Annotated in this window: 42 protein-coding genes, 3 pseudogenes and 1 riboswitch (2 of these 46 running past the window's edge); of the genes and pseudogenes, 17 read left to right on the forward strand and 28 right to left on the reverse strand. The window is 68.2% G+C overall.

The annotated features are described in order from the left end of the window. The 7 genes from AB6A69_RS06950 to AB6A69_RS06980 all read right to left on the reverse strand — a co-directional run. Positions 1-98: the beginning of a holin family protein gene (locus AB6A69_RS06950; RefSeq protein ID WP_371038351.1), read on the reverse strand. Its footprint begins 490 nt before the window's first position; only the first 98 of its 588 coding nucleotides appear in the window; its start codon is at positions 96-98; its stop codon lies beyond the left edge, outside the window. Beyond that, entirely contained in the window at positions 89-700 is a 612-nt protein-coding gene (locus AB6A69_RS06955) for a holin-associated N-acetylmuramidase (RefSeq protein ID WP_371060223.1), read from the reverse strand. The genes AB6A69_RS06950 and AB6A69_RS06955 overlap by 10 nt, the downstream gene beginning before the upstream one ends. Positions 701-797: 97 nt before the next feature. Then, positions 798-1,247 (reverse strand): cytochrome c maturation protein CcmE, encoded by a 450-nt coding sequence (gene ccmE, locus AB6A69_RS06960; RefSeq protein ID WP_371060224.1) that lies wholly within the window; start codon positions 1,245-1,247, stop codon positions 798-800. 19 nt (positions 1,248-1,266) lie between these two features. Beyond that, positions 1,267-2,295 (reverse strand): N-acetyl-gamma-glutamyl-phosphate reductase, encoded by a 1,029-nt coding sequence (gene argC / locus AB6A69_RS06965; RefSeq protein ID WP_371060225.1) that lies wholly within the window; start codon positions 2,293-2,295, stop codon positions 1,267-1,269. A gap of 28 nt (positions 2,296-2,323) precedes the next feature. Further along, the gene (locus AB6A69_RS06970) at positions 2,324-3,136 is read right to left on the reverse strand and encodes a glutamate racemase (protein WP_371038347.1); all 813 of its coding nucleotides are present in this window, start codon (positions 3,134-3,136) and stop codon (positions 2,324-2,326) included. Positions 3,137-3,149: 13 nt separating this feature from the next. Beyond that, positions 3,150-4,028, reverse strand: coding sequence for a lysophospholipid acyltransferase family protein (locus AB6A69_RS06975; RefSeq protein ID WP_371038346.1), 879 nt, complete (start codon positions 4,026-4,028; stop codon positions 3,150-3,152). An 88-nt stretch (positions 4,029-4,116) separates the two neighbouring features. Then, the gene (locus AB6A69_RS06980) at positions 4,117-7,536 is read right to left on the reverse strand and encodes an indolepyruvate ferredoxin oxidoreductase family protein (RefSeq protein ID WP_371060226.1); all 3,420 of its coding nucleotides are present in this window, start codon (positions 7,534-7,536) and stop codon (positions 4,117-4,119) included. Positions 7,537-7,719: 183 nt separating this feature from the next. Between AB6A69_RS06980 and AB6A69_RS06985 the strand changes: the two genes are divergently transcribed. Further along, complete coding sequence (locus AB6A69_RS06985) at positions 7,720-8,625, forward strand: LysR family transcriptional regulator (RefSeq protein WP_371060227.1); 906 nt, start codon at positions 7,720-7,722, stop codon at positions 8,623-8,625. A 253-nt stretch (positions 8,626-8,878) separates the two neighbouring features. Here the strand turns inward: AB6A69_RS06985 and AB6A69_RS06990 are convergent, their stop codons facing one another. Beyond that, positions 8,879-9,055, reverse strand: coding sequence for a hypothetical protein (locus tag AB6A69_RS06990; protein WP_371056677.1), 177 nt, complete (start codon positions 9,053-9,055; stop codon positions 8,879-8,881). Positions 9,056-9,221: 166 nt separating this feature from the next. Next, on the reverse strand, positions 9,222-9,482 hold the full coding sequence (locus AB6A69_RS06995; RefSeq protein ID WP_371038342.1) for a hypothetical protein: 261 nt from the start codon (positions 9,480-9,482) through the stop codon (positions 9,222-9,224). 120 nt (positions 9,483-9,602) lie between these two features. Between AB6A69_RS06995 and purL the strand changes: the two genes are divergently transcribed. Then, on the forward strand, positions 9,603-11,762 hold the full coding sequence (gene purL / locus AB6A69_RS07000) for a phosphoribosylformylglycinamidine synthase subunit PurL (RefSeq protein WP_371060228.1): 2,160 nt from the start codon (positions 9,603-9,605) through the stop codon (positions 11,760-11,762). 90 nt (positions 11,763-11,852) lie between these two features. On the opposite strand, the gene AB6A69_RS07005 is transcribed toward purL, so the two are convergent. After that, on the reverse strand, positions 11,853-12,731 hold the full coding sequence (locus tag AB6A69_RS07005) for an NAD(P)-dependent oxidoreductase (RefSeq protein WP_371060229.1): 879 nt from the start codon (positions 12,729-12,731) through the stop codon (positions 11,853-11,855). A gap of 91 nt (positions 12,732-12,822) precedes the next feature. Here AB6A69_RS07005 and AB6A69_RS07010 point away from each other — a divergent pair, with 91 nt between their 5' ends. After that, on the forward strand, positions 12,823-15,297 hold the full coding sequence (locus AB6A69_RS07010; RefSeq protein WP_371060230.1) for a penicillin acylase family protein: 2,475 nt from the start codon (positions 12,823-12,825) through the stop codon (positions 15,295-15,297). Here AB6A69_RS07010 and AB6A69_RS07015 read toward each other — a convergent pair. Further along, positions 15,292-16,221: a DMT family transporter gene (locus tag AB6A69_RS07015; protein ID WP_371060231.1), complete on the reverse strand. Its 930-nt coding sequence runs from the start codon at positions 16,219-16,221 to the stop codon at positions 15,292-15,294. The two genes, AB6A69_RS07010 and AB6A69_RS07015, sit on opposite strands and share 6 nt — an antisense overlap. A 79-nt stretch (positions 16,222-16,300) precedes the next feature. Here AB6A69_RS07015 and AB6A69_RS07020 point away from each other — a divergent pair, with 79 nt between their 5' ends. Beyond that, the gene (locus AB6A69_RS07020; protein WP_371038337.1) at positions 16,301-17,245 is read left to right on the forward strand and encodes a LysR family transcriptional regulator; all 945 of its coding nucleotides are present in this window, start codon (positions 16,301-16,303) and stop codon (positions 17,243-17,245) included. A gap of 21 nt (positions 17,246-17,266) precedes the next feature. Here AB6A69_RS07020 and hflX read toward each other — a convergent pair whose 3' ends face one another. The 5 genes from hflX to AB6A69_RS07045 form a co-directional block, all read right to left on the reverse strand. Beyond that, a complete protein-coding gene (gene hflX / locus AB6A69_RS07025; RefSeq protein ID WP_371060232.1) occupies positions 17,267-18,541 on the reverse strand; it encodes a GTPase HflX in 1,275 nt (424 codons plus the stop codon). Positions 18,542-18,557: 16 nt separating this feature from the next. Next, positions 18,558-18,797 (reverse strand): RNA chaperone Hfq, encoded by a 240-nt coding sequence (gene hfq, locus AB6A69_RS07030; protein WP_371038335.1) that lies wholly within the window; start codon positions 18,795-18,797, stop codon positions 18,558-18,560. A 168-nt stretch (positions 18,798-18,965) separates the two neighbouring features. Then, entirely contained in the window at positions 18,966-20,480 is a 1,515-nt protein-coding gene (locus tag AB6A69_RS07035; protein ID WP_371038334.1) for a TrkH family potassium uptake protein, read from the reverse strand. A gap of 7 nt (positions 20,481-20,487) precedes the next feature. Next, complete coding sequence (trkA, locus tag AB6A69_RS07040; protein ID WP_371038333.1) at positions 20,488-21,864, reverse strand: Trk system potassium transporter TrkA; 1,377 nt, start codon at positions 21,862-21,864, stop codon at positions 20,488-20,490. Between the two features lie 93 nt (positions 21,865-21,957). Continuing rightward, the gene (locus AB6A69_RS07045) at positions 21,958-24,378 is read right to left on the reverse strand and encodes an FAD-dependent oxidoreductase (protein WP_371060233.1); all 2,421 of its coding nucleotides are present in this window, start codon (positions 24,376-24,378) and stop codon (positions 21,958-21,960) included. 211 nt (positions 24,379-24,589) lie between these two features. Here AB6A69_RS07045 and AB6A69_RS07050 point away from each other — a divergent pair, with 211 nt between their 5' ends. Continuing rightward, on the forward strand, positions 24,590-26,998 hold the full coding sequence (locus AB6A69_RS07050; protein WP_371060234.1) for an FAD-dependent oxidoreductase: 2,409 nt from the start codon (positions 24,590-24,592) through the stop codon (positions 26,996-26,998). A 56-nt stretch (positions 26,999-27,054) separates the two neighbouring features. After that, complete coding sequence (locus AB6A69_RS07055; RefSeq protein ID WP_371060235.1) at positions 27,055-27,669, forward strand: NTP transferase domain-containing protein; 615 nt, start codon at positions 27,055-27,057, stop codon at positions 27,667-27,669. On the opposite strand, the gene AB6A69_RS07060 is transcribed toward AB6A69_RS07055, so the two are convergent. Together AB6A69_RS07060 and AB6A69_RS07065 are read right to left on the reverse strand one after the other, a co-directional pair. Then, positions 27,642-28,265, reverse strand: a complete 624-nt coding sequence (locus AB6A69_RS07060) for a Hint domain-containing protein (RefSeq protein WP_371060236.1) — start codon at positions 28,263-28,265, stop codon at positions 27,642-27,644. The two genes, AB6A69_RS07055 and AB6A69_RS07060, sit on opposite strands and share 28 nt — an antisense overlap. 198 nt (positions 28,266-28,463) lie before the next feature. Beyond that, positions 28,464-30,194 (reverse strand): Hint domain-containing protein, encoded by a 1,731-nt coding sequence (locus AB6A69_RS07065; RefSeq protein ID WP_371060237.1) that lies wholly within the window; start codon positions 30,192-30,194, stop codon positions 28,464-28,466. 961 nt (positions 30,195-31,155) lie between these two features. Here AB6A69_RS07065 and AB6A69_RS07070 point away from each other — a divergent pair. Both AB6A69_RS07070 and AB6A69_RS07075 read left to right on the forward strand, forming a co-directional pair. Then, positions 31,156-31,557 carry a glycosyltransferase gene (locus AB6A69_RS07070; RefSeq protein WP_371060238.1) on the forward strand — a complete coding sequence of 134 codons (402 nt, stop codon included), beginning with the start codon at positions 31,156-31,158 and terminating at the stop codon, positions 31,555-31,557. A gap of 248 nt (positions 31,558-31,805) precedes the next feature. Continuing rightward, a complete protein-coding gene (locus tag AB6A69_RS07075; protein ID WP_371060239.1) occupies positions 31,806-33,395 on the forward strand; it encodes a hypothetical protein in 1,590 nt (529 codons plus the stop codon). 364 nt (positions 33,396-33,759) lie between these two features. On the opposite strand, the gene AB6A69_RS07080 is transcribed toward AB6A69_RS07075, so the two are convergent. The 5 genes from AB6A69_RS07080 to AB6A69_RS07100 all read right to left on the reverse strand — a co-directional run bounded on the left by AB6A69_RS07080 (position 33,760) and on the right by AB6A69_RS07100 (position 39,960). Then, complete coding sequence (locus AB6A69_RS07080) at positions 33,760-34,272, reverse strand: hypothetical protein (protein WP_371060240.1); 513 nt, start codon at positions 34,270-34,272, stop codon at positions 33,760-33,762. After that, positions 34,269-34,835, reverse strand: a complete 567-nt coding sequence (locus AB6A69_RS07085; protein WP_371060241.1) for a hypothetical protein — start codon at positions 34,833-34,835, stop codon at positions 34,269-34,271. Before AB6A69_RS07085 ends, AB6A69_RS07080 begins: the two co-directional genes overlap by 4 nt. 239 nt (positions 34,836-35,074) lie before the next feature. After that, a riboswitch (SAM-I-IV-variant riboswitch) is annotated at positions 35,075-35,178 on the reverse strand. Positions 35,179-35,248: 70 nt separating this feature from the next. Then, positions 35,249-37,954 (reverse strand): cation-transporting P-type ATPase, encoded by a 2,706-nt coding sequence (locus AB6A69_RS07090; RefSeq protein WP_371060242.1) that lies wholly within the window; start codon positions 37,952-37,954, stop codon positions 35,249-35,251. A gap of 39 nt (positions 37,955-37,993) precedes the next feature. Beyond that, complete coding sequence (locus AB6A69_RS07095; RefSeq protein ID WP_371060243.1) at positions 37,994-39,724, reverse strand: cation:proton antiporter; 1,731 nt, start codon at positions 39,722-39,724, stop codon at positions 37,994-37,996. Then, positions 39,721-39,960, reverse strand: coding sequence for a helix-turn-helix domain-containing protein (locus tag AB6A69_RS07100; RefSeq protein WP_371060244.1), 240 nt, complete (start codon positions 39,958-39,960; stop codon positions 39,721-39,723). The genes AB6A69_RS07095 and AB6A69_RS07100 overlap by 4 nt, the downstream gene beginning before the upstream one ends. Positions 39,961-40,098: 138 nt before the next feature. Here AB6A69_RS07100 and AB6A69_RS07105 point away from each other — a divergent pair, with 138 nt between their 5' ends. The 4 genes and pseudogenes from AB6A69_RS07105 to AB6A69_RS07120 all read left to right on the forward strand — a co-directional run bounded on the left by AB6A69_RS07105 (position 40,099) and on the right by AB6A69_RS07120 (position 43,407). Next, the gene (locus AB6A69_RS07105) at positions 40,099-40,959 is read left to right on the forward strand and encodes a universal stress protein (protein WP_371060245.1); all 861 of its coding nucleotides are present in this window, start codon (positions 40,099-40,101) and stop codon (positions 40,957-40,959) included. A 376-nt stretch (positions 40,960-41,335) separates the two neighbouring features. After that, positions 41,336-41,869, forward strand: a pseudogene (locus AB6A69_RS07110) (IS630 family transposase); the annotation flags it as partial. 125 nt (positions 41,870-41,994) lie between these two features. Beyond that, positions 41,995-42,651: pseudogene (locus AB6A69_RS07115) on the forward strand (recombinase family protein); the annotation flags it as partial. 36 nt (positions 42,652-42,687) lie between these two features. Next, entirely contained in the window at positions 42,688-43,407 is a 720-nt protein-coding gene (locus AB6A69_RS07120) for a zinc ribbon domain-containing protein (RefSeq protein ID WP_371060360.1), read from the forward strand. Positions 43,408-43,597: 190 nt separating this feature from the next. On the opposite strand, the gene AB6A69_RS07125 is transcribed toward AB6A69_RS07120, so the two are convergent. From AB6A69_RS07125 to AB6A69_RS07135, 3 genes are all read right to left on the reverse strand, one after another. Further along, on the reverse strand, positions 43,598-43,909 hold the full coding sequence (locus AB6A69_RS07125; RefSeq protein WP_371060246.1) for a type II toxin-antitoxin system RelE/ParE family toxin: 312 nt from the start codon (positions 43,907-43,909) through the stop codon (positions 43,598-43,600). 4 nt (positions 43,910-43,913) lie between these two features. Next, on the reverse strand, positions 43,914-44,168 hold the full coding sequence (locus AB6A69_RS07130) for an addiction module antitoxin (protein ID WP_114511840.1): 255 nt from the start codon (positions 44,166-44,168) through the stop codon (positions 43,914-43,916). Between the two features lie 84 nt (positions 44,169-44,252). Next, on the reverse strand, positions 44,253-44,564 hold the full coding sequence (locus tag AB6A69_RS07135; protein ID WP_371060247.1) for an XRE family transcriptional regulator: 312 nt from the start codon (positions 44,562-44,564) through the stop codon (positions 44,253-44,255). 247 nt (positions 44,565-44,811) lie between these two features. On the opposite strand from AB6A69_RS07135, the gene AB6A69_RS07140 reads away from it, so the two are divergent. From AB6A69_RS07140 to AB6A69_RS07160, 5 genes and pseudogenes are all read left to right on the forward strand, one after another. Further along, a complete protein-coding gene (locus AB6A69_RS07140) occupies positions 44,812-46,383 on the forward strand; it encodes a recombinase family protein (protein ID WP_371060361.1) in 1,572 nt (523 codons plus the stop codon). After that, a complete protein-coding gene (locus AB6A69_RS07145) occupies positions 46,383-47,291 on the forward strand; it encodes a plasmid partitioning protein RepB C-terminal domain-containing protein (protein ID WP_371060248.1) in 909 nt (302 codons plus the stop codon). Before AB6A69_RS07140 ends, AB6A69_RS07145 begins: the two co-directional genes overlap by 1 nt. Before the next feature lie 128 nt (positions 47,292-47,419). Then, positions 47,420-47,575, forward strand: a pseudogene (locus AB6A69_RS07150) (ParB N-terminal domain-containing protein); the annotation flags it as partial. Beyond that, positions 47,561-48,205 carry a plasmid partitioning protein RepB C-terminal domain-containing protein gene (locus AB6A69_RS07155; protein WP_371060362.1) on the forward strand — a complete coding sequence of 215 codons (645 nt, stop codon included), beginning with the start codon at positions 47,561-47,563 and terminating at the stop codon, positions 48,203-48,205. The pseudogene AB6A69_RS07150 and the gene AB6A69_RS07155, both read left to right, overlap by 15 nt. A gap of 687 nt (positions 48,206-48,892) precedes the next feature. Further along, the gene (locus tag AB6A69_RS07160) at positions 48,893-49,225 is read left to right on the forward strand and encodes an ATP-binding protein (protein WP_371060249.1); all 333 of its coding nucleotides are present in this window, start codon (positions 48,893-48,895) and stop codon (positions 49,223-49,225) included. A gap of 240 nt (positions 49,226-49,465) precedes the next feature. On the opposite strand, the gene AB6A69_RS07165 is transcribed toward AB6A69_RS07160, so the two are convergent. Together AB6A69_RS07165 and AB6A69_RS07170 are read right to left on the reverse strand one after the other, a co-directional pair. Further along, a complete protein-coding gene (locus AB6A69_RS07165; RefSeq protein ID WP_371060250.1) occupies positions 49,466-50,287 on the reverse strand; it encodes an efflux RND transporter periplasmic adaptor subunit in 822 nt (273 codons plus the stop codon). 117 nt (positions 50,288-50,404) lie between these two features. Continuing rightward, positions 50,405-57,671, reverse strand: partial view of an LEPR-XLL domain-containing protein gene (locus AB6A69_RS07170; protein ID WP_371060251.1) — the end only. 21,851 nt of this gene lie beyond the right edge of the window; only the last 7,267 of its 29,118 coding nucleotides appear in the window; its start codon lies off the right edge, out of view; its stop codon occupies positions 50,405-50,407.

A 57,671-nucleotide genomic window follows, 5' to 3' on the forward strand; every position in this document is an offset into this window, starting at 1 on the left:
TCGGCCTCGGCGTTCACGCGGAAGACTTCCGCCGTATCGGCGAGGACGTTGCGCTCGCCACCAAAGAGAATGTCCAGAAACCGGCCGATCAGTCCCATGCCGACGTCCTTTCCGCGAATTGCTCGTCCGTCATGCGAAAGCGCGGCGCGATGAAATGCTCGGCCCGAAGGATCCAGCCGCCCTTTCCGCCCGTGCGCGTTCGGGCGTATTTGCGGCTGGCCGGGCGCGCGTCGGCGAGCCGGAAATAGTAGTTGCGCCGCGCGATACCGTAAGCGTCGGCGATGTGATCGGGCGCGGCCGCCTTGGCCCGGGTTGCCGCCGCCTCGGTCTCGGGCCCGATGATGCCATCCACCGTCACGGGCAGATTCATATCGCCCAGAAGCCGCTGAAGAATACGGACCGCGTTGGCGCCGGCGTTGACGTACATGTCGAAGAGCTGCGGCTGAAGCGCGTCGGGCAGGCGCGCGAGCCCCGGTCTCTCGAAATAGTGGCGCACGAAAATGTCGACCGCCTCGCGCTTCGTGAGGCGCCGGACGTCGTTTTCCGTCACCCTCCCGTCCCCGTCGAGGTCGCGCCCGAGGCGCCGAAGGGTGTGGATGGTCACGCCGTGATTTGTTGCGCCGCCCGGATCATCTGGATCGTTCACGAACCCGCCTTCCCGGGTGACGATCTCCTCGGCGATTTCGCGAATGCCTGGCATCGTCCCGCACCTCTGCCTGAGTGGTGCGGGAAAGCTGGCGCTCTGCGGTTAAGAGCGCGCTGGGGGAGCGTGCGTTGCGTGTTGCTGCGCGGGCAGATCAGGACCCGCCGGAGGAGGGCTTGTACACGCCCTGCTCCTTGAGCGCGTCCGCGACTTCCTTGGGCATGTAGGTCTCGTCATGCTTGGCAAGGATCTCGTCGGCCACGAACACGCCGTCCACGAAGCGTCCGGTCCCGACCATGCCCTCGTTTTCCGCGAAGAGATCGGGCAGGACCCCGGTGAAGCGCACGGGGATGGAGGCGCCGCCATCCGTCACCGAGAAGCTGACGGTCTCGCCCTGCCCGCGCATCAGCGTGCCGCTTTCGACCAGCCCGCCCAGCCGGAACGTTTCGGTCGGCGCGGGCGGCTCGGCCAGAACCTGGCTCGGGGCGCGGAAGAAGTTGATGCCGTCCCGCATGGCATAACCGATCAGCCCGGTGGACAGGACGAGCGCGAACGCGGCGACCATGATCACCTGGATCCGACGTTTCTTTTTCAGGCCCCTCATGCGCGCACCGCCCTCGATCTCACGGGAAACAGGGCGCCAGCGTGAGCCCTGTATGCTCTGGTATATGTAGCATCAGGTTCGCGTTCTGCAAAGCCTGACCGGACGAGCCCTTTGTCAGGTTGTCGAGGGCGGCCACCACCATCGCGCGCCCCGGAACCCGGTCGCCAGAGACGCCGATATGGCAGAAATTCGAACCCCTTACATGGCGAGTCGACGGCAATTCGCCAAACGGCAACACCTGCAGGAACGCCTCGTCGCGATAGGCCTGCGACAGCGTGTCGTGGATCGCCGGCGCCTCGCCCTTCACGTAGGCGGTGGCGAGGATGCCGCGGTTCGCCGGCATGAGGTGGGGCGTGAACTGCACGTGAACGGGACGGCCCGCGAGGGCCGAGAACTCCTGGTCGAACTCGCCCAGATGCCGGTGCGTGCCCCCGTAGCCGTAGGCATGATAGCCCTCGGAGAGTTCGGCATGCAGCAGAGGCTCCTTCAGCGACCGACCGGCGCCCGACACCGCGCATTTGAGGTCGAGAACGATGTCGTCGAGGTCGATCAGTCCGCCCGCCACGAGCGGACGCAGCGCATACTGCCCCGCGGCGGCGTTGCAGCCCGTGCCGGCGACCAGCCGCGCGGCGCGAATTTGCTCGCGGTAGAACTCGGTCAGACCGTAGACGGCCTCGGCCTGCAGATCCTGCGCGCCGTGGGGCTTTCCGTACCACGTCTCGTAGTCTTCCGGGCTGCGAAGCCGGAAGTCGGCGGAAAGGTCCACGATCTTCACGCCGCGCGGCAGGTCGGCGATCACCGCCTGGCTCGTGGCGTGGGGCAGCGCGCAGAAGACCAGGTCGATACCGGCGAAATCGACCTCTTCGATCCGCGCAAGCGGAGGCAGGCCGAGATGGCGCAGATGCGGAAAGACCTGCCCCATCGCCTGCCCCGCCTTGCGGTCCGCGGTCAGCGCCACGATCTCCATGCCGCCATGGGTGGCGATGAGCCGGACAAGCTCTGCACCGGTGTAGCCAGACGCGCCGAGAATCGCGATTTTCGCTGTCATGTGAATGTCTTCCGAAGCATTGTTGATTTCAAACGGCGGCGAAGGCGATCTCGCGTCGAAGAAACTGCACCGCGCGATCGCTCACGCGGCGCGGATCGCCCGTGGTCAGAAAACCCGCCGTGGCGCCGGGGCCCACCATCTCGGGGCGCCGGGCAACGTAGTCGGCAAGGCTTTCGGCGACGATCTCGGGCTGGGAATAGACCGCGACATGAGGGCCGAGCGCCGCGCGGAACACGTCCTCGACCAGCGGATAATGGGTGCAACCCAGCACCGCCGCCTGGGGATCGGGCATCTTGCGCAAGAGCGCCTCCACATGGCTGCGGACCAGCGCCTCGGCAAGGATCAGGTCGCCCTCCTCGATGGCGTCGACCACCCCGCCACAGGCCTGCGCCTCGACGTCCACGCCGATCGCGCGGAACGCAAGCTCGCGCTGGAACGCGCGGGACGCCACCGTCGCGGGCGTGGCGAAAAGCGCCACGTTCTTCAGGGCGACCTCGCGTGGTGGCGAGTTGTCGCCCCACTGCCGCTCCGTCAACGCCTCGATCAGCGGCACGAACACGCCGAGCACGCGCTTGTCGGGGGGCACCCAGGTCTCCTGGAGGCGACGCAGCGCCGCCGCGGACGCCGTGTTGCAGGCCAGCACGACCAGGTCGCAGCCCTCTTCCCACAGCCGGGCGACCCCGCGCTTGGTGAGTTCGGTGATGTCGTCGGCATCGCGCACGCCGTAGGGGGCGTGGGCGTTGTCGCCCAGGTAGACGAAGGGGACGTCCGGCAATCGGCGCGCCACCGCGTCCAGAACGGTCAGCCCGCCGAGACCCGAATCGAAAATGCCCACCGCCATGTGCTGCGCTTTCTCAGGCGCGGTGCCTGTCCTCGAACTCGAAGCCGTAGTCGTAGGACGCAAGCGGCTCCGGCGACAGCTCATAGGTCTTGCGGCGCAGGAAGTCCATCATCTGGCGCGAATCGCGCGCCCGGGCGGCGAGTTCTTCGGCCGCGATGGGCTCTCCGATCACCACGCGCACCGGCGTGTCCACCCGCTTGCGGAATTCCGAGATCAGAAGCCCCATGCGCAGCGTGTAATGCAGGTGGCTGGCCAGCTGGAACATGCGCGAATTCGTGCCGTCGAAGAAGATCGGCACGACCTGGGCCCCCGATTTCGCCACCATCCGCGCCGTGAAGCTGCGCCAGCCCGGGTCCATCGGCCGCGCGAAGGGCCGCGCCGCCGTCGAGACGGTGCCGCCGGGAAAGACGCCCATCGCGCCGCCCGCGGCGAGGTAGGACAACGCCTCCTTGCGGGTCTCCAGCGTCTCGCGCACCGCGTCCTTCGTGTCGTCGAAGTTGATCGGCAGGATGACCCGGTTCAGGTCCTCCGCCTTGCGAAAGACCTTGTGGGCGAGGATGCGGAAATCGCCCCGCAGCACCGACAGGATGTATCCCATCATCAGCCCGTCGAGGATCCCATAGGGGTGGTTGGCAAGCAGGATCAGCGGCCCCTTGCGCGGGATGGAATCGAGCGTGCCGCCGATCACCTCGAGCGAGAGGCCGTAGCGCTCCACCATGACTTCCCAGAAGTCCCGGCCGGCGGCCACCTCGTGTTCGTACCCCCTGGCGCGGCGGATCAGGCTGATCCGGCCGGTGAGGTTTTCCATCATCTTGATGAGTGCGCGGCCGCCCTTCGTCTGGGCGGAGTGGTAGTAGCTGATGTCGCGCGCGATCTGGCGCTGGCTGGCCATGGGTGGTTTTTCTCCGCGTCGGTCGCTGCGTAGTTATAGCTGGAGTCGGATTCTTTCCAGTTCCCATGACATCGGGGTGACGGCCGCGCTACTCGGCCGCCTGCCGGAGGGGCGCGCCGCCCGCGCGGAAGGCGGCGAGAAGCGCCTCGCGGCGTTTCGCGGCCTCTGCCTCGTTGGACTGCTTCACCGGCCCGAAGCCGCGGATCGAAAGCGGAAGCCGGGCGAGGTCCACCGCGATCTCCCGCGTGGCGTCGTCCACCTTGGGCAGAACCTCCGCCATGTCGCGTTCGTACTGACGCAGGAGCGCACGCTCCATCCGTCGCTCGGCCGTGTAGCCGAAGGGATCGAGCGGCGTGCCGCGCAGCACGCGCATGCGCCGCAGCGCGCGAAGCGGCCAGACCATCCACTCGCCGAAGGCGCGCTTCTTCGGCCGCCCGTTCGCGTCCTTGCCGGGAAGAAGCGGCGGGGCGAGATGGAAGGTCATGCGGAAATCGCCGTCGAATTCCGCCTCGGCCTTCTCGCGCGAGGACAGAAGCAGCCGCGCCACCTCGTATTCGTCCTTGTAGGACAGGAGCTTGTGATACCCCTCGGCCACCGCGGCCCGAAGCTCGGCATCCTCGATGCTGTCCACCAGCCGCCGGTAGCGCCGGGCGAGCCGCGGTCCTGCGTAGTCGCGCAGGTGCCGCTCACGGTAGTCGGCCTTGTCCTCGGCCGACGTGGGCAGGTCCACCACCTTGGGGGCGAGAAGTCGCGCCGCCTCTTCCGGCGCCGCCGCAGCCCAGCGACCCACCTCGAAGGCGCGAAGATTGGCCGTCACCGCCGCGCCGTTGAGGTGGATCGCTTCTGCGATCGCCTCGGCCGAGACGGGGATGAGGCCGCGCTGCCAGGCCGCGCCGAACACCATCATGTTCGAGAAGATCGAATCACCCATCACCGCGCGCGCCAGTTCCGATGCGTCGAGCAGGAGAAGATCGTCCTTCAGACGGCGCTCAAGCGCGAGCGCGAGCCGCCCGCTGGGCAGTTGGAACTCGGGGTCGCGGGTAAAGGCGCCGGTCATGATCTCGTGGCTGTTGACCACGGCGCCGGTGCGCCCCGTCGCCGTCAGGCCGAGCGTCTTGGCGCCCGCGCTCACCACCAGATCGCCGCCGATCAGCGCATCGGCCTCGCCGGTCGCCACGCGGATCGCGGTGATGTCCTCGGGCCGTTCGGCGATGCGGCAGTGGATGTGCACCGCGCCGCCCTTCTGCGCGAGGCCCGCCATCTCCATCATCGCCGCGACCTTGCCGTCGATCTGCGCGGCCTGCGCGAGCACCGCGCCCACGGTCACGACCCCGGTGCCCCCCACCCCGGTGATGATCAGGTTGTGCGTGCCGCGGATTGCCGGCAGCGCCGGGTCCGGCAGTTCCGGCAGCTCGAGCTCGGCGGTGGCCTGCTTGCGCGGCGTCGCGCCCTCCAGCGTCACGAAGGACGGGCAGAAGCCCTTGAGACAGGAGAAATCCTTGTTGCAGGCCGACTGGTCGATCTCGCGCTTGCGGCCGAGCGCCGTCTCCTTGGGAACGATGGCCACGCAGTTCGACTGCACTCCGCAATCGCCGCAGCCCTCGCAGACGTCCGGGTTGATGAAGACCCGTCTGTCCGGGTCCGGAAAGGCGCCCTTCTTGCGGCGGCGGCGCTTCTCGGCGGCGCAGGTCTGGATGTAGAGGATCGCGGAAACCCCCGGAACTTCGCGCAATTCCGTCTGCACCGTATCGAGGTCGGCGCGCGGATGCCGCGTCGCGGTTTTCGGGAACCCGGCCCAGTCGGGTTCTTCCTTCTCGTCGAAGACGACCGCGATCCGGCCCACGCCCATCGCGTCGAGCTCGCGGGCGATCCGGTCGGGGGCGAGGCCGCCCTCGTTCGTCTGCCCGCCCGTCATCGCCACGGCGTCGTTGTAGAGGATCTTGAAGGTGATGTTGGTGCCCGCCGCAAGTGCCGCGCGGATCGCCTGGACGCCGGAGTGATTGTAGGTGCCGTCGCCCAGGTTCTGGAACACGTGCGGCGTCTTCGAGAAGGGCGCCTCTCCGATCCAGTTCGCGCCCTCCCCGCCCATGTGGGTGAAGCCGAGCGTGTTCCGGTCCATCCACTGCACCATGTAGTGGCAGCCGATGCCCGCATAGGCGCGGCTGCCCTCGGGCACGCGGGTGGAGGTGTTGTGCGGGCAGCCCGCGCAGTACCAGGGCTGGCGCGTCGCGATTTCCTCGGCGTTGTCGGCGCGCCGCGCCTCGGCGAGCGTGGCGAGCCCCGCGCGGATCGCGTCGGTGCCGCGCCCCTCCTCGACGAGGATCTCGCCCAGCTTCTGGGCGATCCCGACGGGGTCGAGCGCGCCGCGGGTCGGGAAAAGCTCCTCTCGGTGCATGGAGCCCGCGCCGCCCTTGTACCAGCCATAGACACGGCGGCCCCGGCGGTCGTCGAAGATCGCCTCCTTGATCTGCACCTCGATGAGCTTGCGCTTCTCCTCCACGACGACGATGAGGTCCAGCCCCTCGGCCCAGTCGTGAAAGCCCTGCATGTCGAGCGGAAATGTCTGGCCCACCTTGTAGGTGGTGATCCCCAGCCGCTCGGCCTCGGCCGCGTCGATGCCCAGAAGCGACAGCGCATGGCAGAGGTCGAGCCAGTTCTTGCCCGCCGCGACGAAGCCGATCTTCGCGCCGGGCTTGCCCCAGACGCGCCGGTCGATGCGGTTGGCGCGGGCGAAGGCTTCGGCGGCGAAGCGTTTGAAGTCGATCATCCGCGCTTCCTGCGCGTGCGGGGTGTCCTGAAGCCGGATGTTGAGCCCGCCCTCGGGCAGGTCGAACTCGGGCCGGACGAGCTGCATCCGGTCGGGCCGGCCATCGACCACCGCCGTGGCCTCGATCGTGTCCTTCATCGTCTTGAGCCCGACCCAGACACCGGCGAAGCGCGACAGCGCCCAGCCGTAGATGCCGTAATCCAGGATCTCCTGCACGCCGGCCGGGCTCACCACGGGCATGTAGGCGTCCACGAGCGCCCACTCGGACTGGTGAAGCACCGTGGAGCTTTCGCCGGTGTGGTCGTCGCCCATCGCCATCAGCACGCCGCCATTGGGCGATGTTCCGGCCATGTTGGCGTGGCGCATCACGTCGCCCGAGCGGTCAACGCCCGGCCCCTTGCCGTACCAGAGCCCGAAGACGCCGTCGTATTTCCCCTCGCCGCGCAGTTCCGCCTGCTGGCTCCCCCAGAGCGCGGTGGCGGCGAGATCCTCGTTCAGACCGGGCTGGAAGAGGACATCCGCATCGGCGAGCGGCTTCGCAGCCCGGGCCATCTGCATGTCCACGGCGCCAAGCGGGGAGCCCCTGTAGCCGGTGACATAGCCTGCGGTGTTCAGTCCCGCCGCGCGATCGCGCGCCTTCTGCATCAGCATCAAGCGCACGAGCGCCTGGGTGCCGTTCAGCAGAACGGGCGATATCGACAGGTCGAACCGGTCGTCCAGGGAAACCTTCTGAATGCTCATCTAGCATCCTCCTGACGCAAGGTACCTAGTATTTACCGTTCGGGATAATAGGTCATAACACATGACCCGTATAGCCCATTCGGATCGCGTTTCGTCACGGAAAAGAGACCTGGATGCGACAAGGTCCGCATGATTGTCGGGGACGGGCTTGAGCGGGGGCGCAAGTTGAGGAACGATACGATCATGGATTGGGACAAGTTGCGGATCTTTCACGCGGTCGCGGCCGCGGGAAGTCTCACCCACGCGGGCGAGGTGCTGGGCCTGTCGCAATCCGCGGTAAGCCGTCAGATCCGCGCGCTCGAGGAAAGCCTGAACGCGACGCTTTTCCACCGCCATGCGCGGGGTCTCATCCTGACCGAACAGGGCGAGCTTCTCTTCGACGCGACATCGGCCATGTCGAAGCGGCTCGACGCCGCCTCGGCCCGCATCCGCGACAGCGAGGAAGAAGTCTTCGGCGAATTGCGGGTCACCACCACGACGGGGTTCGGCTCGCTATGGCTCAGCCGACGCCTGCACCGCCTCTACGAGAAATATCCCGATCTCAAGATCGACCTGATGCTCGAGGAGCGCGTGCTCGACCTGCCCATGCGAGAGGCCGACGTGGCCATCCGCATGAAGGAACCCTCGCAGGCCGACCTGATCCGCAAGCGCCTGATGGGCGTGCGGATGCGCCTTTACGCCTCGCCCGCCTATCTCGAGGCTGCCGGGCATCCCGAAACGCTCGACGATATCGCCAGCCACCGGCTGATCTGCCAGAGTCCGAGTTCGGTCCAGGTCAGCGCGGGGGCGACGCTCGTGCAGCACCTGATGACCTACAACGTCCGCTCCACGCTGACGGTGAACAACTATTTCGGCGTGCTGCAGGGCGTGCTCAGCAATCTCGGGATCGGCGTCCTGCCGGACTACCTGATGCACGACTTCCCGGATCTCGTCAGGGTACTCGATACCGTGGAAAGCAACGAGGTGCCGGTCTTTCTCGCCTATCCGGAGGAATTGCGCCAGTCGCGCCGCATCGCCGCCTTCCGCGACTTCGTCCAGTCGGAGATCGCCGCCTACCGGCGCCAGCGCCGGGCCGAAGCGGCGGAGTGAGCGCAACCGTGTTGAGGCATGCTGGCAACGCATGGCGGCATTGTCGTCCCGACACCGGCTTAGTGCTTGATCGACTCGAAACCGCTCACTAATTCAGCAAGTGAAGTTGATGGCGCCAAGGGCCTCATCATCTTCACCTCCCTGTTGGACTATGGCCGAGACTTGGTCTCGGCCATTTTTTTTGCCCGCGCCGTAAAACGCAAACGGCCGCACCCTGTCTGGGATGCGGCCGGTTCGTTCAGCAAGGCGGAGGTCAGGAGGGGTCCACGAGCCCGCGGCGCATGCGCTCTTCGATGCCGTCCCGCGAGAGAGAGGATTTCGGGCGCCCGCCGTCGAGGCGCTGCTTTTCGGTCACCCGTGCGGAGATGTAGGCGAACGCGAGCACGAAGCCGAGCGTCCCGAGGCAGAGAATGATTGGAAGGCTGTCCATGACGTGATCCTTTCCTGTTGCGCTGTTGTGGTAAAGATACGCGCCGGTCACAGGCGCGGATCACGCGACAAGTCCCAAAAAACCAGTTTTTTCAATGGCATACCAAAGAATACCGCGCAAAAGTCGCGTTACGTCAACCATTTGCGTGCTGCGCTGCGGCAGGCTGTCACGCCACGAGAAGAATGACGCCAATCCAGAAGATCGCGAGTCCCAGAAGGCCGAACTGCGCCGAAAAGAGGCTGAGAAGAAAGAGCAGGCCCAGCACGCCGCCCACGGCACCGGCCTGTCTTGCGGGCGGCAGCGCCTCGAGGCGGGCAATCACGCTCTGCACGTCCTCGCCGGGCCAGAACGGCGCCATGAGCGCGGCGGCGACGTCGCGCGCGCGCCGCGCGAGCGGGACCAGCAGTGTCAGCCGCGGGGTGCTCATCGCGGTGGCGTCCTCCCGGGAACCCGCATACCACGGTGTGGCGCGCCACGGCAACGCCCCTTCCCCCGGGCGCAGCCATGTCCTAAGACGTGCGCCGACTGGCGAAAACTGGGAAGACGCATGCAGGAACCGGCCATCACGCCCGAAATCGTCGAAGCCCACGGGCTGAAGCCCGCGGAATACGCCAACATCCTGCGCCTGCTGAACCGGGAGCCGACCTTCACCGAGCTCGGCATCTTCTCGGCCATGTGGAACGAGCACTGCTCCTACAAGTCGTCGAAGAAATGGCTGCGCACGCTGCCCACCGAGGGGCCGCAGGTGATCTGCGGGCCGGGCGAGAACGCGGGCGTGGTGGACATCGGCGACGGGCAGGCCGTCGTCTTCAAGATGGAAAGCCACAATCACCCCTCCTACATCGAGCCCTACCAGGGCGCGGCCACCGGGGTGGGCGGAATCCTGCGCGACGTCTTCACCATGGGCGCGCGGCCCATCGCGGCGATGAACGCGCTCTCCTTCGGCCGGCCCGATCACCCGCGCACCCGCGCCCTCGTCCACGGGGTGGTCGAGGGGATCGGCGGTTACGGCAACGCCTTCGGCGTGCCCACGGTGGGCGGGGAGGTCCGCTTCCACCCGGCCTATGACGGCAACTGCCTCGTCAACGCCTTCGCCGCCGGGCTCGCCGACGCCGACCGTATCTTCTATTCCGCCGCCTCGGGCGTGGGGCGCCCGGTGGTCTATCTGGGCGCCAAGACGGGCCGCGACGGGGTGGGCGGCGCCACCATGGCCTCGGCCGAGTTCGACGAGACGCTGGAGGAAAAGCGCCCCACCGTGCAGGTGGGCGATCCCTTCACCGAGAAGCGGCTGATGGAGGCCTGTCTCGAACTCATGATCACGGGCGCGGTCGTCTCCATTCAGGACATGGGCGCCGCGGGGCTCACATGCTCGGCGGTGGAGATGGGCGACAAGGGCGGCCTCGGCATCCGGCTCGACCTCGACGCCGTGCCCTGCCGCGAGGCGGCCATGACCGCCTACGAGATGATGCTCTCGGAAAGCCAGGAGCGGATGCTCATGGTGCTCGACCCCGCGCGGGAGGCCGAGGCCAAGGCTGTCTTCGACAAATGGGATCTCGATTTCGCGATCGTCGGCGAAACGATCCCGGAGGATCGTTTCCTCGTCATGCACAATGGCGCGGTGAAGGCCGACCTGCCCCTGCGTGCGCTTTCGGGCGAGGCGCCGGAATACGACCGCGCCTGGGAGCCCGCGCCCGACCCCGAGCCCCTGGCCGAGGTGCCGCAGGTGGATCCGGTCGACGCGCTCCGCGCGCTCATCGCCAGCCCCAACTACTGCTCGCGGGAATGGGTCTGGCGGCAATACGACCACATGGTGATGGCCGACACGGTGGTGGGCCCCGGCCACGGGGCGGCCATCGTGCGGGTGCACGGCACGGGGAAGGCGCTGGCCTTCACCTGTGACGTGACGCCCCGCTATGTCGAGGCGAACCCGGTCGAGGGCGGCAAGCAGGCGGTGGCCGAGGCGTTCCGAAACCTCGTCGCCTCGGGCGCGCGGCCGCTCGCCGCGACCGACAACCTGAATTTCGGCAATCCCGAGAAGCCCGGGATCATGGGCCAGTTTGTCGGCGCGATCGAAGGGATCGGCGCGGCCTGCCGGGCGCTCGACATGCCGATCGTGTCGGGCAACGTGTCGCTTTACAACGAGACGGACGGCCAGCCGATCCTGCCCACGCCCACGATCGGCGGCGTGGGGCTGATCGAGCATCTGGACGAGGCCATCACCGGAACCGTGCGGGACGGGCACGTGGCGCTGCTGGTGGGCGAAACGGCCGGGCATCTCGGGCGCTCCGCGCTGCTTTGGGAGGTGTTCAACCGCACCGACGGCGACGCCCCGCATGTCGACCTTCTCGCCGAACGCCGGAACGGCGATTTCATCCTCGAAAACCGCGCGTTCATTCGCGCCTGCACCGACCTGTCCGACGGCGGTCTTGCGCTTGCGGCCTTCGAGATGGCCGAGGCGGCGGGCGTGGGCGTGGTCCTCGACGACAGTGACATGCCCACCCTCTTCGGCGAGGACCAGGCGCGCTATCTCGTCGCCTGCAACTTCGACCAGGCCGAGGCGTTGATGATCGCGGCGGGGCGCGCGGGCGTGCCGGTCCGCGCCGTCGGGCGCTTCACCGGCGACACGGTGCGGATGGGCGGCGCCGAAGCGCCGCTCGCCGAGCTCTCCGCGCTCTACCGCGGCCGTTTCGCGGAGCTTTTCGCCTGAGCGGGACGCGGGGGCATCCGCGAGGATGTCCCCGCGTCCCGACAGCATGACCGGCAAGCACAGGACCCTGGATCGGGGGTCCTGCGCCGGTTAGCGGCTGTCGAGCGCGCGAAGCCTCCGCACCAGCGAGGACGTGTCCCAGCGCCCGCCACCCAGCGCCTGCACGTCCTTGTAGAACTGGTCCACCAGCGCCGTCACGGGCAACGCCGCGCCGATCTCGTCGCCCGTGTCGAGGCAAATCCCGAGGTCCTTGCGCATCCAGTCCACCGCGAAGCCGAAATCGAACCGGTCGGCGAGCATCGTCTCCGCCCGGTTCGCCATCTGCCACGACCCGGCCGCGCCCTGGCTGATGACCTCGAACACCCTCTCGCCGTCGAGGCCGGCCTTTTCCGCGAAGTTCACCGCCTCGGACAGCGCCTGGACGAGACCGGCGATTGCGATCTGGTTGCACATCTTGGTCATCTGGCCTGCCCCCGGACCGCCGATGCGCCGGCAGAGCTTCGCGTAGGTCGCGATGACCGGCTCGGCGCGGGCATAGACGTCCTCCTCGCCACCGCACATCACCGACAGCTGCCCGTTCTCGGCGCCCGCCTGGCCGCCCGAGATCGGCGCGTCGACGAAGTCGAGGCCCGCCTCCCGCGCGGCGGCATGCAATTCGCGCGTCACCTGGGCCGAGACGGTGGTGTGATCCACGAAGACCGCGCCTGCCGACATGCCGGCAAAGGCGCCCTCCTCGCCCAGGCAGACCGCGCGCAGATCGTCGTCGTTGCCGACGCACGCCATCACGAATTCCGCACCCGCCGCCGCCGCGGCCGGCGTCGCGGCCCGATCGCCGCCATGTTGCGCGACCCAGGCTTCCGCCTTGGAGGCCGTGCGGTTGTAGACCGTGACGGAATGCCCCGCGGCCGCGAGATGCCCTGCCATGGGGTATCCCATGACGCCCAGTCCGAGAAATGCGATCTTCGCCATGCGGCCTCCCCTCGCGTCTGTCTTGCCTTTCGGCCCGTCCCCGGTTTCTCTCGCGCCCGGGAATGGAAGACAAGGGCGCAAGGAGGTCGCGATGACGCGTCTCGTCGGTTGGCTGCTCAGGATCGCGGGCGGACTCGTCCTGCTCGTCGTCCTGGCGGTGACCATCGTCTATTATCTCGCGTCGCGCTCGCTGCCCGACTACGGCAAGACCGTGACCGTGGCCGGCCTGTCCGCGCCCGTGGAGATCGTCCGCGACACGGCCAACGTGCCGCACATCTTCGGCCAGGCCGACGCCGATGTCTTCTTCGGGCTGGGCTACGCGCACGCCCAGGACCGGCTCTGGCAGATGATCACCATGCGCCGCACGGTACAGGGCCGGCTTTCGGAAGTGTTCGGTCGGCGCACACTCGAGATCGATACGCTTCTGCGCCGTCTCGGCCTCTATCGCCGCGCGCAAAGCTCCGTGGGCGTTCAGGACGCCCGCACGCTCGCCGCGCTCGAGGCCTACGCGGCGGGCGTCAACGCCCGGCTCGAGGAGATCAATCGCGGCAGCCTCGGGCGCGGCGCGCCGGAGCTGTTCATCTTCAACCAGCCGATCGCGCCATGGCAGCCGGCGGATTCGATCGCAATGGTGAAGCTCATGGCGCTACAGCTGTCCGGGCATATCAACGAGGAGGTGCTGCGCGCGCGGGTCTCCCTCGCGCTCGAGGACCGGGCCGGACGGATCGCGGACATCCTGCCCGAATTTCCGGGCCAGGGGGTCGCCGCCCTGCCCGACTATGCGAGCCTCGTGCCCGGGCTGCCGCGCTACGCCGAGGCGCCCCGCGGCGCGCCGCGCGACCCGCTCTCGCCGGTGCCGGCGAGAGGCTTCGCCGGGGCCTCGAATGCCTGGGCCGCGGCGCCCTCGCGCTCGGCGGCGGGCGGCACGCTTCTGGCCAACGACCCGCATCTCGGCTTCTCCGCGCCGACGACCTGGTATCTCGCGCGGCTCGAGCTGTCCTCCGGCGGGGTGATCGGGGCCACGATACCCGGTATTCCCGCGGTGCTTTCGGGACGAAGCGCACAGCTCGGCTGGGGGCTCACCTCCGCCTATCTCGACGACCAGGACATCCTGCTCGAGGAGCTCAGCCCCGCCGACGCCTCGGAATACCGCACCCCCGATGGCTGGGAACCCTTCGAGACGCGCCGCGCCATCGTGGAGGTCGCGGGCGAGGCGCCGGTCACCATAACGCTGCGCAACAGCGCGAACGGCCCCGTCCTTCCCGGCACGCAATACGACCTCGGCACCGTGACGCCGCCCGGTCACGTGGCCGCGCTGTCCTGGACGGCGCTGGAGCCGGAGGACACGACGATGCGCGCGGCCATCGCGCTCATGTATGCCAGCTCCGTCGAGGAGGCGCTCGGGGCGGTCGAATACTATGTCGCGCCTGCGCAGAACCTCACCCTCGTCGATTCCGAGACCATCGCGCTCAAGATGATCGGCGCTATGCCCCGGCGGGACGACGCGCACCAGAGCCGCGGGCGGCTTCCGGTCTTCGGCTACCTTCCGGAGAACCGCTGGCAGGGCCGTTTCCCGGTGACCGCGAACCCCGAGTTCCTCGCGCCCCGCGGCGGCATCGTCGGCAACACCAACAACAAGCTGCTGGAGCGGCCGTTCCCGCTTCACGTCTCCTATGCCTGGGGCGATACGCAGCGGGTGTTCCGCTGGCAAAGGCTGATGCAGAACCGCGAGGTGCACACCCGCGACAGCTTCATCGAGGCACAACTCGACACCGTCAGCTTCACCGCGCGCTCCCTTCTGCCGCTCATCGGGCGCGATCTGTGGTTCACCGGCGAGGCCGCACCCGAAGGCACGCCCGAGCGGCTGCGCCAGCGCGCGCTCCTGCTGCTGGCGGAGTGGAACGGCGAGATGAACGAACACCTGCCCGAGCCGCTGATCTACGCGGCCTGGCTTCGTGCGCTGCAGGACCGGCTCATCCGGGACGATCTCGGCCCCCTCGCCGACACGTTCAGCCATGTCGAGCCGCTCTTCATCGAGCGGGTCTACCGCGACGTCGACGGGGCGAGCGCGTGGTGCGACATCCGCCAGTCCACCGCCACGGAAAGCTGTACCGACATCGCGCGCCTCGCCCTCGACGACGCGCTGGTCCGGATCGCGGAGCGTTACGGCTCGCAACTCGAGTCGCTGCGATGGGGCGACGCGCACCAGGCCACGCATGATCACGCCGCGCTGGGGGAGGTGCCGGTGCTGCGCTACTTCGTGAACATCCGCCAATCCACCAGCGGCGGCGACAATACGCTGATGCGGGGCCTCACCTCCGGCGAGGACCCGGACCCGTTTCTCAACGTGCACGGCGCGGGCTACCGGGGTGTCTACGATTTCGCGGATCCGGACAGTTCGGTCTTCGTGACCGCGACCGGCCAGTCCGGGCACTTCCTGTCGCGGCACTACGACGATCTGGGGCAACTCTGGCGACGGGGCGAATACGTCAACATGTCGCTCGACCCCGACCTCGCGCGGGCGGGCGCCGTCGGCATTACCGTGCTGCGGCCGAGCGACTCATAGGCCGAACAGGCGCTTCCGGCCGGTCAGGCCGGGCGCGCCGGGCCGCACCGCCGGCGCGATCAGGATCGCCGAGAGCACCAGCGCCGCCGCCGCCATCTCCCGCGCGCCGAGCGCCTCGCCGAAGGCCAGCGCACCGACGGCCAGCATGGTGGGCAGCTCGACGCTTCCGGCCGCCGCCGCCCGGCCCGGCCCGACCAGCGGCACGGCCGACACGTAAAGCAGTTGCGGAACGAGCGCCGTGGCAAGGCCCAGCCCCGCGACCATCAGCCAGGCGGACGCGCCCACGGGCATGAAGGTCGCGACGGGCGCGGCGACCACGAGCGGCATCATGCCCAGCACCGATCCCAGAGTCGCGCACACCATCCGCTCGGGCGCGGTGAGACCGTTCATGAAGGACGAGATGATCACGATCCCCAACCCGAAGGTGAGCGGCGCGGCCAGCGCCTTGAGCACGGCAAGCGGCGTCGCGCCACCAAGCCCCCCGCCTTCGGTCAGCAAGAGCGCGCCGCCGAGGATCATCGCGCCCGAGAGCCACCCGCGCCAACCCACCCAGGCGCCGGCCAGCAGCCATCCCAGAAGAAGCGCGAAGAGCGGGTAGCTCATGTAGATCACGCCCGCCGAAGCCACCGGCAGCGTCCGGAGCGCATCGAGATAGCCCAGCCAGCCGAGGCTCATGAGCATGCCGGTCCCCACCATGATCGCCGCCGGCTTCCGCTTTGCCCGCGTGCGCGGCAGGAAGGGCAGCATGATCGCGGTGGACAGCGCATAGCGATAGAAGGCGATCGAGGCGTCCGCCATGCCGGCCGCCTGAAGCTCGCGCGCGAAAAGCGGCACGAGACCGAAACAGACCGATGCGATCGCGATTGCCGCAGTGGCCGCGGCGGGGCTGGCAAGGCGGGGGGTGGAAAGCGTGGCGTGTGACATGCCACCCCCATACGCCGTTGCAGCCGACAAGAAAAATTCCTAAGTTTCAATCCCCACATGAAACGGTTTCATTTCCCGGATGCTGCCCCGTCTCAATCTTCATCATCTCGCCGTGCTGGAAACGCTGGCCGAAACAGGCACGCTCACCGCGACCGCGGCACGGCTCGGCGTGACTCAATCCGCCGTGTCGCACCGCCTGCGAGAGGCCGAGCGACGGCTGGGCGCGCCGCTCACGCGGCGTGGCGCGGGGGGCCGGCTACACCTCACGCCCGAGGGCGAGCGGCTGAGGGACTTCGCTGCGCGCAGCCTCGGCGAACTCGCCCGCATCGAGCGCGAGATCGCGGCCGAGCGCGCGGGCGACCGTCGGCTCGTCCGGCTCGGCCAGGCGACCTACAGCCGGTATCACTGGCTTCCCGATTTCCTGAGCTTCCTCGCCACGCACGAGCCGGATCTGACCGTGGATCTTTCAGGCCAGGCGACGGCGCGGCCCTTCGCCAGCCTCGCCGAGGGTGCGGTGGACGTCGTCACGGTCTACGGCCGCCCGTCGGCCCTGCCCCGGCTGCGCTGGTATCTGCTGGGCGCGGATCCGCTGGTGGCGGCCATGGCCCCCACGCACCGCCTCGCCGCGGCGGAGATCGTGGACAGCCACGCCGTCGCCGGCGACCGGCTCTTCAGCTACCCGATTTCCGCCGAACCCGGGTTCGAATGGGAAACGCTGATCGGCCGGCCGAACGCGCCGATGCGCAACGTCACGCAGATGCCCACGCCGGAGGCCGTCATCGACCTTCTCCGCGCGGGCTTCGGCGTCGGCCTCTTCAGCCGCTGGGCGGTGGAGCCCGAGGTGAAAGACGGAACGCTCGTCACCCGGCCCGTGGGCGAGGAGGATGTCGCGCTCGACTGGTGGGCCGTGATGCGCGAAAGCGACCCCGAGGACGGACCCGCCGGCCGGCTCGCCCGCGGGCTCTTGCAGTGGTCGGAAGGGTACCGCAACCCGCTGGCGCGGCTCGGTTTCGAGACGGGGTGACCGTGCCGGAACGACCGGGCCTCAGCCCTGCCGGTCTCGCTCTGCCATGGCGCGGAACTGCGCCGCGTGACGCGGGCTCCAGCGCACGTCGATGTGGTAGCCCTCTTCGTCCTGCGTCTCGCCGGTGACGAGACCCTTGTCGAAAAGCCACGCCCGGCGGCGGCCGTCGTCGAACCCCAGATCCACCCGCTCCGTCCGCCGCTCGCCTTCCAGCGCGCGGGAGATCATCTGCGTCAGCGCCTCGAGCCCCTCGCCCGTCCAGGCCGAGATCATCGCCACGCCCGGTTTCCGCGCCGCCGCGGCGCGCGCGGCGTCCACGGCCGGCGGCGCCATCCGGTCGAGCTTGTTCCAGACCTCGATCTGCGGGGTCGTTTCCACGACGCCCAGATCCTCGAGGATGGTGCGGACATCGCGCGCCTGCTCCTCGGTCTCGGGGTGCGAGATGTCGCGCACATGCACGATGAGATCGGCCTCCAGCACCTCTTCGAGCGTGGCGCGGAAGGCCGCGACGAGTTCCGTCGGCAGGTCGGAGATGAATCCCACCGTGTCCGACAGGATCACTTCGGGCCCGTCCGGCAGGCGGATCGCGCGCATGGTGGGATCGAGCGTGGCGAAGAGCATGTCCTTCGCCATCACCTCCGCGCCTGTCAGGCGGTTGAAAAGCGTCGACTTGCCGGCGTTGGTGTAGCCCACCAGCGCCACGATCGGATAGGGCACCTTGGCGCGCGCCGCGCGGTGCAGCGTGCGCGTCTTCACCACCTTGTCGAGCTGGCGGCGCAGACGCACGAGCTGTTCGTCGATGGCGCGTCGGTCGGCCTCGATCTGGGTCTCGCCCGGGCCGCCCACGAATCCGAGGCCGCCGCGCTGACGCTCGAGGTGGGTCCAAGCGCGCACGAGCCGCGTGCGCTGGTAGGACAGCGCCGCCATCTCGACCTGCAGGACACCCTCCCGCGTCGCGGCGCGGTCGGAGAAGATCTCGAGGATCAGCCCCGTCCGGTCGAGGAGTTTCACCTTCCAGGCACGTTCGAGGTTGCGCTGCTGCACGGGCGTCACCGGCCCGTCGATCAGGACAAGCTCGATGCCGTCCTCCGTGAAGCGCCGGCCAAGCTCCTCGATCTTGCCGGACCCGAAGAGCGTGCCGGGATGGGCCTTGGGCAGCCGCACGATCTCGGACCACTCGACGTCGAGCCCCGGCAGCGCGGCGGCAAGCGCCACGGCCTCTTCCAGCGCGTGGACGGGCTCGCGGCGCACAGGCTCCGTACGGATATCCGGATGAAGCACCGCGGCCGGGGTCATCCCGCTTTGCGAGGTGTCAGCTATTTTCGTCGCCGTCGTAAAGGTTGATGGGCTGGGCCGGCATCACCGTGGAAATCGCGTGCTTGTAGACGAGCTGCGATTGCCCGTCGCGGCGCAGAAGCACGCAGAAATTGTCGAACCAGGTGATCACGCCCTGAAGCTTCACGCCGTTTATCAGGAAGACCGTCACCGGAACCTTGGTCTTGCGCACATGGTTGAGAAAGGCGTCCTGGAGATTTTGTCGGTCCGATGCCATGAATTCTTGCCCTGTTTTCTTTCGGTCTTTTGCTCTGTTGCCGTTCCATCGGGCCACGCGCAACCGCCCCGCGAGGCCCGGGCGCACTTTCCCGCCCGGAGTATGTCTTGCATGACCCGGAGTTTCCAGCCCCAATCCGGGCGAGCGCCGCCGCCAGCCGCGGCGCGCTCACCGTCGCCAGAGTTCCGGCGTGATCAGGGCGATGATGGCGAGCATCTCGAAACGGCCGAGCACCATGGCCGCGCAGAAGACGAGCTTGGCCGCCCCCGGCAGCATGGCGAGCGAGATGGGCGTCTCGAGCGCGGAGGTGACGAGCGGCCCGGTGGTCGAAAGCGCCGCGATGGTCAGCACCAGCGCCTCCTCGAAACCGGAGCCGAGCGCGGCGAACACGACCGTCACGAGCGCGAGGCTCAGCGCGAAGAGCATGAAGAAGATCCACGCCACGAAGGCCCCGCGGCGCCGCAGCCGTCGGGAGAAGACGCTCGCACGACCGACCGAGGAGGGATGAACAAGCCTTTCCACCTCGCGCATCCCGTTGAGATAGAGCGCGTAGACCCGCAGAAGCTTGACCCCGCCCGCCGTGGTGGCCACGCCGCCCCCCACGAGCGCGAGCCCGAGCAGGATGAGTCCGGTCGTCTCCAGCCCCGACCAGTTCTGCGCGGCGTCCCAGTCCGCGCTCATGAAGCCGGTGGTGGTCAGATACGACAACACGGTGAAGATCGCGCCCCAGAGCGCCCGCAGCACGGCGCCCAGGTTTTCCTCCTCGCCGAAATCGAAGGCCCCGAGCCAGTGTCGCAGGAACAGAACGAGGGGCACGCCCAGAACGATCAGAAGCCCGAGGCGGAATTCCGGATCGTTGTGCAGCCCAGTGCGCTGCGTGGCGATCGTGTCGCTGGAAAAGGTGAGCCGCGACAGGGCGAAAAACAAAAACAGGAAGATCACCATCTCGCCGCCGCGCCCCGCGCCCGAGACCTCGAGCCCCCCGGTCGCGGAGATCCCCGAGGTGGACATCACCGACATGGCGTGCACCAGCGCGGGCAGCGTCGTTTCGCCCATGATCATCAGCATCACCCAGAGCGCGCCGGTCAGCCCGACATAGACGGGCGCGAGCGCCGCGGTGGCCCGCGCAAGCCGCGTCGCGGGCGCGGCGGCATGCATCTGCGGCTGGCGGCCCTCGCCCTGCCCCGGCTCGGCCGAGGCGGTCACCTCGAAGCCGCCGAGGTTCAGCGGCGCCAGGATCGACGCGGCGGCCACCCAGATCAGAAGGCCGCCCAGCCAGCCGACCTGCGCGCGCCACAGATGCAGTGCGGGCACCAGCCGGCCGGGATCCTCGAAAAGCGTGGCGCCCGTCGTCGTCAGGCAGGATACCATCTCGACATAGGCGTTGAGGAAGGACGTGGTCCGCACCGCCTCGTGGAAGGGGATCGCCATCGCGGCGGGCAGCAGCGTGAACACGCCGAGCAGCGACAGCAGCTGTCGCAGCGTGTCGCGCTCGGGCGGGCGACCCCAGCGCGCCACGGCCACGAGCGTCACCAGGATGAGCCCGAGCGTGCCGGCATAGAAAAAGGTGCGCGCGACGTGGTGATCGCCGTCCACCCGCGCCACCCCCGCGGGAAGGTACATCGACAGGGCGACGACGCCGGTCAGCAGCAGAAGAAGCGGAAGACGGTAGAGCCTGCCCATCGCCGGCTCAGAAGAAATCGATCGAGACCTGGAGCAGGCGCTCCACCTCGGGCACGTCGCCGGCGAGCGCGAAGAACAGGACCACGTCGCCATCCTCTATGCGCAGCCCGCCGGTGGGCTTGAGAACCTCGCCGTTCTTCTTGACCGCGCCGACGAGGACGCCCTCGGGAAAGTCGATGTCGCGGATCCGCTGTCCCGCGAGGGGCGAGGTCGACAGAACCTCCGCCTCGATCACCTCGGCCTCGGCGTCGCCGATGGAATACACGCCGCGCACCCGCCCGTGCCGGATATGGCGCAGGATCGAACTGACCGTGGTAGCGCGCGGGTTGATGTAGGCGTCCACGCCCAGCGTGCCCATCAGCGGCTCGAGGGTCGGGTCGTTGACCAGCGCGATGCCCATCGGGCAGCCCAGCGACTTCGCGCGCACCGCGGCGAGCATGTTGGTCTTGTCGTCGTCGGTCACGCAAAGCACCGCGTCGGCGCGTTCGATGTTGGCCTCTTGCAGAAGCGCCACGTCGAGACCGTCGCCGTAAAGCACGATGGTGCGTTCGAGCGCGTCCGCCGCGCGTTCCGCCTGGGCGCGGTCGCGCTCGATCACCTTCAGGCGGATGCGCTGGGCGCGTGCCTCGAGCGCGCGGGCGACCGTCAGCCCGACATTGCCGCCGCCGATCAGCACGACGCGCTCGGTGCGCTTGTGATCCTTGCCGAAGATCTCGAGCGTGCGGCCCACGTCCTTGGCGTGGGCGACGATATAGGCCTGATCGCCCGGAAAGAGCTGGTCGCCGGGCTCGGGCGCGAAGAGCGTGCCCTCCCGGCGCACGCCCACGACCACGGCGCGCAGCGTGGAGAAGAGGTCGGTCAACTGCCGCAGCGGCGTGTTGACGACCGGGCAGGCCTCTCCGATGCGCAGCCCCAGAAGCTGCGCGTCGCCGTCGAGGAAGGTCTCCGTGTCGAAGGTCGACGGCGCCGACAGGCGCTGCAGCGCGGCCTCGGCCACCTCGCGCTCGGGGCTGATGACCACGTCGATCGGCATGTGGTCGCGCCGGTAGAGGTCGGAATAGATCGCCGTCATGTAGGACTGGGCCCGCAGCCGAGCGATCTTGCGCGGGACGGAAAAGACCGAATGCGCCACCTGGCAGGTCACCATGTTGACCTCGTCGGAATGGGTGGCGGCGATGATCATGTCCGCGTCGCGCGCGCCGGCGCGCTCCAGGATGTCGGGGTATGAGGCGAAGCCCGCAATGCCCTGCACGTCGAGCGAGTCCGTCGCGCGGCGCACCAGCTCCGGGTTGTTGTCCACCACCGTGACGTCGTTGCGTTCCCCCGAAAGGTGGCGCGCGATCTGCCAGCCGACCTGCCCCGCACCGCAGATGATGACCTTCATGTGGAGCGGGCTCCCCTGCTTCCGGAAGCCTCTGCTTGGCAGAAGCCCCGCCCGGGGTCAATCTCGCCCCGGTCGCGGCGCGGTCCCCGGGACTCAGGCCCTCAGCCGCGCGCCCTGAGGATCGAACGGGGCCTGCGGCAGCACGCGGGCCGGGTGCGGCCGGCCAAGCAGCATCACCTCCACCTCCGCGCCCGGGGCCACGCCGTCGAGGAAGCCCAGGGCGAGCGAGCGCCCGACCGCGTAGCCGTAGGCGCCCGAGGTCACGCGGCCCGCGCCGCGGCCTTCGTGGAAGACCGGCTCGCCGCCCGTGGCGTCGGCCCGCGAGGCCTCTGCCGCGGCGTGGTCGATCTCGATCAGGCGAAGCGCCTCGCGGGCCGGGCGGCCCATCGTCTCGGCGGCGGCGTCGCGGTTGAGGAACGGCTTGTCGAGCTTCACGAGCCGTTCCAGCCCGACCTCCTGGGGCCAGTATTCCGGGCTGTATTCGCGCCCCCAGGAGCCGTAGCCCTTCTCGATACGCAGCGACATGAGCGCGCGCGAGCCGACGGGCGCGGCGCCAAGCGCGCGCCCCTCCTCGAGGAGCGCCTCGTAGAGGCGGAGCTGGTCGTCCTCGCGGCAGTGCAGCTCCCAGCCGAGATCGCCGGTGAAGGAGACCCGCAGCGCCGTCACCTCGACGCCCGCGACCTCGATCCGCTTCGAGCGCAGGAAGGGAAAGTCCGGCGTGGCGAGCGAGGCGCCTGTGAGGTTTTGAAGAAGCGCGCGGCTTTCCGGCCCCGCGACGTTGAAGCCGCAATGGCTGTCGGTAAGGGACTCGAAGACGGTGCCCGCCGGCAGCGGCACCTCGCGGAAGAAGCGGCTGTGGTAGCGCTCGGCCAGCCCCGAGCCGATGATCCAGTATTCCTCCGGCGCGAGGCAGGTCACCGTGAAGTCGCCCGCGATCCCGCCGCGCTTCCCGATCAGCGGCGCAAGGCAGGAGCGGCCGGGTTCCGCGGGGATGCGGTTGGCGAAGACCGCCTCGCACCAATCATGGGCGCCGGGTCCGGCGACGCGGTACTTGGCGAAGTTCGATATGTCGATGATGCCCGCGCGCTCGCGCAGCGTGCGGGCCTCCTCGCCCACCGGCGCCCACCAGTTCTGCCGCGTGAAGCCCAGCGTGTCCTCCGTGCCCGGCGCGTCCGCGAACCAGAGCGGATGCTCCCAGCCGTAGTTCAGCCCGAAGACCGCGCCCATCGCCTTCTGCGTCTCGTAGACAGGGCGCGTGCGCACCGGACGGCCGGCCGCGCGTTCCTCGTTCGGGAAATGGATCGCGAAGCGGTGGGCGTACTGGTCGCGCACCCGCGCCCTGGTGAAGGCGGGCCCGGCCCAGGCACCGAAGCGCGCCACGTCCCAGGCGAAGAGGTCGTGGCGCATCTCGCCCTCGGTGATCCACTGCGCGGCCATCAGCCCCATGCCCCCCGACTGCGAGAAGCCGGGGATGATGCCGTTGGCGCAGAAGTAGTTCGACAGCTCCGGCACCGGGCCGAACAGCACGTTGGCGTCCGGCGACCAGATCATCGGCCCGTTGATCACGCGCTTGATGCCGGCCTCGCCCACGGCGGGCACCCGTTCGATCGCGCGCATCATGTTCTCCTCGATGCGCTCGAGGTCGTCGGCGAATAGCTCGTGGCCGAAGCCCCGCGGCGTGCCCTCCTCGGCCCAGAGCCGCACGTCGCGCTCGTAGGCGCCCACGAGAAGCCCCTGCCCCTCCTGCCGGAGGTAGTATTCCCCGTCCCGGTCCGCGACCGAGGGCAAACGGCGGTCCATGGCGGCGATCTCGGGGATCGTCTCGGTGACGAAATACTGGTGCTCGGTGGGCTGGAGCGGAAGCTCGACGCCGGCCATGCGCGCCACCTCGCGGCCCCAGAGCCCGGCCGCGTTCACCACCCAGTCCGCGCGGATGTCGCCCTTCTCCGTGCGGACGAGCCAGGTGCCGTCGGGCATCTGCTCGGTCGCGGTGACGGGGGCGAAGCGGTGGATCTCGGCGCCCCGCGCCCGCGCGCCCGCGGCATAGGCGGCGGTGACGCCCGAGGGATCCACGTTGCCGCCGTCGGGCTCGTACATGATGCAGCGCACACCGTCGAAATCGACGAGCGGGTGCAGCCGCTCGGCCTCGTCGCGGCCGATTTCGTGAAAATTCATGCCGTAGAGGCGGGCCTTGGCCGCCTGCAGGCGGAGCTGGTGCTCGCGCGCCTCCGTCTGGGCGAGGTAGAGCGAGCCGGGCTGGAACACCCCGCAGCCCTGCCCCGTCTCCTGTTCCAGCTCGCGGTAGAGCTGCATCGTGTAGTGCTGGATGCGGCTTATGTTGGTGTTGTCGTGCAGTCCGTGGATGTTCGCGGCGGCGTGCCAGGTGGAACCCGATGTGAGCTCGTCGCGCTCCAGCAGCACGACGTCCGTCCAGCCGGCCCTGGCGAGGTGGTAGAGGATGGAGCATCCGATGACGCCGCCGCCGATCACGACGGCCTGGGCATGGGTTCTCATGAGGCCTGTTCCTTCGCGGTTTCGGCCAGACTGCACCGCGCCGACCCGCGCGGATCGCCGGAACCCGACATTCGATGTCGCCATGGGCCTTCGCGCAAGCGGCCCCAGCCCCCGGCGCCGCACCTCATCCGCGACATTCCGTGTCGCAGCCGGGCTTGCCATCCGGCCCGCAGCTTCAGAGGGTGGCGCAAAGCCAACGCGGAGGATCCCCATGAAGACCACCACCCGTGTCGCCGTGATCGGCGGCGGCGTCGTCGGCTGCAGCGTGCTCTATCACCTGACCAAGCTCGGCTGGAGCGACGTGATGCTGATCGAGCGGTCCGACCTCACCTCGGGGTCCACCTGGCACGCGGCAGGGGGCTTTCACACGCTCAACGGCGACACCAACATGGCCGCGCTGCAGGGCTACACCATCCGGCTTTACAAGGAGCTGGAGGAAATCACCGGCATGTCCTGCGGGCTGCACCACGTGGGCGGCGTGACGCTGGCCGACGACCGCGACCGCTTCGACATGCTGCTCGCCGAGCGCGCGAAGCACCGTTACATGGGCCTCGACACCCATATCGTCGGGCCCGACGAGATCCGGAAGATCGCGCCCATCACCAATCTCGAGGGAGTCATCGGGGCGCTCTACGACCCGCTCGACGGACATCTCGACCCCTCGGGCACCACCCACGCCTACGCCAAGGCCGCGCGGATGGCCGGCGCCGAGATCGTCACCCACTGCATGGTGCGCGAGACCAACCAGCGCGCCGACGGCAGCTGGGACGTGGTGACCGACAAGGGCACGATCCATGCCGAGCACCTCGTGAACGCCGCCGGCCTCTGGGCGCGCGAGGTGGGCGCGATGGCCGGTGTCTATTTCCCGCTGCACCCGATGGAGCACCAGTACATCGTCACCGACGAGGTGCCCGAGATCTACGAGCGCGACGAGGAGCATCCCCATGTCATGGACCCGGCGGGCGAAAGCTATCTTCGCCAGGAGGGGCGCGGCCTTTGCATCGGCTTCTACGAGCAGCAGGCAAAGCCCTGGGCCGTGGACGGGACGCCCTGGGATTTCGGCCACGAGCTGCTGCCCGACGATCTGGACAAGATCGAGGAGTCGATCGCCTTCGCCTATCGCCGCTTCCCCGTGCTGGAGCGCGCGGGCGTCAAGTCGGTGATCCACGGCCCCTTCACCTTCGCCCCCGACGGCAACCCGCTGGTGGGCCCGGTGCCGGGGATGCGCAACTACTGGTCCGCCTGCGGCGTGATGGCCGGCTTCAGCCAGGGCGGCGGGGTGGGGCTGATGCTCGCCCAGTGGATGATCGAGGGCGAGTGCGAGCGCGACACCTTCGCCATGGACTGCGCCCGCTTCGGCGACTGGATCACGCCCGGCTACACGCGCCCCAAGGTCGTCGAGAATTACCAGAAACGCTTTTCCGTCTCCTACCCGAACGAGGAGCTGCCGGCCGCGCGGCCTTTCCGCCAGACGCCGATGTACGACATCTTCGATCGCATGGGCGCGGTCTGGGGCCACCAGTACGGGCTCGAGGTGGCGAACTACTTCGCCGAGGAAGGCGAGCCGCGCTGGGAAACCCCGAGCTTCCGCCGCTCCAACGCCTGGGACGCCACGCGGCGCGAGGTGAAGACCGTTCGCGAAGCGGTCGGCATCAACGAGGTCCACAACTTCGGCAAGTATCTCGTGACGGGGCCGAACGCGCGCGCCTGGCTCGACCGGATCATGGCCGGGCGCATCCCGAAACCCGGGCGGCTCTCGCTCACACCGATGCTCTCGCCCCGCGGGCGGCTCTGGGGCGACTTCACGGTCTCCTGCCTCAACGAGGAGAGCTTCCAGCTGACCGCGAGCTACGGCGCGCAGGCCTTCCACATGCGCTGGTTCCAGATGAACGAGACGGAGGGCGTGCGGATCGAGAACGTCTCGGACCGGCTGAACGGCTTCCAGATCGCGGGGCCGTTGGCGCGCGACGTGCTGGCCGCCTGCACGCGCAGCGACATCGCGGACATGGCGTTCCTTGACGTGCGTCGGCTCACCGTCGGCATGGCCGATTGCCTGGTACAGCGCGTGAGCTACACCGGCGATCTCGGCTACGAGATCTACTGCGACCCGATGGAGCAGCGCGCGCTCTGGTCGGCGCTTCAGGAGGCCGGGCAGCCCCACGGCATGAAACCCTTCGGGATGCGCGCGATGATGTCGCTCCGCCTCGACCGGTTCTTCGGCTCCTGGGGATCGGAGTTCTCGCCCGATTACACCGCCGCCGAAACCGGGCTCGATCGCTTCATCGCGTTCCGGAAGAACGCGGATTTCATCGGCCGCGCCGCCGCCGAGGCCGAGCGTGCGGAGGGCGCGGCCCGGACGCTCCGCCCCTTCGAGGTGGACACGCTCGACGCCGACGTCCACGCCTACGAGCCGATCTGGATCGGCGGCGAGGTCCACGGCTTCTGCACCTCGGGCGGCTATTCGCACCACGCGGACAAGGCCGTGGCCCTGGGGCTGATCCCCACCGAGGCGGCGACGCGGGGGCTGGAAGTCGAGATCGAGATCCTGGGCGAGATGCGGCCGGCGCGGATGCTGGAAGACGCGCTCTTCGATCCCGATGGCGCGCGGCTGCGGGGCTGAACCCCCGCGCAGGGTGCGGGCCGGGAATTGGGGTGTCTGCCTTCGATGGGACGCGGATGACACGGGGCCTCGCGATCCTGATCCCGGCCGCGGGGGCGTCGTCCCGCATGCGCGGGCGCGACAAGCTGCTCGAGGAGGTGGAGGGCCGGCCGCTGCTCGCGCTTCTGGCCGGGCGGGCGCGCGCCGTGGCGGACACCGTGATCGTCACCCTGCCGGAGCCGCCCGGAGCGCGCGGGGCGGCGCTCGCCGCGCTCGACGTGACCTGCCTTGCCCTGCCCGAGGCCCGGCAGGGCATGGCCGCCTCCCTGCGCGCGGGCGTCGCGGCGCTGCCGCCCGACATTCGCGGGCTGATGATCCTGCCCGCGGACATGCCCGAGATCCGGCAGGAGGACATGCAGCGGCTGGCGGACGCGTTCGCGAAGGCCCCTGAGGCGATCTGGCAGGGTGCGGCCGAAGACGGCACGCCGGGCCATCCCGTGCTCTTTCCCGCCGACTGCCTGCCCGCGATCGCGGCCGTGACCGGCGACACCGGCGCGCGCGAGGTGTTGCGCGCGCAGGCGCACCGCGTGCGCCGCCTGGCGCTGCCGGGCCGGCGCGCGCTCACCGACCTCGACACGCCGGAGGACTGGGCGCGATGGCGCGCTCAGCGCGCGGCGGACAGGACCGACTGAGCGCCCGGCGCCGGGGTCGATGGCCTCGCCCAGCCGCGCAGCGTCACGAGTTCGGGGTATAGGCGCAGAAGTTCCTGGCGCATCGGGTTCGACGGGTCGCCCAGCGCCTCGTCGTCGACTCGCGCGGCCTCGAGCCAGACGCCATCGGCATTGATGGACTGCGTGCCGACGAACATCGGATGGATGTAGGTCGTGTCCCGCGCCGGTTCCTGCTCCACCCCTTCGAAACAGGTCAGGTGGATCGCCGCCACCGGAACCTCGCGCTGGCCGAACCAGCTGAGCGTGCGCGCGTCCGCGAAGGCGACCCGCGTCTGCGGCGACACGACGAGATCGCGCTCCGGCAGGCCCGGCCCGAACGCCCCCGCCCGGATCCGGACCGGGCGCAGTTCGGGGGTTCCCGCCAGCCGGTCGCGCGACAGAAGCCGCCGCCCAAGCCACACGATCTTGCGCGGCCCCGCGTCGCGGGTCAGAAGCTCCACGCCGACGGAGAGACGTTCCAGCGCCTCGCCACCGCGCGACGTGGCGACGAAACCACCGGTGTCGCGGCATTCCGGCGCGATCTCGCCGGTCTCGGTGAAGGTGATGGCGAACGGCATGATCTCAACTCCATTTACGCGGCCCCGAAGGACCAGACATGATACGCTCCCCGGACGGACCTGTCCGGCCACGGGGAAGGATGGGGCGCCGGCCGTTTGCCGGCCGGCGCCGGGCGGGCCCTTCCGTTTCGGGAAAGGTGCCGCCCGCGGGATGGTCCCTCGGCAGACCCCGGAGCCGGTGCCGGCCCCGGCCGCAAGTCAGTCCTGCAGCAGCCGCGCCTCGTGCTTCTTCAGCGTGCGGCGCGCCGCCCGGAAATCGCCATCTGCGCTATTTGTCGCAAGCTCCGGGAAAAGTTCGAGGATTTCGTTACGCTGGGCGTTTCCAATGCCTTTCAAAGTGTAATCGCCGGGCTGGAAGCTTTCCGTCCACGCCCCGTTCGACAGCACCACCTCGTGGTGCTCGAACATGAAGTGCAGGTAGGTCACCCCCAGCGTTCCGACCTCCTGCACCCCGGAGAGCCCGGTCAGATGCTTGGCCGCGGCCAGCACCTCCCGCTCGTCGAAGTAGAGGGTGGTCTTGTCGTTGGCGACGAGAACCCGGTGGTTCGGGCTGACCAGGAGGTCGCGCTCCGGCAGCCCGTTGCCGAGCGCGCCCGCCTCGATGAGAATCGGCCTCAGATGCGGCATCCGGGCAATCTGGTGCCCGGTCAGCGTCTGTGTGCCGATCCAGGCGATTTCCTGGATGCCGTTGTCGCGGGTGATGACGCGGTCGCCCGCCTTCAGATCCTCGACCAGCCGTTCGCCGCGCGGGGTCGCGATGACCGTGCCCGGCGTGAAACACGGAATCACCTTCTCGATGTTCCAGAACTTCGCGCTGCCGGCCACGGCACCGTCCCCGTCGAGGAATTCCACCCGTCCGTCGAGGCCGTTGCCGTCCTTGTCGGGCCTCGTGTCCACCACCCGCAGCGGACCCGCGCCCGTCAGGTCGAGCGTGTCGAAATCGTCTCCGCCGAAGCCGCCGAATATCTTGTCGCCGTCAGTGATGTCGCGGAACACGTCCCGACCGTGACCGCCGGACAGGATATCGGCCCCGCTGCCGCCTGAAAGCGTATCGTCGCCGGCGCCGCCGAAAAGCAGATCGTGCCCGCTTTCCCCGTGAAGCACGTCGTCGCCGCGTCCGCCCACGACGATGTCGTTCCCCTCGCCCGCCAGGACCGTATCGTCACCCGCGCGGGCTTTCACGATGTCGTCGTCGGGCCCGAGGAAGGGAAACTTGTTGTCGCCCCCGTCGATCACGTCGCCGTGACGGTCGCCGGTGTAGGCGACGTCGATCAGATCGTCCCCCTTGGTGCCCTCCACGAAGCCGTTGGCGTTCGCGCATGGCGGCAGGGTCGAGAAATGCATGTCGCTCAGCGTGATGCCTTTCGCGCCGCCCGTGCCGTCGGCGTCGTCGATCTCGATGCGGGCGACCGGCCCCGGGATTTCCACCAGCGTGGAGGCGGATGCCGGGCCCGCCCCGCCATCATCCTGCGCGCCGGTCAGCAGGTCGCCGGACCGCAGCACGCCCGTGCCGGGCGTGACGGTCACCGGAACGGCCTTGCCCGTGGCGTCGAAGGCGCGCACACTGGCCAGCTCTGCATGAGATCCCGGCAGCCCGCCCCGACCGTCATCGGCCGCGATGCGGAAGCACACGTTCTCGACCTCGGGCCCGAAGGCAGGGTCGGTGGCGGTGAAATCGAAAGTGGCGATGGCCCCACCCGCCGTGTGTTCGGACCCCGGGTGGCCAGACAGCGCGACGCATGAGCCCCGGTCGAAGGCGTCTCCATGCGCGGGACCGAATGCCTTCGATCCGGCTTCCGCCGGTGCGGTCGCGGGGGCACGGCCAAAGCCGATCTTGACGGCGACACCGTCGAGGTCGACCGATTTCGTTTCCCCGGAAGCCTCCGCGGCCGGTCCAAGCGATGTCCAACTCAATACGCGTTCGGGCATTGCCCGTCACCTTTCCCTCTCGACCCATCCTTACGATGGACGTCGCTCGCCCTGCTTTCCTGTCCGCGCCCGGGTCGCAACGCAGCGCGCTGACGGCCTTCGGGCGTTCCATGTCACGCGCCGCTCGCAGGGCATGCCCGGGCAACGCGACCCTCGCAAGGCGACTGTAGAAGGCGCAGCCCCGATCCCAAACGCAAAAACGGCAAGAAAGGGGTCACGGAATGGCTTACTCGCCATGATTTTCGCGGTCGCACCCCCTGGCAACAGGACCGCATTGTTTCCCCCACGGTATACGAAGAGCCTCCCGACCCATCATAATTTCCGTTTCGTCGGGTAATCACGCGCCGGACCGACCGATGCGTTCGGGTATACTGCAAAGATTGGTTCTGATTAGTGAACAATCGGAAAATTAGAATGTGGCGGAACATGGGCAACGCGCGCGCCCGCCACTGTTTGCGCGGGCCCATCAATTGCCCGGTGCGCGCGCCATTGGCCACAGCGGCCGCGGCGTCCGCGCGAATCGATCCCGAGGCTTCCGTCCTGCAGGCTGGAACGACCGCCGCGATCACACGCCAGCTGCATGGAAGCTCCGCGACCCATGCGCCGGCAAGGCCGCGCAGGCCTCTTCCACGCCGCGTCCGGGCGGAGCGGTCCGCGGCGCGTGGCTGTCGCGGACGCAGCGAAGGATTTACGGCGCGCGGCCGCGAAGAATCCGCCGCGCCATCCCGGCGAAGTTCTTCACGAACGCCCGCGGAGCGGCTTGTCGCGCCGCGGCCCCGAGGCGCAATCCCCGGTAGCGCGGCACGCAGCTTCCCTTCGACGGCCTGACCCGGGCGGTGCACGAATGGTGCGCGGAGACCTCCGCCGACCTGCCGGTTTTCGGGCAGGTCGGCTGCCTGGGACCGAACAGCTACCGCCCGCTTCCTTCACCTTCGAGGAGCGGATCACGCCGCAGGAGTTCGTGGCGAAGGCGAAACAGGCGACCGTGATCGTCAGCCACGCGGGCATGGGCACGATCATCACGTCCCTGACCCTCTCCAAACCGCTCGTCGTGCTCGCGCGGCGCGCGCAATACGGAGAGCAGAGGAACGATCACCAGGTCGCGACCGTGTGGCATCTGGGCCAGCGCAGCGGCCTGACCGTCGCCGCGAGCGAAGCGGATATCCCGAAGATCCTCGACCGGCTCGTCGCACAGGATCGCCAGGACGCCGCGGCGGACGCGCTGCCGACCTACGCCGACGAACGCCTCATCGCGTCGCTGCGCGACTTCATCCACGACGGGCATCGGGGCGCGCGCGAGACCCGCCCCTCCGACGCGGCACCGCCCGCCCGGTCCGGTCACGCCCGACGCCAGCGGTCCTGATAGGGGCGCGGCGGGCGCGCGGCAGCCTGCGGCATTTCCCGGCCCTTGCGTCCGGGCATGGTCTTCGGCCAGCTTCGTGACGGTGGGAGGGGCCCGCACCCGGCGCGCGCCCGGCGCGGCGGCGGGCACGGCCCGAAACGCACCTCCCGCACGAGCCGACGCGGCCCGGCGCGTCGGCGCGCCCCGCGAACCGCGCCCGGAACAAGGACCGAGACCGCGCCATGCCCCGTCTGTCCCGCCGAGCCCTGGTGACGGCCCTCGCCCTCGCGCCGCTGAGCGCGCGGGCCGAGCTGCGCGGGCGCGGCCCTGGCCTCGTCGCGCGCGAGGGCCGGCTCGAGGTGCGCCGCGCCGCGCTCGAACGGCTGGAGCCGGGCGGCTGGCTGCTCGCCCGCGTCGCCTTCGACGAAAGACGCGCGGCGGTCGTCGATCCTGAGGCGCGCACACCCGCGCACCGGCGCCTCGCGGCGCTCTTCGCGTCGGGCGCCGCGGCGGGCAACCACGGCGACCTTTACGACAACCTGGACGGCGGGCACTCCAGCCTTCCGGCCGGCGACCACCCGCAGCTGACCGCGACGGTCTATGACGAGGCGGCGCAGGACGACGGTCTGGCGCGCGGCCTCGGGCTGCGCGTGCTCTTCGACGCGCCGCTTATCGGCAACTGCTCCATGGCGCTGGTCGGAACCCCGTTCTGGCGCTCCCTGCCCCGCGCCGCGCTGACCCGGCCCGACGGCGCGCATCGTCTCTTCCGGGTCTACGCCTCGGGGGCGCTCCGGGTCTTTCCCGAACACAGGGATCACGACCCCGAGCACGGCGACCTCTTTCCAGCCAACACGCCCTACTGTCTGGTCTCGCAGGGCTCCTCCGGGTCGGACCGCCCGCATCTCGAGGCGCTCGCGATGATCCTCGCGGCGTTCCGCCCCGACACGAAGGCGGCGCTGCAGCGCGCCGGGCTCGTCGCGCCCACGGTGCAGATGGTCTACCGGCGCGCGCGGCTGGGCATCCTGCGCCGGGAGACCTACCTGACCGGCCGCGCCCATCCCACGGTCTTCGCTGCCGGGGACATCAACCTCTCCGGCATGGTGGCGCTCGCGAATGCCATCGCGCCCGACGCCGTGCCGCCCATGGTCCGCCTCGAGGTGGACGCGGAGACCGAGGCCCGCCCGGGCGTGGATGTCTTCGGCGAGGGGCTGGGCGAGCGGCTCTTCGACACGCCCTCGGCCATCGCGCGTGTCTGGCGCGCGCCGGTCTGGCGGCGCAGCATGATCGTCTCCGCCGCGAAGACCCGCGATCCGAACGGCCGGCCGCTGCGGTTCACCTGGTCGCTCCTGCGCGGCGACCCGGCGCGCACGCGGATCGAGCCGCTCGACGCCGCGGGCCGACGCGCCCGGATCACGCTGGAGTGGCAGCCCCCCCGCCCGGTGCCCGGGCGCGACGATGTCCTCTCGCCGCGGATCGACATCGGGGTCTTCGCCTCGAACGGCGTGCACGACAGCGCGCCGGGCTTCGTGTCGGTGCTGCTGCCCGCCCACGAGGCGCGCGTCTACGAACCCGCGCCCGACGGCGGCCAGAGGATCGCGCGGATCGTGCGGGCGGCCCCCGACGGCGTCTACGCCGACCCGGCACTCTTCCCGGTCACCGACTGGACGGATGTCTACCGCTACGGCGCGGACGGCAGCCTGCTGGGATGGACCCGGTCGCGGGCCTCGGGCGACACCCGGTACGATGCCGCGGGACGGCGGCGCGGCCCGGATGGCGCCTTGCGCGGCGTGCGCTATCCGGTGGACGCGTTGCCCGACGGCCGGCCCGTGCTGCGCGAGGTGCCCGTTATCAGGCCGTGAGGCGTGCCGCGTTCACAGGACCGACGCGCGGCGTCCTGCAGCAGCTATGTCTGCGGTCGCGGGATAACAAGTGGCGGGCGGTGCATCGTGTGATCGAGAACGCAAAACCTCCTACCCGGGGCGGGCGCCCTGTGAGGGGTCACGCGCGAATGGCTGCGTTCCGGGAAACCGGCCCAACGAGCCGCGATCGGACCCTTCCGCGCTTGACAGGCACCGCTCCGATACGACCTTTTAGCGCTGGAACGAGGGCATTGTCGGAACCGCTTCGTTTCGGAAAACTGACGCGACGCGCCAGGTGTCCGCCGCCCGTCGCACGACCTCCCGAGGGCGCGCCCGGAATGGCTTCGTTTCGGAAAACCGCGCGTTATGCCGGAACGCCCGCCTGGCGCAGCCAGTCCACCCAGCCCCGGAACGCGCGTTTCCGCGCGCCCAAGGCTTCGCGCAGGTAGCGCCGGGCGAGTTCGCTCTCCGGCGCATGTTTCTCGCGGACGCGGGTCTCGACGAGCTGGCCGTCGATCCACGTTTCGGTCACCTTGCGACCGACGAGCACCATCGCGTCCTCGACGCCGGGCGCGTGACCGGGCCCGCCGGCCAACGCCGCCAGCCGGGCCTCCAGCCCGGCGACCCGCGCTTCCGCCGGCGCGAGCACCAGCGCGCGGGAGAGCCCCTCCTCCTCCCGGAAGGCCGCCGCGGCGGGCAGTTCCGTGCGATCGAGGATCACCGTGAGCCATCGTTGCACCGCCTCGGGCGCGGGCGCCGCGGTCAGCCCGTGGCGCCGGGCGTTGCCCGATGCCCGTGCCTTGCCCGACGCGGAGCGCGGCCCGGTGCTCCGCTGCGCGTTCCGCCGGTTGGCGGCGACCTGGCGCGCGCTGGTCACGACACCTCCGCGACCGCCTCGATCGGGCGGGCGGCCTGAAGCGCGTCGAGATCCCGCTTCACCTCGCGGCAGCGCGGCTCGAGCTCTGCGATCTTGCGGTCATGGAAGCGTGTTGCGACCTCGCCGGCCTGCCAGAACTCGGCCATCAGCGCGACCATGTCCAGTCCGAGCGCCGCGATCTCGGCCTCCGCCGCGGCCACGGTCTCGGCGTCGCGCGACACCGCGCGCGCCGCGAGCTCGGTCGCCTCGCTCAGGGCGCCCGGCCGGTCGAACGGCGTTTCCTGGAAATCCTCCTCGGACTTGCCGGCCTCGATCCACGCGTCCCAGACTTGGTCGAGATGCGCCTCGTGGCGGGCGTGGCAGGCCTCGACGACGGCCTCCGTGATCTTGTGCTCGACCTGGCGCGCAAGGACGCGGTCGCGCATCCGTCGGTGCTGCAGCATGTCCCACTCGATCGCGATCAGGTTTTCCGCGATCACCGCCTCGTAGGGCGTGACGGGCGCCAGCGCGCGCAGAAGCCCCGCCTCGAAGGCGGGGAACGCGGCCGGCGACTGGCCGGGCAAGGGGTCCCGGCCCGGCAGCAATGCGAGGAAGGACGCAAGTCCGAAGCGCTGCGGATCGGGCGGCGTCAGGGCGGTTCCGGGGTCTGGTGTCTGGCCATCATGGCCTCCTTCTGGCTGGGCGACCCGGCGGCGCGCGCCGGCGTCGCGGTGGGTGCGCGGCCCCGATCGGCCGAGGGCGCCGCATGCGCGCGGCGGTCCCGACGGCACGGGGCCGGCAATCATTTGCATCAGGAGAAGGAAACGCCCCCCTTCGTTGCCGTGTCGGCCACATCGCCTTGCGGGCAGCCACCTTGCCGGGGTCGGCAGGTTGGCGGAGGCTCGCGCCCCACTCATGATGCACGCGCACATTACCTCATTCGCGAATCGTCGCGCAACCCCAATCCTTGCGCCCCGGTCTCGTCGGGGCGCGCGGGTCATCCCGCGGCCGGCGCCCGGAAGGCGAGCCGCATCTGCTTCTCGGTCTCGATCAGGGCGAAGAAGACCGCGCCGATCGCCACGATGATCACGCCGTCGGCCAGCGGCACCGGCGCGGTCCCCATGATCCGCTGCAACGGCGGCAAGTAGGTGATGGCGACTTGAAGGCCGGTCACGGTCAGAACGCTGATCCAGACGACCCGGGTGCCCAGCAGCGCCGACAGGCGCAGCGAGGCGCCGTGGATGTTGCGGATGAAGAAGAGGTAGAAGATCTCGAGGACGACGAGCGTGTTCATCGCCATCGTCTGCGCCAGCTCGACCGGGTACCCCCGGTCGGTCGCGTAGAGAAAGACGCCGAAGACCGCGGCGAGAAAGAGCCCCGAGACCAGCACGAGTTGCCAGATCAGCCCGCCGGTCAGCAGCGGCTCGCCGCGCGGGCGCGGCGGGCGGCGCATGGTGCCGGGCTCGGACGGCTCGAACGCCAGCGCGATGCCCAGGGTCACGGCCGTGACCAGGTTCACCCACAGGATCTGCACCGCCGTGATCGGCAGCGCGAGGCCCGCGAAGAGCGCCAGGATGATCGTCATCGCCTCGCCCGCGTTGGTGGGCAGGGTCCAGCTGATCACCTTCTTGATGTTGTCGTAGACCGTGCGCCCCTCGCGCACCGCCGCCGCGATGGACGCGAAATTGTCGTCGGCCAGCACCAGTTCGGCGGCCTCCTTCGCCGCCTCGCTGCCCTTGAGCCCCATCGCGATGCCGGCGTCGGCGCGCTTGAGCGCGGGCGCGTCGTTCACCCCGTCGCCGGTCATCGCCACGGTGAGCCCGCGCGCCTGCAGCGCGGTGACGAGGCGCAGCTTGTGCGCGGGAGAGGTGCGCGCGAAGATGTCGGTCTCCACCACCATGTCGGCGAGCGCGGCGTCGTCCATCGCCTCGAGATCGGCGCCGGTGAGTACGCGGTCGTGGTTCGTCAGACCGATCCTGGCCGCGATGGCGCGCGCCGTCGCCGCGTGATCGCCGGTGATCATCTTCACGCGGATGCCCGCGGCGTGGCACTCGGCCACCGCCTCGATGGCCTCCGCGCGCGGCGGGTCGATCAACCCGATCAGCCCGATCAGCGTGAGGCGCCCCTCGAGATCGGCGCTTTCCAGGGTTTCCATCTCCCGCGGCGCCGGGCGCGCCGCGACGGCGATCACCCGCTGGCCTTCCGCGGCCAGCGCCTCGACCTCGTCGCTCCAGTGCCCGGCGTCGAGGGGCGCCACTCCCCCGTCGGGCGCGCGCTGGTCGGCGCAGAGCGCGAGCACCGCCTCGGGCGCGCCCTTGACGTGGATGCAGGCCTCGCCGCCCCGGCCGTGATGCAGCGTCGCCATGTAGCGGTGCGCCGCGTCGAAGGGGATCGCGTCGGCGCGCCGCCACGCGCGCAGGGGCTCGGCCCCGTCGCCGGTGATCTTGCCGGCAAGCGCGATGAGCGCGCCCTCCATCGGGTCGCCCTCGACGTGCCAGCCATCCTCCGCGCCGCGCAGCCGCGCGTCGTTGCAAAGCGCCGCCGCGCGGGCGATCTCGGTCAGAACCGCGTGCTCGTCGGGATGGGCGTCCGCCTCGCGCCAGCGCACCGCGCCCTCGGGGGCGTAACCGCTGCCGCCCACCGAGTAGACCCGGCCCGCCGCCGCCAGCGTCGCCGCCATCATCTCGTTGCGGGTCAGCGTGCCGGTCTTGTCCGAGCAGATCACCGAGACCGAGCCCAGCGTCTCGATCGCCGGCAGCCGGCGGACGATGGCGTTGCGCCGCGCCATCGCCTGCACGCCCACCGCCAGCGTGATGGTCAGCACCGCCGGCAGCCCCTCGGGGATCGCCGCGACCGATAGGCCCACCACCGCCATGAAAAGCTCGGAAAACGGCAGGTGGTCCACGAAATAGCCGTAGCTCAGCAGCGCGCCGGCCACGATCAGGATGAAGAGCGTGAGCCAGCGCGCGAAGCGGTCCATCTGCGCCACCAGCGGGGTGGTCAGCGTCTCCACGCGGCCCAGCATGCCGCTGATCCGGCCGATCTGCGTGTCGGCCCCGGTGGCCACCACGACGCCGCGCCCCGCCCCGGCCGCCACGAGCGTGCCCGAAAAGAGCATCGGGCTGCGGTCGCCCAGGGACACCTCCGCCGCGACGGGCGCGGTGCCCTTGTCGACGGGGACCGACTCGCCCGTCAGCACCGCCTCCTCGGCCTTGAGCCCGCGCGCCGCGATCAGCCGCAGATCCGCGGGCACGCGGTCGCCCGCCTCGACCAGAACGATGTCGCCCGGCACGAGCCCGGCCGCGTCGAGGCTCGTGCGCCGCCCGTCGCGCAGCACTGTCGACTGCGGCGCCAGCATCCCCCGGATCGCGGCCATCGCCTGCTCGGCCCGGCCCTCCTGGATGTAGCCGATCACCGCGTTGACGAGCACCACGGCGAGGATCACGCCGGTGTCGATCCAGTGCTGCAAAGCCGCCGTCACCGCGGCGGAGGCGATGAGCACGTAGATCAGCACGTTGTGGAAGTGCCCCAGGAACCGCAGCACCGGGTTGGGCGCCGGCGGCTCGGGCAGGCGGTTCGGCCCGTGCTCGGTCAGCCGGCGGGCGGCCTCCCCGGCGCCGAGCCCGTCGGGCCCCGTCGCGAACGCGTCGAGCAGGTCCGCGGCGGGGCGGGCGTGCGGGGCGGTCTCGCGGGTGTCGGTCATCGGCTGCGCCTCGCCTTTCCCGACGCCGCGCGTTTTCGCTCACGACGCCTGCTTCTCCTCCGTCCGGATCTCCGGGATCTCGGTACGTTCCTTTTCGGGCGCGCCGCACAGCAGGTCAACCGCTTGATCGGCCGCGTCCTGGAACGGCTCGAGCACGATGTCGGCGCCCGCGCCGAAAAGCGCCTCGGTGTCGCGGGGGTGATGCGAGGCGACGGCGATCCGGCCGGAAAAGCCCGCCGCCCGCGTGAGCTGGATCAGCGTCGTGCGGGTGTCCTCGTGGCTCAGGCCGGTGGGGTGGATCGGCACGGTCGAGACGATCCAGTCGGCCTGCGAGAGCGGAAGCTCGGCCACGAACTCCGGGTCGGTCGCGTCGCCGAACTCGCTCGCGAGGCCCAGCTCGCGCCACCGCCGCACCGAGAGCGGGTTGAAATCCGCCCCCAGCACCGTGACGCCGCGCTTTTGCAGCCGCATCCCGATGGCGGTGCCGAACCGGCCCAGCCCGAAGACGATCACCTTGTAGCGGTCGCCGCGATGCGCGGCCGCGTCGTAGGGCTCGCGCGGGGTGCCGCGGCGCTCGAAGATCCCCAGCACCGGCTCGAAGAGCGCGTAGAACCGGTGCGAGTAGGTGATCATGTAGGTGGAGGCGGCGATGGTGACGAGCCCGACCATGGTCACGAGGCCGAGCGCGTCCTCCTCGACATGGCCGATCGAGACGCCCATCGCCACGAAGATCAACGAGAACTCGCTGATCTGCGCGACCGTCAGCCCGGCGAGGAAGCCGGTGCGCTTGCGGTAGCCCATCGCCCCCATGATCGCGAGCACGATGAGCGGGTTGCCGATCAGCACGAAGAGCGAGAAGACGATCGCGCCGGTGACATGCGTGCCCAGCAGCGACAGGTCGAGCGTCGCGCCGAGCGCGATGAAGAAGAAGAGCAGCAGGAAGTCGCGGAGCGGGGCCAGCCGCGCCGCGATGGTCTCGCGGTAGGGCGTGGAGGCGAGCGCCACGCCGGCCAGGAGCCCGCCCACCTCCTTGCCCAGCCCCACGAAATCCCCGATCGCCGCGAACATCGCCGCCATGGCGATGGCGAAGATCACCAGCAACTCCTGCGCCCGGGCGAGACGCTCGGTCAGCGGGTCGGCGATGTAGCGCACGAAGAGCACGACGAGCGCGACCATCGCCACGCCCGAGACGAGCACCGACATCACCGTGCCGCCGCCCTGGCCGCCGCCCTCCGCCGCCGCGCCGATCCCGATGGCCGAGAGCACGATCATCGCCAGCACGACGACGATGTCCTGCACGATCAGAAAGCCGAGCGCGATCTGCCCGTGCAGGCTGTCGATCTCGCGCTTGTCGGAGAGCAGCTTGACGATGATGATCGTCGAGGAGAACGTCAGCGCCACCGCGACGTAGAGGCTGGTGACCGCGCCCAGCCCCAGCGCGAGCCCGATCAGGAAGCCGAAGACCGAGGTGAAGGCGACCTGCCCGAGCCCAGTCGTGAGCGACACCGCGCCGAGCGACCGGATGAGCTTCACGTCGAGCTTGATGCCGACGAGGAAAAGCAGAACGGCGATGCCGAGCTGCGACAGAAGATCGATCTGCGCGTCGGCGCGCACGACGTCGAGCGCCGAGGGCCCCGCGATCAGGCCGACGGCGATGAAGCTCACGATCAGCGGCTGGCGCAGCGCGATCCCGAAAAGCCCGATGGCCGCGGCCATCACCAGCAGAAGCGCGACCTCGGCGAAGGGCGAATGGGTCAGCGCCTCGATCATGCGTCCCGCCCGCCCGGGGGCCCGGGCGGGGCGCCCGCCTCGGGCGCGTCCGGCGCGCGCGCCCGCGTGGCGTGGCTGGCCAGGAACGCCGCCAGATCCGCGTCGGCGATCCGCCACCCCTTGCCGATCACGATCGCGCGCAGCTCGCCCTGCCGGATCCAGCCGCGCACGGTCGCCTCGCTGACCTTCAACCGGTCGGCCACTACCTTGACCGTCTGATACGCGTCGCGGGCCATGGCATGGACCTTTGCCGTGTCGTTGCGTGACGGATAGCGTTCTTTGGTGCAATCGGGGTGATTTCGGTGAAATGATTTGCCGCAGGCACCGGTTGGGGTCAAGAACGTGACGACCCGTCGGCGAGAGGGGGGCATGCGATGAAGACGATCCTGCTGGCCACCGACTTTTCCGAGCGCTCGGACCGCGCGTTCCGGCGCGCGTCCCTGCTCGCCCGGCAGGTCGGCGCCACCCTCGTGGTCGTCCATGTCGTCGACGACGACCAGCCGCGGCGCATCCTCGACAGCGAACGCGAGGCGGCCGCCGGGCTCCTGGAGGATCTGCGCGCCACGGTGCGCCGCGTCGACGGGATCGCCTGCGAAACCCGCCTCGTCCTGGCCGATCCCTTCGCCGGCATCGCGCAGGCGGCCGCGGAAAGCGCCGCGGACCTGCTCGTCATCGGCCCGCACCGGCGGCAGGCCCTGCGCGACGTCTTCGTCGGCACCACGGCCGAGCGCACGATCCGGTCGGTGACGACGCCCGTGCTGATGGTCAACGCCCCGCCCGTGGCGCCTTACGCCCACGTCATGCTCACCACCGACCTCTCCGACGGCGCCGCGGCGGCGGCCCGCGCCGCGACGCGGCTCGGGATCGCGGGCGAGGCCCGGCGCTCGATCCTGCACGTCGTCGACGCGCCGGTGGGCCATCTCGTCCTCGGCGGCAACGTCGCGCCCGAGGGGCGCGCCGCCTACCGCGACGACGCGCGCAGCGAGGCCGCGCGCGAGCTTGCGGCCTTCGTCGAGGCGACGGGCCTCGGCACGCTCCGCCAGAGCCCGCGGCTGAGCGGCGCCGCCCCGGCCGACGCGATCCTCGAGGCCGCGCGGGAGGAGGCGGCCGACCTCGTGGTGGTGGGCACCCACGGCCGCAGCGGCCTCGCGAAGCTCTTCCTCGGCAGCGTGGCCGAAGCGGTGCTGCGCAAGGCCGACCGCGACGTCCTCGCCGTCCCGCCCGCCGCCGCCTGAGCGGGCGGCGCGTCCCTGCGGTTGCCAAGAAACAGCACCCCGCGAATCGCGCCCTTGCGCGCGTTTTTGTCATCGTGCATTTCACGCCTTGCAACAAGAACACGAGTCGTGCTTCCGCCAACCTGTCTGACGCAGCGAGTCGGTCGCCCGAGAGGGAATTCGGCCGGTTTGGCAACGAATGCAACCATCTGCCCGAGAGCAACCATCGCGCCGGTCCCCAAGAGGAAGATCCGCCAAGATCATCCGCATAGGCTTCGTCAGGCCGGCCGCCCCCATCACCACAGCGGTGCTCTCGCTGGCCGAGCGGGAATGCTGCGCTGCGCGGAACCACTGCGTACCTCGCTCCGCCGCCGAAAGCTGTTCGCCCGGCCGCTCGAAGATGCGCCTTGAGCCGCACCGGCTGGTGTTCATCGACGAGACAGGCGTTACCACCAAGATGACCCGGCTACGGGGACGGTCCCGGTGCGGAACGAGGCTGGAGGCCGACGCCCCGTTCGGACATTGGCAAACCCAAACCTTCATTGCCGGCTTGCGCATCGATGAACTGATCGCGCCCTGGGTGCTCGATGGGCCCATGAACCGGGCCGCGTTCGAGACCTATATCGAAACTCAACTCGCCCCCGTTCTGCAGCCCGGGGACGTTGTCATCGCCGACAACCTGTCGTCACACAGATCCGCGAGGGCCCAGGCCTGTCTGAAGGCGCAGGGTAACTGGATGCTCTTTCTGCCACCTTACAGTCCTGACCTGAATCCAATCGAGATGGCCTACGCCAAACTGAAAGCCAATCTTCGGCGCGCCAAAGCGAGGACATTCGAGGCCCTATTACAATCCGTCGCACGGACCTGCGACCTCTTCCCGGCCCAAGAGTGCCTCAACTTCTTCAAGGCTGCCCGTTATGTTGCAGATTAAATGGACGATGCTCTAGTGGCTTTAAATACCCCTTCCTCTACAAGAACTTACGAGAAATTCACCAATTCCGCGCAGTCATGAGGTCCGGAGAACATCGGCCCTGAGAGACCGCTTCCGACCGCCCCGACCTTCAGAGGATCTTGGCGATCGTCGAGAGCGGACAGGCCGACTTCGAAGTCGTGCTCGTCCATTCCTTCAGTCGTTTCTTCCGCAAGCTCGTGGAGGCTGTGCTCTTTATCGACAGGTTGAGGACCTACGGCGTCGAGATCGTCAGTATCAGCCAGCCCGTCCCGCCAGGTCCGGTTGGCGACATGATGCGCTACTTCCTGATGATCTTCGATGAGTACCAGTCTGCCGAGACCGCCAAGCACGTGGAGCGCTCGCTTCGGGAAAATGCACGCCAGGGCTTCTGGAGCGGCGGCATCGCCCCCTACGGCTTCACGACCATGGCAGCCGGGACCCGCGGAGACGCAAAGAAGAAAAAGCTTGTCGTCAATCCCGATGAGGCTGAGACGGTACGTCTGATCTTCGACCTGTACCTGACCGGCGACGGGACTTCCGGTCCGCTGGGGACGATGAAGGTCGCGAAATGGCTGAACAATCACGGCTTCCGGAACCGGAACGGCCGGCGGTGGAGCACCGGAAAAATCCACGACATCCTGACCAACCGCGCTATGATCGGAACCTACATATATGGCCGCTCCAGGAAGGACGCCAAGCGGATCGAGGTGCAGGTCCCGGCCATTATTCCGGATGAAATCTTCGCGGCCGTTCAGAAGACTTTGCGGGAGCGGAACCCGAAGAAGACCCCACCACGCGTGACGACCGGCCCGATCCTGCTGACCGGGATCGTCACCTGCGGACATTGCGGAGCGGGCATGACGATAACCACGGGCAAAGGAGGACGGTACAAGTACTACACCTGCGCCTCCCTCACGAGGACCGGCGCGGGCAGCTGCGACAACAAGCGTGTGCCGATGGCGGAACTCGACGATTTCGTCACAGACCAGATCATTCGGAAACTCCTCTCCCCGGAAAGGACCACACGCGTGCTCGAGGGGCTGCTCAAGAGGCAGTCCGCACGGGAAGTCGAAAAGACGGGAAACCTCAGGCGACTCAGGGAAAAGCTGAACTCCGCCCAAGCCCGGCTCGACAGGTACTACGACCTCATCGACGCGGGCACGCTCGATCCGGCAGAGCCGACACTGAAGGATCGGATCGAGGCCGCGGCAACCGAGCGCGACCTTGCCAAGGTCGCGCTCGACCGCATGGCTTCTGAGCTGTCGCCCGCGACGCGCGTGACGGAAGAAAACGTGGCGGCTCTGGCAGACCTCCTGAAGAAGAATATCACCACCGGAACCATCGAGTTCCGCCGCTCCTACCTCCGCGCCGTCATCAAGGAAATCCAGGTCAGCCAACAGCGCGTTAGGATCGTGGCAAAGCCAAGCGAGTTCGAGCGCATGGCCCTCACCCTCAATCAAGACGATCTTCGAGTGCCCAGTTTTGTTCCGGGGTGGCGGAGCGAGTGGAGCGCCTGAAAACTCTGCTGGAAGTAGCGACCGGGATCTATTCTGAAATCGGCGAATCCAAGGAGGTTCTGTTCAACACCCGTACCTACGCATGCTTACGCTGCTGGAAAAACAAAACATGATCAAAACGGATACAAACCAAGAGCATTGTGTGCGCCGTTGCCGGTTCCAGGTCTTGGAGACTGGTCTGGGAGAAACGTTATCTGAAGAAGTCCTCCTTGAAACGATCAATCTGATGCATCCGCTCGTGGAGGATCGTGACAATACCAATATCGCCGTTCGAGAGGTGCCTCCAATACACGAAATGGCGCTCGTACCGGAAGAAATACCCATCAACTCCGAATTCGGCGGGCACGGCCCGCAAATGCACACCGCGCGTTTCGATCTGCTCGAACGCGGCGAACAAGCCGGTAATGTAGGTCTCGGCCTGCGCTTCGCCCCACGTGTCACGTATGTATCTGTAGATCTCGTCGAGGCGGACGGACGCCGCCTCCTGGATCCGGATCGCCATGCGCTCAGGTCCGGTTCCGGGCGATCACCTCGGCGGCGGTGAGGGGTTTGTAGCTCTCCTCGGGCGCGGCGAAGGCACGGTTCAACTCGGCCTTCAGCCGATCGAACGCCTCACGCTCGACGCGCTCCTTGTCGCGACGGATCAGATCGCGGATGTACTCGCTGACGTTCTCGTAGGCGCCGTCCTCGCCGACATTGGTCGCGACGAACTCGCTGAGCGCGCCGCTGACGCGCACGGTCATGGTGGTGGTCCGAGACATGGCGCTTTCCCCAGATCGTGTGTGTTCAAGATAACCAATATCGAACACGAAACAAGGGGAACGCTCGGCGGGTGGCGGTCCTGCCTACCCTTCTCCATCCTCAAGAACGAGGCGATCTGCCATCGTCAGCAACAGAACCAGCACAACGTCCGAATGCCGTGCGAGCGACACCAGGTGTTCGCCGCTCGGACCGCGCTCGCCTGCGAACCAATATTTCACCGTCCTCTCGCTGGCCCCAGTCCACCTCATGGCGGACTTGATCGCCCGGTGGGTCGATCCGAGTTCCGCGTGCAACGCCATCGCCACGGCCGCGGGATAATCGCCCGGAACATCCTCGGGATGCAAAAATGTGCCCATCTTCGGCACAACTGTGCCCATCTTCACCCGCATCTTCATTTGTTTCTCCGCTAAATGTCTGGAGAGACATGAAAACCGCAGAATCCGTCCGCGCCCGTGACGGGCCGGTCTGGAAGGCTGCGGCGGGCATCCGCACTTCCGAAGGTGAGGAATATGAACGGCAAAACCGGAACGCCGGCGCATGGACGCATGAGAGGGCCAATGGGCCTTGCCGCCCGCCGAGGCACAGCGCGGCACCCGCAACGGGCCTGCCGGGGCTCGGCGCTGTGAACAGGGGCACGGTGAATTGGCAGGTCAAAGCGGCAATACGGGAGCGGGTAGCACGGCGGCCGAACAAGACGTCCCAGCTGTCGCCTACGTCCGGATGTCGACCGACCACCAGAAGTACTCGACCGAAAATCAGCTGGACGTCATTCGCAAGTATGCCGAAACCCGCGGCCTGACGATCCTGCGGACTTTCGAGGACTCCGGGCGATCCGGCCTGCGGCTCGATGGCCGGGAGGCGCTGCAGAGCCTGATGGCCGAGGTCCAGTCGGGCCAAGCCGATTTCAAGGCGATCCTCGTCTATGACGTCAGCCGCTGGGGCCGGTTTCAGGATGCTGACGAGGGCGCCTATCATGAGCACGTCTGCTCCCGCGCCGGCATCCGGGTCCATTACTGCGGCGAGCAGTTCGAGAACGACGGCTGCATCGGCTCGAACCTCCTGAAGACCGTGAAGCGCGTGATGGCCGGCGAGTACAGCCGCGAGCTGTCGGTGAAGGTCTTCGCCGGACAATGCCGCCTCGTCGAGTTGGGCTATCGCCAGGGCGGTGCCGCCGGATACGGCCTGCGTCGAGTGCTGATCGATGAGCACGGAAACCCCAAGGGCGAACTGTCCCGCGGCGAGCAGAAGAGCCTGCAGACCGACCGCGTGATCCTCGTCCCCGGCCCCGAGGAGGAACAGCGGGTCGTCCAGCGCATGTACGAGATGTTCGTCAACGAGGGGCGGCCTGAGCGCGAGATCGCGGAGGTCCTGAACGCCGAAGGTCACCGCACCGATCTCGACCGGCCGTGGACCCGGGCGACTGTCCATCAGGTTCTGACCAACGAAAAGTACATCGGGAACAACGTCTTCAACAAGGTGTCGTTCAAGCTGAAGCAGCGCCGTGTCGTGAACCCTCGGGACATGTGGATCCGGGCGGAGGGCGCGTTCCCGGCTATCGTCGACAAGGCCCTTTTCCTGCGGGCCCGGGAAATCGTCGACGCCCGCAGCCACCATTTCTCGGACGAGGAGTTGCTCGATGCTTTGCGCGCGATCCTGAAGCGGCAAGGCATGCTGTCGGGTCTGATCATCGACGAGGAGGATGATCTTCCGTCCTCCAGCGCCTATCGCAGCCGCTTCGGGAGCCTGCTGCGCGCCTACCGGCTGATCGGCTACGAGCCAGACCGCGACTACAGCTACATCGAGATCAACCGCGCTCTGCGACAGGCGCATCCGCAGGTGGTGGCCGAGATCATCGCCGGGGTCACGCGGCACGGTGGGCGGGCTGTGCAAGATCCAGAGACCGATCTGCTTCGCGTCAACGACGAGTTCACCGTGTCCATCGTGCTGGCCCGCTGCGCGGCGACGGCGGCCGGGTCACTGCGGTGGCGCATCCGCCTCGACACCGGCCTGGTGCCGGACATCACGATCGCCGTGCGCATGGACGAGGTGAACGAGGCACCGCGCGACTACTTCGTGCTGCCCAGCATCGACATGACTCTCGGGAAACTGAAATTCGCTGAGCAGAATGGTCTCGCACTCGATGCGTACCGGTTCGACACGCTCGATTTCTTCTACGCGCTCGCCTCGCGGGCCAGGATCGCGGAGGTGGCGTGATGCCCGACGACACGGAGCCGACCAGCCAGAAGCAGGTGACCCTGATCCCTTGTGACCGGATCCGGATCCTCAACCCCCGCGTCCGAAACCGGCGCACCTTCGAGGCGATGGTGGAGAACATCGCGCGCATCGGCCTGAAGCGACCGATCACCGTGGCGCCGCGCGCCGGAACCGATCCGCAGGAGTATGACCTTGTCTGCGGTCAAGGCCGCCTCGAGGCCTTCATCGAACTCAAGCAGGACAACATCCCGGCCATCGTGATCGAAGCCGACGAGAGCGATTGCCTCGTCATGAGCCTCGTGGAGAACTGCGCAAGGCGGCAGCACAACCCGATCGATCTGATGCGCGAAATCGGCTCGCTTCGCGAACGCGGCTACAACGACCGCCAGATCGGCGAGAAGATCGGGGTCTCCTACGAATACGTGAACATGATCGCCGGACTGCTGGAGAAGGGCGAGGAGCGCCTGGTCTCCGCCGTGGAGACCGGACTGCTGCCGCTCAACCTCGCCATCCAGATCTCCAAGACCGACGCCAAGGGCGCGCAGAAGGCGCTGATGGACGCCTATACTCAGAAGAAGCTGCGTGGCCGGAAACTGACGCTTGTGCGCCGCCTGATCCAGCAGCGCGAGCTCCGCGGGCCCCAGATCAAGAGCAATGCGCTCGGGCGGCGGGTGGCGAAACGCGCGCTGACCAGCGAGGGACTTGTCCGAGCCTATCAGCAGGAGGCGGCACGTCAGAAACTGCTGATCAAGAAGGCCGAACTCGCGCAGAGCCGGCTGATGTTCGTGCGCGAGGCGTTCCGAACGCTTTGCACGGATGAGCACTTCATGACGCTGCTTCGTGCCGAGGGGCTGGAGACAATGCCCGCCGATCTCGCCCAGGCGGTCACCGATGGACCCTCGTCATGAAACGGGCCGCGAACAAACGCCCGGCCAGCGTCAACCACGGCTTCGAAGACGACTGTGTCACCCTGCCGATCGACGTGATCTTGCCCCTGTGAACCCTCGGCAAGAGCGCAAAATCCAGCCGAAAGTACCGGCAGATCGTCGCCTCCATCGCCCAGATCGGGATCGTCGAACCGCCAGTGGTCGTCCCGAACCCAGACAAATCGGCCACCTGGTTGTTGCTCGACGGGCATCTGCGGATCGAGGCCTTGAAGGATGACGGCGTGCAGGAGGTGGAATGCCTCGTCTCCACCGACGACGAAGCGTTCACCTACAACCGGCAAGTCAGCCGCCTTGCGCCGATCCAGGAGCACAGGATGATCCGCAAGGCGATCGAGCGCGGCGTGCCCGAGGAGAAGATCGCAGCCGCGCTCGATCTTGGCACGCGCAGCATCCAGAAGAAGATCAAGCTGCTGGATGGCATCTCCGAGGAAGCCATCGCGATCCTGAAAGACAAACCTGCTACGGGCGCCGTGTTCGACGCGCTTCGCAAGATGAAGACCATGCGCCAGATCGAGGCTGCGGAGCTTCTGGTCAACGCAAACAACTACTCCGTCGCCTACGTGAAGGCGATCCTCGCCGGCACGCCACAGGCACAGCTGGTCGAGTCGTCCAAGCCAAAGAAGGTGAAGGGCATCACGCCCGAGGCGATGGCGCGAATGGAACAGGAACTCTCCCGCCTGCAGGAGGGCATCGCCTCGATCCAGGATACCTACGGCCAGAATCACCTGCATCTGACCGTGATCAAGGCCTACGTCGGCAAGCTGCTCGGGAACGCCAGGATCGTTCGCTACCTCATGCAGACGCGCCCCGAATTCCTGTCCGAGTTTCAGACGATTGCCGAGATGGACTCTGTCATGCCGGCCGAGGCGGAATAGCTGGCGCGACAGTCTTGATGGGGACCCGGACCCGATAAGCGCGGGGACCGCGGGAGACGCCGGACAGTGGGCCGGATCGAGCGCGGCGGTGGGGATGGCGGCGAACCCGCTCGGGGCCCACCAGGCTGGCTTGAGTTTTCGCCGGCCGCGCAGCCGCGCTCGTGGCTGCGTTTCGTCGGGGCGTGCCGGAGGCCGGGCAACTTCGGCACGCCCACCCGCCATCTCTTCTCGCTACTACTCGGTTGCGACTGAACAGAACACGATCAAAGCAGATACAAAGCGGGAGCAAAGTGTCCGACCGCGACTTTCAAACGCATGATTCTAAAGGAAATCGTAGCCATCGGCTATTGCTGTGAATCCCATCGTAATCCCGCGAAATCGGAGGGGACGGGACCGGGATCGAACGTTCGTTTGTGGATGCCGCTCGGTTTCCAAGGACTTTCTGATCGTCGGGACATGTGACCGAGTGCGTTCTTTTGTCAGGCCTATTCTTTGCGGCTGACACAGCACCGCTGGCCGGGATGGTGATGCGCGGATCGGGGCCAAATCTTGATATGCACCATCGAAGTGGTCCGGTTTCGATCTTGGTGCAGTACGGGGCTGGCAGCTACGGCCGGCGTGGCCGGCGAAGCGGCTCCGAATGGCGGAGCCGGGTCCTCGACCGTCCGCGCCAGAAGCTTTAGGTTTGTGCTCCACGACGCGCGAAAATGCCAAGAGGCTGCCGTCTTCAGACGCGCCGACGCGCCGTCGTTCATCCGCGACGAGATTGTCAAACCGCCGTCCAAGGCATCCGGTGGCGCATTGCGGCGCCACCTTCCCGGCAAGCTATACGAGCCCAGCAGCGTCATCATCGCACGCAACCCAAGCTTTGCCGCATGGGCCGAGGTCTTCGGTAACGCGAGGATGAAAACGGCTCTCCGCGATCGCCTTCGCGTAGCTACCATATCCTTCAGACGGCAAATGACAGTGGCCACTTCATGTTCCATCCCAAGGCGGCAAGGGAAAAAGCCTCCACAGTAACCGGACCCTTGCCATCGACAATTTGCAAGACCGTGCCGAAACCCGCTGAAAGTCGAGGCTCGGATCTGGCCAGACATGAACAGCCAGCCCTCGCCCGCGGCCGGGCTGCAGACCCTCGGCCCACCATTTCCGGACCCGGCAGCGAACGTCGGGCCGAACCCGCGTGACCAGACCCGAACGGCCTCTCGGCGACTTTCTACGACGGCACCGCGCCGGGGTGTTTGAACCGGAGGCTGCGTGTTAGCCGTCTTCGGGGACCACGTCGCCGAAGCGGGCCGTGCAGCGTATGCCAGAAATGATCGCGCCCTCCGGATTGGGCAGATGCAGTCGCAGCCCGAAGGTGGCCGAGGCTGCGTCGATGACCGGATTGATCGAGGCCACGACGGCGTCGAAAGGGCCGGGTGCGCCGAGCTCGGGAACGACAGGCACGACGTCGCCCACCGAGATCGACGGATAGGCCGCCTGCGTAAGAAAGACCTCGACCCTGAGCGGATCGAGCTGCACGAGCGTCACGACGTGTCCATTGTCGCGCAGATACTCGCCTCGCTCCAGGAAGCGTTCTGACACGACCCCGTCCAGCGTAGCCCGGATGCGGCGAACCTCGAGCTCCACGTCCGCACGTTCGATCTCGAGCTCCGCCTCCCGCACCCGCGAGAGCGCATCATCAAGCTCGCTTCTGCTGCGGATCAGGAGCGCTTCACGCTCGCGCACCTGTGCTTCCGGGACGACGTTGCGTTCGTAGAGATCCTGCACGCGGGCGAACTCCTGCTCCTCGAAGGCAAGTTGCGCTTCGGCCGCCGTGATGCTCGCCCGGTTCTCGGCCCGGACCTGCGCAAGGCGCCGCATCATCTCCTGCATGTCCGAGCGCAACGTCGCGACGACATCGCCTTCGCGCACCTCGTCTCCCACCTCCACAAGCACCTCGTCGATGAGGCCGGGCACCGTACCGCCGAGGTCGACTGACGCTCCCGGAAGAATCAGGCAATCCTCGCTGTCGAGCGCAGCGGCCGGTGTGGCGAGCACCGCCGCGAACGCGAGACCCGTGACCCGCAAGCAGATCATCCGTCACCTCCCAGAAAGGCAATCGCGCGCCGTCCCTTACGCCGCGCCACGTCCGGTCGAGCGCAGGACCGGAAAGCGGCCCCGGTCCGCGCGCCACACCGATTCATGAAACCCCGATCAGGCGCTCCTGCGCAAGGCATCCCGCATCCGGACGAAGACGTTGCGCTTCTTGACCGCCAGCTGCGGGCCGGCGACGGCGGGCACGGATCCGCGCGCCGACTTGTGGCCGAGCGGCTTGTGCGCGAGCGTTCGGACCGCGACGGCGAGCGCCGCGGCCTTCGCGTTGGACCCAGCCAGATGCTTGGCGTCCTCCGGCGCCACGAGCTCTCCCGTTGCCGCGTCGAAGACGAGCGCGGCCTGCTTTCGCTGCCCATTGCCTTTTGCGGGCGGAGAGGTCTCTGTCTGTTCCTCCTCCGTGATCGCAACCGTGGTCGTGGCCGTGCTGGTCGTCGTTACCGTCTCGTCCTCCGCGCCGACATCGACCCGAGTTCCGGTCTGCAGATCCTCGCGCATCACCGCGAGATCGTTGTGATCGAAGCCGAGGAGATGGCCGATCTCGTGGCGCAGCACGGTCAGGAGATCGACGCGCGATGCCGTGACCGCGCCGTCCTGCATCGCCATGTCGGTTTCGAGATACCAGCCCGCCCCCGCCGCGGTGGCGTCGATGAGGATGGTGTCCTCGCCCAGCGTGCGGGCCAGAGTGGCGCCTTCGAGATCGGTGACGACGAGCGTCACCTCCGCCAGCGCGGCGGCATCCTCCATGGACACGAGGCCACTCCCGAGCCAGTCCTCGAGTGCCTCCTCGAAGACGCGTTCAACCTCCGTCTGCTGCAGCGTGCTCTCGATATAGGTTTCCGAGGACAGGGCATCGTAGCTGTCCTGCGCAAGCTTCAGCGTCTGGTTGAACTGCGCGTCGTTCGTGGCGAGACGGAAGTCCTCGAAGGTGGCTTCGCCCGACAGGACGATCAGCCCGAACTGACCGTCGACGAGCGCCGCGTTGAAACCGAACTGACCGACACTCGCGCCGTTGACGGTGATCCCGAGCCCAGCGCCCTGAATGGTCAGCTTGAGACGATCCGTACGTGCGTCGTCGAGATCCGCGGCGAAGGTTCCGTCTACAACCATGCCATCTTCGGAGGTGGCGTGGCCGACGATCACCCGGTCGTTGGCGGTATCGAGCGCGACGAACTTGTAGTTGAAGGCGTCGTAGCGATCGAAGACGAATCCGGCCGAGCCGTCGCCACGGATATCGACCTCCATCTCCAGCATACTGTTCGCGCCGAGGCTTACGGCGAGGTCGACGGTCTGCACGGCCGGTGCCGGCCCGTTGGCGATGCCCGTCAGCACGCCCGAGGCCTCGACCCAACCGCTCGACTGCGAGACGCGCGGCAGTTCTGCGACTGGCGGCGAGAAATCGTCGGTCTCGTCGAGCGTCCAGGTCGGCGGCAGGATCTGCACCTTGAAGTTGTCGAAGGTGCCGCGCCCGCCGTCCATGGCGATACCCACGAGGCCGCGGTTAAGCGGGATCGGGTCGCCGTAGACGTCGATCTTGGGCGTGTAGTCGTAAGTGAACCAGTTCACCCCGGCCACGGCGAGCGTCACGTTGTTGCCGTTCACGGCCATGGTGACAGTATAATTCTCGCCCGGCTTGATCCGCACCGGCTTGTTGGATTGCACGAGGTAGTTCCAGCCCGTCTCGTCGACGTAACCCATCTCGATCTTGTTCGTGGACACGTTGATGCCGGCGAACTTGAAGTCGACGTCGCTATAGTAGTCGAAGATCACGTAGCCGTTGGACTTCCAGCCGCCGGTGGGCTTGTCGAGATTGAAGGTCGTCTCGACCTCGTAATAGGTGGGCAGGTAGTCATCGAGCAGGAAGATGGCCGCGGCAGTGTCGTCCTGGGTCAGCGAGCTGACCGCCATCGAGCCCCCGGTGGGCGTGAATTGCCCGTCGTCGACGGCAAAGCCTCCCATTTTGCGGTCATTGAAATCCGCGGTCCGCAGGATGTCGCGCGCCCCGCCGGGGATATTGCCGGCCTGCGGGTCAGTCGGCGGGCCGGACTGGTCCTGCCAGAAACCGCGGTCGCGCTGGGTCACCAGACCGATCTCGCCATGCGGGTTGCCCTGCAGCTGGATCACGTTGGAATAACGCGAATCCTGCTCGATCAAGCCCACATCGCTGGTGCGCGTGATGTCCACGCCGTCGGAATAGGCCTGCGCCGCCAGGAAATCCCACAGCTGCGGCGGCACCTGCCGGCTGACCGTCGCGATGCCGAAGGGCGCGAAGGGGACGAGGTAGCTGTTGAACTCGCCCAGGTGATCGATCAGCCGGTCGCCGCCGGTATTGCCGATCAGGATGTCGAGCCCGGCGCCGCCGAACACGCGATCCTCCCAGGACAGGTGCGTTTCGGGCGTGAGGTTCAGGCCGCCATCGGCCTGGTCGGCATCGCCGAAGGCACCGGTGTCGTAGACCGAGATGTCGGTGCCGATCACATCGTCGGCATTCATCAAATCGTTGCCGAAGCCCCCGTAGATGCGATCCTGGCCGGTACCGCCGACGATCCAGTCATTGCCCATGTCGCCGAAGATGCGGTCATTGCCGTCGCTCTCCACGGCGACCATGTTCCCGATCGGGGTACCGTTCGGCGCGAAGGCAACATAGCTCTCCACCAGCGCGCCCTCGTTGTCCGGCGCATTGAGGAAGTACTGCTTCAGACCGTCGGGCGCGCCGTCCTTCCAGACGGTTCCGTCGTCCTCGAACAGGATCACGCGGCGCGGATCGTACTCGTCGTAGAGGTAAAACTCGCCGGTGCGCTCGCGGGTCGGCGTGGGCTCATTCCAGTGCTCGTCGCCATCACCGAAGAGCAAGATGTTGCCCGGGTTCCAAGGCCGCGTGAAGTCGGTCCGCGTCAGGCCGACGGGCTGCACCGCGTTCGGGTTGTCGCCGCTCACGTCGTCGAGATCGGGCGCCGCGCCGTCGAAGCGCAGGATGTAGCCCTCCGCGATCGCCTCGTGGCCGCCGATCGCGTCGTCGCCGGACCCGCCATGCAGGTAGTCGTCGCCCAAGCCGCCGAAGATCACGTCATCGGCGAAGAACGGGTTGTGCGAGGTTGGGTCGGCCGAACTCACCGGGGAGATGAAGCTGTCGATCACGTCGAAGGGCGTCAGGTCGACGGCCTTCACGAGTTCGTTCTCGATATTGATCGTCTCCTGCTGGACCCGGCCCGGCGTGTAGATCTCCTCGTTGAGCACGTTGCCCTGGCTGGTGCGGCGGTCGGGATCGGAGGTCAGAAGCTTCAGCGTCCCATAGAGATCCTCGGAATAGGCGGTGCCAAATTCCTCGCCCTGCGCCAGGCCCTCGTTGCGCTGGGTGAAGATGCGCCCGTCGTCGCCGAGCACGCCGTCGATGCCGGCGCCACCGGAGATCCAGTCGTTGCCCCAGCCGCCGATGATGTCGTCGTTCTCCGCGTCGCCGAAGGCGATGTCGTTGCCGCCGCCGAGATACACTACGTCGTCGCCGGTGCCGCCATGGACCTCGTCGTCGCCGCCGATATCCTTGAGCGCCCAGAACCCGAACGTGTTCCGCCACGCATCACCCGCGACCGCGAAGCCGGAACCCGGATCGTTCGGATCGCCCGTGAAGGTCGGGTCGGTGATGAAGGTGCCCGCGTTCCCGGAATAGTCCGGCCCGCCCTCGCTGTAGTCGAGGTAGGAGACGCCGCGCACGATGATCCGCTCGCCATCCTCGGGGTTGTAGTCGTCGTAGTCGAAGGACAGGTGCAGCCCGCCCCGCGTGTTGTAGAGCGCCTCGTAGAGCGGCGCGAAGACGGCCGGGTAGTCAAGCGGGTCGGTGCCCGGTAGAACCGTCAGGTCGATCTGCCCCTCAAGTACGTCCTGACCGTTGATGCCGACAAGACGGATGATGTCCGCGTTGTCGCCTGCAATCACGTCGGCGTCGGCGGCGTGCCGCGATAGCGTGGTCGTGGAACCGTCTGGGTTCTCGGCGCTGTTGCGCGCGATCTCGTCCGGAGCGCCCGTGCCGCCGAAAAGAATGTCGTCGTGGTCGGGCCGCATGTCGGGATCGACCAGGCTGAAGAAGCTGGAAGAGCCGCCGACGATGTCGTCCTGGCCGTAGCCGCCGAAGACGATGTCGCAGCCGCCGCCGCCCTCGATGTAGTCGTTGCCGTCGATGCCGTTCACGTCGGCAATGGCCTCGATCACCTTGAGCGGGCCGATGGGATCCTCGGGTCCCTGCGGGTCACGCGCCGCGCTGACATAGCGCGTGGGTGCCACGATACCGTCGATCGTGCCGTCGCCACGCCCCGCCACGGCGCCCGCGATGGTGCCGTCGCCCTGGATGATGTCGTTGCCGAGCTGGCCGAAGAGCTGGTCGTGACCCCCGCCGCCGGCGATCATGTCGTTGCCGAATGTGCCGACCCCGGCGAGGCCCGCGCCGATCTCGAAGGTGTGGAACTGCGCGTAGTCGATGGAATACTCGCTCCACCAGGACGGGCCGTTGGGATCGCGGTAGTCGCGGGCGATCGGATCGCCGTTCGCATCCAGCGAGACCATGAGCACGCCGCTTCCGCCGTCGGGCGTCTCGGTGATCTCGAAGACGCCGTCACCGTCGGGATCTATGCCGTAGCCCGGCGATGGCGCGCGGTCGGTGCGGCCATACATCAGCGTGCCCGCAAGCGTCTGGAAGCGCAACGACGCGATGTCGTCGTAGAGGTTCTCGTCGATCTCGCCCATCCGGCTTAGGATCACGTTGTCGCCGAAGATCTCGTCGTCGCCATCGAGGCCGTCGAGCGCGTCGTTGCCCGCCCCGCCGATCAGGATGTCGTCGAGTTCTGAGCCGAAGATGACGTCGTCGCCGCCGGTGGCGAATTCCGCCGTCACGATGGCGATGACCGTGGACAGTTCTGTCGTCTGGATCTTCTGCGGCAGCGCGAAGGGCTGGTTCGGATCGATGACGTTCTGCTCAACCTGCCCGTGGTCGCCGAAGATGATGTCGGGCGTGTTGTCGCTGAAGGCCGAGCCGTTGCCGAGGATGATGTCGTCGCCGGCGCCGGCCACGTTCCTGAGCCCGGTCGTGTCGGTCACCCGGTCGCCGAGCGGATCGCGCACGGGGCTTTCGTAGGGCGCGAAGGTGCCTTCCGCACGCGGCTGGCCCTTGCTGAGAGTCGGCTCCGGGCTGGCGTCGATCGTCGCGACCGTCAGCGCCCGCGTCAGGATGTCGACGTTGAAGCCGCTGTCGCCGTAGATGTGATCGGTCCCGGCCTCGCCGATGATCGTGTCGTTGCCCGAGCCACCGGCGAGGTGGTCGCCGGTCTGCGAGCCGATGATCAGGTCGTCGCCCATGCCGCCATAGGCGACGATCCCGACCGAGGCGTAGATCCCGTTCGCCGCCGCGTCGGCAAAGAGCGCCGAGGCATCGATGATGTCGTGACCGTGCAGCTTGAAGGGATTGGCGACGGCGAAGATGAACTCGTCATCCTCGTTCTCGCCATCGGGTAGCGTCGGGAAGGGATCGAAGGGCTTCTCGCCGAATTCGAGGCCGTAGGGGTCGTTCGGATTGCCCGAATACCATACGCCGTCCTGGCTGGTATCGCCGTAGATGACGAGCGGGCTGTCGGGGCCGGCGCCACCGGTGACGATGAAATGATCGCCGCCCTTGCGCTGCTCTCCAGCACGCGTGATGTCATAGGTGGTCAACGTGAGCGTGACCGGGCCGCCGTCGTCGCAATCGCCCAGCGCCGCGTCCAGCAGAACGAGTGTCCGCCCGTCGGGAAGGATGCGATCGATCGTGAACGCGCCCGGCCGCCCCTCGATGAAGAGTGTGCCCCCCGCGGCGAAGCCCGCATCGGACCAGTTGGCGGGATTGCCGGCTACGTCCTCGAGATAGACGATCGTCTCCAGCCCCTCGTTCGACTGGCTGTCCGCGACCACGGCGACCTCGACCGTCACCTCGACCTCGATCGTCGTCTCCTTGGCCTCGACCTTGGAGACGAGGAACAGTCCCTCGGGATGTGAGCTGAGCGTGACGGTATCGACGTTTGTATAGTCCTTGGTGCTGCCATCGTTGGGCGCGCTCAGCACCATGATGGCATCGGTGCCCCAGCTGTCGAACGTCTCGGCGAGGCCGTAATCGGAGCCATTGGCCTTCGCGAAGCCTTCCAGCGTCCGGGTGAAGTCCTCACCCTCGAGCTGGATCAGATCGCCCACGGCGAAGCCCGCCTCGACGAAGCTACGGCCGTCGAGCCGCGCCACTTCCAGCGTGCCGTCGGTCTGGTTGTCCAAGTTGAACTTGCCCAGCACGTCGACATAGAGGTTACCGCCGCCATGCAGCACTGTCAGCCCGCCATGGGTGCCCTGTACCCAGAAGATCTCGCTGAGGGTGCCGTTGACGAGGTCGGCGCCCTCGACTTCGATCTCCAGGCCATCGTCGCTGATCTCGACGATGCGGTATTCCTTCGCCGCGTCGCCGATCCCGATGTTCAGAAGATGCCCCGCAAGGAATCCGGCCTCTTCCCAATCGGTCGCGCCGGTGGTGCCATTGTTGGCCGACCAGCGAAGCGTCGCGCCCGCGGCCGTGGCGTTCTCCACGGTGACCGTGAGATCCTCGAGGACGTCCCGATCCTGCGCGATCAGCTTCGTGGAGCCGGTGAAGTCTACGTCTGCCGGCAGACCGGTGGTGTCTAGGATCAGCAGCGAATTGTCGGACGGATCGCGGTAGGGTTCGTCCGTCTTGGGATCGATATCGGTGACCGTGTAAGCAAGCGCGTCCTCGATGCCGATGATCTTGCCGATCTCGACGAACTGACCGATGGAGTCCTCGGCCAGAACGGTCTGACCGACGAGGAAACCTTCGCCTTTCCAGTTGAAGCCCTCGCGGGTGATGACGAGCTTGCCCTCGAACTGGGGCTCCCGCGCGTAGAGGAAGGCGTAGTCGCTATCGGTCCACTCCGGGATCGCGGTGAACTCGTTCTCCGCCGAGACAGCGGGCGCCGGATTGAGCGTGCCTTCGACTTCAAGAAGGTCGTTGCCCTCGCCCAGCATCACGTTGACGACTTCGACGGTGCTCTGCTGCGCGTCGTTCGTCACGCCGCCTGCGCCGAAGTTCACCTTGCCGAAGCTGATGCCGCCCGGGAAGGTCAGCGTGGTGCCCTGCGCGCTCTCGGCGCCTTCGCCAAAGAGCGGGCCGGTGACATTCGGGAAGACGAGATCGGGGCCCATGTTGAACCCGGTCAGCGTGGTTTCCGTCAGAACGCCGGTCGTGTCGGCCTTGGAGCCGTCATTGAAGATGTTCAAAACGTCGATCTGCTGGCTCTCGGGCGGCTGGGTGCCGATGGCGATGAGGAAACTGTCCTCCTCGCCCGGCAGC

Origin of the sequence: Rhodosalinus sp. 5P4 (genome assembly GCF_041365695.1) — a bacterium.
Classification (GTDB): domain Bacteria; phylum Pseudomonadota; class Alphaproteobacteria; order Rhodobacterales; family Rhodobacteraceae; genus Rhodosalinus.

Excerpts from the sequence above, each read along its gene's own strand:
- AB6A69_RS06955 (WP_371060223.1), bottom strand. The coding sequence starts at position 700 with ATGCCAGGCATTCGCGAAATCGCCGAGGAGATCGTCACCCGGGAAGGC.
- ccmE (WP_371060224.1), bottom strand. The coding sequence starts at position 1,247 with ATGAGGGGCCTGAAAAAGAAACGTCGGATCCAGGTGATCATGGTCGCC.
- argC (WP_371060225.1), bottom strand. The coding sequence starts at position 2,295 with ATGACAGCGAAAATCGCGATTCTCGGCGCGTCTGGCTACACCGGTGCA.
- AB6A69_RS06970 (WP_371038347.1), bottom strand. The coding sequence starts at position 3,136 with ATGGCGGTGGGCATTTTCGATTCGGGTCTCGGCGGGCTGACCGTTCTG.
- AB6A69_RS06975 (WP_371038346.1), bottom strand. The coding sequence starts at position 4,028 with ATGGCCAGCCAGCGCCAGATCGCGCGCGACATCAGCTACTACCACTCC.
- AB6A69_RS06980 (WP_371060226.1), bottom strand. The coding sequence starts at position 7,536 with ATGAGCATTCAGAAGGTTTCCCTGGACGACCGGTTCGACCTGTCGATA.
- AB6A69_RS06985 (WP_371060227.1), top strand. The coding sequence starts at position 7,720 with ATGGATTGGGACAAGTTGCGGATCTTTCACGCGGTCGCGGCCGCGGGA.
- AB6A69_RS06990 (WP_371056677.1), bottom strand. The coding sequence starts at position 9,055 with ATGGACAGCCTTCCAATCATTCTCTGCCTCGGGACGCTCGGCTTCGTG.
- AB6A69_RS06995 (WP_371038342.1), bottom strand. The coding sequence starts at position 9,482 with ATGAGCACCCCGCGGCTGACACTGCTGGTCCCGCTCGCGCGGCGCGCG.
- purL (WP_371060228.1), top strand. The coding sequence starts at position 9,603 with ATGCAGGAACCGGCCATCACGCCCGAAATCGTCGAAGCCCACGGGCTG.
- AB6A69_RS07005 (WP_371060229.1), bottom strand. The coding sequence starts at position 12,731 with ATGGCGAAGATCGCATTTCTCGGACTGGGCGTCATGGGATACCCCATG.
- AB6A69_RS07010 (WP_371060230.1), top strand. The coding sequence starts at position 12,823 with ATGACGCGTCTCGTCGGTTGGCTGCTCAGGATCGCGGGCGGACTCGTC.
- AB6A69_RS07015 (WP_371060231.1), bottom strand. The coding sequence starts at position 16,221 with ATGTCACACGCCACGCTTTCCACCCCCCGCCTTGCCAGCCCCGCCGCG.
- AB6A69_RS07020 (WP_371038337.1), top strand. The coding sequence starts at position 16,301 with ATGCTGCCCCGTCTCAATCTTCATCATCTCGCCGTGCTGGAAACGCTG.
- hflX (WP_371060232.1), bottom strand. The coding sequence starts at position 18,541 with ATGACCCCGGCCGCGGTGCTTCATCCGGATATCCGTACGGAGCCTGTG.
- hfq (WP_371038335.1), bottom strand. The coding sequence starts at position 18,797 with ATGGCATCGGACCGACAAAATCTCCAGGACGCCTTTCTCAACCATGTG.
- AB6A69_RS07035 (WP_371038334.1), bottom strand. The coding sequence starts at position 20,480 with ATGGGCAGGCTCTACCGTCTTCCGCTTCTTCTGCTGCTGACCGGCGTC.
- trkA (WP_371038333.1), bottom strand. The coding sequence starts at position 21,864 with ATGAAGGTCATCATCTGCGGTGCGGGGCAGGTCGGCTGGCAGATCGCG.
- AB6A69_RS07045 (WP_371060233.1), bottom strand. The coding sequence starts at position 24,378 with ATGAGAACCCATGCCCAGGCCGTCGTGATCGGCGGCGGCGTCATCGGA.
- AB6A69_RS07050 (WP_371060234.1), top strand. The coding sequence starts at position 24,590 with ATGAAGACCACCACCCGTGTCGCCGTGATCGGCGGCGGCGTCGTCGGC.
- AB6A69_RS07055 (WP_371060235.1), top strand. The coding sequence starts at position 27,055 with ATGACACGGGGCCTCGCGATCCTGATCCCGGCCGCGGGGGCGTCGTCC.
- AB6A69_RS07060 (WP_371060236.1), bottom strand. The coding sequence starts at position 28,265 with ATGCCGTTCGCCATCACCTTCACCGAGACCGGCGAGATCGCGCCGGAA.
- AB6A69_RS07065 (WP_371060237.1), bottom strand. The coding sequence starts at position 30,194 with ATGCCCGAACGCGTATTGAGTTGGACATCGCTTGGACCGGCCGCGGAG.
- AB6A69_RS07090 (WP_371060242.1), bottom strand. The coding sequence starts at position 37,954 with ATGACCGACACCCGCGAGACCGCCCCGCACGCCCGCCCCGCCGCGGAC.
- AB6A69_RS07095 (WP_371060243.1), bottom strand. The coding sequence starts at position 39,724 with ATGATCGAGGCGCTGACCCATTCGCCCTTCGCCGAGGTCGCGCTTCTG.
- AB6A69_RS07100 (WP_371060244.1), bottom strand. The coding sequence starts at position 39,960 with ATGGCCCGCGACGCGTATCAGACGGTCAAGGTAGTGGCCGACCGGTTG.
- AB6A69_RS07105 (WP_371060245.1), top strand. The coding sequence starts at position 40,099 with ATGAAGACGATCCTGCTGGCCACCGACTTTTCCGAGCGCTCGGACCGC.
- AB6A69_RS07125 (WP_371060246.1), bottom strand. The coding sequence starts at position 43,909 with ATGGCGATCCGGATCCAGGAGGCGGCGTCCGTCCGCCTCGACGAGATC.
- AB6A69_RS07130 (WP_114511840.1), bottom strand. The coding sequence starts at position 44,168 with ATGTCTCGGACCACCACCATGACCGTGCGCGTCAGCGGCGCGCTCAGC.
- AB6A69_RS07135 (WP_371060247.1), bottom strand. The coding sequence starts at position 44,564 with ATGAAGATGCGGGTGAAGATGGGCACAGTTGTGCCGAAGATGGGCACA.
- AB6A69_RS07145 (WP_371060248.1), top strand. The coding sequence starts at position 46,383 with ATGCCCGACGACACGGAGCCGACCAGCCAGAAGCAGGTGACCCTGATC.
- AB6A69_RS07165 (WP_371060250.1), bottom strand. The coding sequence starts at position 50,287 with ATGATCTGCTTGCGGGTCACGGGTCTCGCGTTCGCGGCGGTGCTCGCC.